The organism is Enterobacter cloacae complex sp. P2B (assembly GCF_014895985.1).
GTDB lineage: Bacteria > Pseudomonadota > Gammaproteobacteria > Enterobacterales > Enterobacteriaceae > Enterobacter > Enterobacter bugandensis.
Genome location: NZ_JADBQQ010000006.1, coordinates 173,014 through 230,684, shown reverse-complemented (window position 1 = coordinate 230,684; position 57,671 = coordinate 173,014). Strand labels below are relative to the sequence as shown.

The 57,671-nt window shown below is 56.2% G+C and carries 52 protein-coding genes, 1 pseudogene and 1 other annotated feature (1 of these 54 running past the window's edge); of the genes and pseudogenes, 38 read left to right on the top strand and 15 right to left on the bottom strand.

What is annotated here, in order from left to right; translation table 11 throughout:
* The first annotated feature begins 23 nt into the window (after nt 1-23).
* Genes serB through nadR form a run of 3 tightly spaced genes read left to right on the top strand, consistent with a single transcriptional unit; the run spans nt 24 to nt 3,657 of the window.
* Nucleotides 24-992, top strand: coding sequence for a phosphoserine phosphatase (serB, locus tag IM313_RS06250; protein WP_028015444.1), 969 nt, complete (start codon nt 24-26; stop codon nt 990-992).
* A gap of 11 nt (nt 993-1,003) precedes the next feature.
* Nucleotides 1,004-2,389, top strand: coding sequence for a DNA repair protein RadA (gene radA / locus IM313_RS06245; RefSeq protein WP_192971586.1), 1,386 nt, complete (start codon nt 1,004-1,006; stop codon nt 2,387-2,389).
* Between the two features lie 35 nt (nt 2,390-2,424).
* Nucleotides 2,425-3,657, top strand: coding sequence for a multifunctional transcriptional regulator/nicotinamide-nucleotide adenylyltransferase/ribosylnicotinamide kinase NadR (gene nadR, locus IM313_RS06240; protein ID WP_015572616.1), 1,233 nt, complete (start codon nt 2,425-2,427; stop codon nt 3,655-3,657).
* A gap of 40 nt (nt 3,658-3,697) precedes the next feature.
* On the opposite strand, the gene IM313_RS06235 is transcribed toward nadR, so the two are convergent.
* Nucleotides 3,698-4,699, bottom strand: a complete 1,002-nt coding sequence (locus IM313_RS06235; RefSeq protein ID WP_192971587.1) for a zinc-binding alcohol dehydrogenase family protein — start codon at nt 4,697-4,699, stop codon at nt 3,698-3,700.
* Between the two features lie 108 nt (nt 4,700-4,807).
* Here IM313_RS06235 and IM313_RS06230 point away from each other — a divergent pair, with 108 nt between their 5' ends.
* Nucleotides 4,808-5,707, top strand: a complete 900-nt coding sequence (locus IM313_RS06230) for a LysR family transcriptional regulator (protein ID WP_192971588.1) — start codon at nt 4,808-4,810, stop codon at nt 5,705-5,707.
* A 63-nt stretch (nt 5,708-5,770) separates the two neighbouring features.
* On the opposite strand, the gene ettA is transcribed toward IM313_RS06230, so the two are convergent.
* Entirely contained in the window at nt 5,771-7,438 is a 1,668-nt protein-coding gene (gene ettA, locus IM313_RS06225; protein ID WP_003856515.1) for an energy-dependent translational throttle protein EttA, read from the bottom strand.
* 227 nt (nt 7,439-7,665) lie between these two features.
* On the opposite strand from ettA, the gene sltY reads away from it, so the two are divergent.
* Both sltY and trpR read left to right on the top strand, forming a co-directional pair.
* On the top strand, nt 7,666-9,603 hold the full coding sequence (gene sltY / locus IM313_RS06220; protein WP_192971589.1) for a murein transglycosylase: 1,938 nt from the start codon (nt 7,666-7,668) through the stop codon (nt 9,601-9,603).
* A gap of 55 nt (nt 9,604-9,658) precedes the next feature.
* Nucleotides 9,659-9,988, top strand: a complete 330-nt coding sequence (gene trpR, locus IM313_RS06215) for a trp operon repressor (RefSeq protein ID WP_024907404.1) — start codon at nt 9,659-9,661, stop codon at nt 9,986-9,988.
* Here the strand turns inward: trpR and yjjX are convergent.
* The gene (yjjX, locus tag IM313_RS06210; protein ID WP_041911281.1) at nt 9,979-10,494 is read right to left on the bottom strand and encodes an inosine/xanthosine triphosphatase; all 516 of its coding nucleotides are present in this window, start codon (nt 10,492-10,494) and stop codon (nt 9,979-9,981) included. The two genes, trpR and yjjX, sit on opposite strands and share 10 nt — an antisense overlap.
* A 49-nt stretch (nt 10,495-10,543) precedes the next feature.
* On the opposite strand from yjjX, the gene gpmB reads away from it, so the two are divergent.
* A complete protein-coding gene (gpmB, locus tag IM313_RS06205) occupies nt 10,544-11,191 on the top strand; it encodes a 2,3-diphosphoglycerate-dependent phosphoglycerate mutase GpmB (RefSeq protein ID WP_008502057.1) in 648 nt (215 codons plus the stop codon).
* On the opposite strand, the gene robA is transcribed toward gpmB, so the two are convergent.
* Nucleotides 11,188-12,057 carry an MDR efflux pump AcrAB transcriptional activator RobA gene (gene robA / locus IM313_RS06200; protein ID WP_028015450.1) on the bottom strand — a complete coding sequence of 290 codons (870 nt, stop codon included), beginning with the start codon at nt 12,055-12,057 and terminating at the stop codon, nt 11,188-11,190. The two genes, gpmB and robA, sit on opposite strands and share 4 nt — an antisense overlap.
* Nucleotides 12,058-12,268: 211 nt before the next feature.
* Here robA and creA point away from each other — a divergent pair, with 211 nt between their 5' ends.
* The 4 genes from creA to creD are packed head-to-tail and all read left to right on the top strand — an operon-like array spanning nt 12,269 to nt 16,276.
* Nucleotides 12,269-12,739, top strand: a complete 471-nt coding sequence (gene creA / locus IM313_RS06195; protein WP_014882476.1) for a protein CreA — start codon at nt 12,269-12,271, stop codon at nt 12,737-12,739.
* Nucleotides 12,740-12,753: 14 nt separating this feature from the next.
* The gene (creB, locus tag IM313_RS06190; RefSeq protein WP_192971590.1) at nt 12,754-13,443 is read left to right on the top strand and encodes a two-component system response regulator CreB; all 690 of its coding nucleotides are present in this window, start codon (nt 12,754-12,756) and stop codon (nt 13,441-13,443) included.
* Complete coding sequence (creC, locus tag IM313_RS06185; RefSeq protein ID WP_059357849.1) at nt 13,443-14,867, top strand: two-component system sensor histidine kinase CreC; 1,425 nt, start codon at nt 13,443-13,445, stop codon at nt 14,865-14,867. Before creB ends, creC begins: the two co-directional genes overlap by 1 nt.
* Before the next feature lie 56 nt (nt 14,868-14,923).
* The gene (gene creD, locus IM313_RS06180) at nt 14,924-16,276 is read left to right on the top strand and encodes a cell envelope integrity protein CreD (RefSeq protein ID WP_048999017.1); all 1,353 of its coding nucleotides are present in this window, start codon (nt 14,924-14,926) and stop codon (nt 16,274-16,276) included.
* Nucleotides 16,277-16,322: 46 nt separating this feature from the next.
* On the opposite strand, the gene arcA is transcribed toward creD, so the two are convergent.
* A complete protein-coding gene (gene arcA, locus IM313_RS06175; RefSeq protein WP_003856501.1) occupies nt 16,323-17,039 on the bottom strand; it encodes a two-component system response regulator ArcA in 717 nt (238 codons plus the stop codon).
* Nucleotides 17,040-17,134: 95 nt separating this feature from the next.
* Between arcA and yjjY the strand changes: the two genes are divergently transcribed.
* The 7 genes from yjjY (at nt 17,135) to IM313_RS06140 (ending at nt 23,946) form a co-directional block, all read left to right on the top strand.
* Nucleotides 17,135-17,275 carry a protein YjjY gene (gene yjjY, locus IM313_RS06170; RefSeq protein ID WP_085928893.1) on the top strand — a complete coding sequence of 47 codons (141 nt, stop codon included), beginning with the start codon at nt 17,135-17,137 and terminating at the stop codon, nt 17,273-17,275.
* 399 nt (nt 17,276-17,674) lie between these two features.
* Nucleotides 17,675-18,361 carry a tRNA/rRNA methyltransferase gene (locus IM313_RS06165; protein ID WP_045259421.1) on the top strand — a complete coding sequence of 229 codons (687 nt, stop codon included), beginning with the start codon at nt 17,675-17,677 and terminating at the stop codon, nt 18,359-18,361.
* A gap of 211 nt (nt 18,362-18,572) precedes the next feature.
* On the top strand, nt 18,573-18,641 hold the full coding sequence (thrL, locus tag IM313_RS06160) for a thr operon leader peptide (protein WP_015572623.1): 69 nt from the start codon (nt 18,573-18,575) through the stop codon (nt 18,639-18,641).
* Nucleotides 18,580-18,697: a sequence feature (Thr leader region), on the top strand. (Overlaps the previous gene by 62 nt.)
* Nucleotides 18,698-18,721: 24 nt before the next feature.
* Nucleotides 18,722-21,184 (top strand): bifunctional aspartate kinase/homoserine dehydrogenase I, encoded by a 2,463-nt coding sequence (thrA, locus tag IM313_RS06155; protein ID WP_192971591.1) that lies wholly within the window; start codon nt 18,722-18,724, stop codon nt 21,182-21,184.
* 1 nt (nt 21,185) lies between these two features.
* Nucleotides 21,186-22,115 (top strand): homoserine kinase, encoded by a 930-nt coding sequence (thrB, locus tag IM313_RS06150; protein ID WP_041911275.1) that lies wholly within the window; start codon nt 21,186-21,188, stop codon nt 22,113-22,115.
* 3 nt (nt 22,116-22,118) lie between these two features.
* Nucleotides 22,119-23,405 carry a threonine synthase gene (gene thrC / locus IM313_RS06145; RefSeq protein WP_192971592.1) on the top strand — a complete coding sequence of 429 codons (1,287 nt, stop codon included), beginning with the start codon at nt 22,119-22,121 and terminating at the stop codon, nt 23,403-23,405.
* Nucleotides 23,406-23,652: 247 nt separating this feature from the next.
* A complete protein-coding gene (locus IM313_RS06140; RefSeq protein WP_028015459.1) occupies nt 23,653-23,946 on the top strand; it encodes a DUF2502 domain-containing protein in 294 nt (97 codons plus the stop codon).
* Nucleotides 23,947-23,978: 32 nt separating this feature from the next.
* On the opposite strand, the gene yaaA is transcribed toward IM313_RS06140, so the two are convergent.
* Together yaaA and IM313_RS06130 are read right to left on the bottom strand one after the other, a co-directional pair.
* Nucleotides 23,979-24,752 (bottom strand): peroxide stress protein YaaA, encoded by a 774-nt coding sequence (gene yaaA, locus IM313_RS06135; protein ID WP_045259426.1) that lies wholly within the window; start codon nt 24,750-24,752, stop codon nt 23,979-23,981.
* Between the two features lie 66 nt (nt 24,753-24,818).
* Nucleotides 24,819-26,249 (bottom strand): sodium:alanine symporter family protein, encoded by a 1,431-nt coding sequence (locus tag IM313_RS06130; protein ID WP_192971593.1) that lies wholly within the window; start codon nt 26,247-26,249, stop codon nt 24,819-24,821.
* 262 nt (nt 26,250-26,511) lie between these two features.
* On the opposite strand from IM313_RS06130, the gene tal reads away from it, so the two are divergent.
* The 3 genes from tal (at nt 26,512) to IM313_RS06115 (ending at nt 29,608) form a co-directional block, all read left to right on the top strand.
* Entirely contained in the window at nt 26,512-27,465 is a 954-nt protein-coding gene (gene tal, locus IM313_RS06125; protein ID WP_003856481.1) for a transaldolase, read from the top strand.
* Between the two features lie 110 nt (nt 27,466-27,575).
* Complete coding sequence (gene mog / locus IM313_RS06120) at nt 27,576-28,163, top strand: molybdopterin adenylyltransferase (RefSeq protein ID WP_192971594.1); 588 nt, start codon at nt 27,576-27,578, stop codon at nt 28,161-28,163.
* Nucleotides 28,164-28,285: 122 nt separating this feature from the next.
* Complete coding sequence (locus IM313_RS06115) at nt 28,286-29,608, top strand: MFS transporter (protein ID WP_028015463.1); 1,323 nt, start codon at nt 28,286-28,288, stop codon at nt 29,606-29,608.
* On the opposite strand, the gene satP is transcribed toward IM313_RS06115, so the two are convergent.
* Complete coding sequence (gene satP / locus IM313_RS06110; protein ID WP_192971595.1) at nt 29,585-30,151, bottom strand: acetate uptake transporter; 567 nt, start codon at nt 30,149-30,151, stop codon at nt 29,585-29,587. The genes IM313_RS06115 and satP overlap by 24 nt on opposite strands.
* A 297-nt stretch (nt 30,152-30,448) precedes the next feature.
* Between satP and dnaK the strand changes: the two genes are divergently transcribed.
* The 4 genes from dnaK to nhaR all read left to right on the top strand — a co-directional run bounded on the left by dnaK (nt 30,449) and on the right by nhaR (nt 35,898).
* Nucleotides 30,449-32,362: a molecular chaperone DnaK gene (gene dnaK, locus IM313_RS06105; RefSeq protein ID WP_028015465.1), complete on the top strand. Its 1,914-nt coding sequence runs from the start codon at nt 30,449-30,451 to the stop codon at nt 32,360-32,362.
* A gap of 87 nt (nt 32,363-32,449) precedes the next feature.
* Nucleotides 32,450-33,595 carry a molecular chaperone DnaJ gene (gene dnaJ, locus IM313_RS06100; protein ID WP_008502040.1) on the top strand — a complete coding sequence of 382 codons (1,146 nt, stop codon included), beginning with the start codon at nt 32,450-32,452 and terminating at the stop codon, nt 33,593-33,595.
* A 169-nt stretch (nt 33,596-33,764) separates the two neighbouring features.
* A complete protein-coding gene (nhaA, locus tag IM313_RS06095) occupies nt 33,765-34,940 on the top strand; it encodes a Na+/H+ antiporter NhaA (RefSeq protein WP_063154832.1) in 1,176 nt (391 codons plus the stop codon).
* A 58-nt stretch (nt 34,941-34,998) separates the two neighbouring features.
* Entirely contained in the window at nt 34,999-35,898 is a 900-nt protein-coding gene (gene nhaR, locus IM313_RS06090) for a transcriptional activator NhaR (protein WP_028015467.1), read from the top strand.
* 57 nt (nt 35,899-35,955) lie between these two features.
* On the opposite strand, the gene rpsT is transcribed toward nhaR, so the two are convergent.
* Complete coding sequence (rpsT, locus tag IM313_RS06085) at nt 35,956-36,219, bottom strand: 30S ribosomal protein S20 (protein WP_003856458.1); 264 nt, start codon at nt 36,217-36,219, stop codon at nt 35,956-35,958.
* A 101-nt stretch (nt 36,220-36,320) separates the two neighbouring features.
* Here rpsT and IM313_RS22525 point away from each other — a divergent pair.
* From IM313_RS22525 to folA, 13 genes and pseudogenes are all read left to right on the top strand, one after another.
* Nucleotides 36,321-36,539: pseudogene (locus IM313_RS22525) on the top strand (DUF2575 domain-containing protein).
* A gap of 7 nt (nt 36,540-36,546) precedes the next feature.
* The gene (ribF, locus tag IM313_RS06080) at nt 36,547-37,473 is read left to right on the top strand and encodes a bifunctional riboflavin kinase/FAD synthetase (RefSeq protein WP_028015468.1); all 927 of its coding nucleotides are present in this window, start codon (nt 36,547-36,549) and stop codon (nt 37,471-37,473) included.
* A gap of 45 nt (nt 37,474-37,518) precedes the next feature.
* Nucleotides 37,519-40,335, top strand: coding sequence for an isoleucine--tRNA ligase (gene ileS / locus IM313_RS06075; RefSeq protein ID WP_049137709.1), 2,817 nt, complete (start codon nt 37,519-37,521; stop codon nt 40,333-40,335).
* The gene (gene lspA, locus IM313_RS06070) at nt 40,335-40,835 is read left to right on the top strand and encodes a signal peptidase II (RefSeq protein WP_028015470.1); all 501 of its coding nucleotides are present in this window, start codon (nt 40,335-40,337) and stop codon (nt 40,833-40,835) included. The genes ileS and lspA overlap by 1 nt, the downstream gene beginning before the upstream one ends.
* Before the next feature lie 57 nt (nt 40,836-40,892).
* Complete coding sequence (gene fkpB, locus IM313_RS06065) at nt 40,893-41,342, top strand: FKBP-type peptidyl-prolyl cis-trans isomerase (RefSeq protein WP_192971596.1); 450 nt, start codon at nt 40,893-40,895, stop codon at nt 41,340-41,342.
* Nucleotide 41,343: 1 nt separating this feature from the next.
* Nucleotides 41,344-42,294, top strand: a complete 951-nt coding sequence (ispH, locus tag IM313_RS06060) for a 4-hydroxy-3-methylbut-2-enyl diphosphate reductase (protein ID WP_028015471.1) — start codon at nt 41,344-41,346, stop codon at nt 42,292-42,294.
* A gap of 205 nt (nt 42,295-42,499) precedes the next feature.
* Nucleotides 42,500-43,321, top strand: a complete 822-nt coding sequence (gene dapB / locus IM313_RS06055) for a 4-hydroxy-tetrahydrodipicolinate reductase (protein ID WP_192971597.1) — start codon at nt 42,500-42,502, stop codon at nt 43,319-43,321.
* A gap of 454 nt (nt 43,322-43,775) precedes the next feature.
* Nucleotides 43,776-44,924: a glutamine-hydrolyzing carbamoyl-phosphate synthase small subunit gene (gene carA, locus IM313_RS06050; protein WP_041911264.1), complete on the top strand. Its 1,149-nt coding sequence runs from the start codon at nt 43,776-43,778 to the stop codon at nt 44,922-44,924.
* Between the two features lie 18 nt (nt 44,925-44,942).
* On the top strand, nt 44,943-48,167 hold the full coding sequence (gene carB / locus IM313_RS06045) for a carbamoyl-phosphate synthase large subunit (RefSeq protein ID WP_041911263.1): 3,225 nt from the start codon (nt 44,943-44,945) through the stop codon (nt 48,165-48,167).
* 140 nt (nt 48,168-48,307) lie between these two features.
* Nucleotides 48,308-48,541 (top strand): YgdI/YgdR family lipoprotein, encoded by a 234-nt coding sequence (locus tag IM313_RS06040; RefSeq protein ID WP_003856439.1) that lies wholly within the window; start codon nt 48,308-48,310, stop codon nt 48,539-48,541.
* A 103-nt stretch (nt 48,542-48,644) separates the two neighbouring features.
* The gene (gene kefF, locus IM313_RS06035; protein WP_048999030.1) at nt 48,645-49,175 is read left to right on the top strand and encodes a glutathione-regulated potassium-efflux system oxidoreductase KefF; all 531 of its coding nucleotides are present in this window, start codon (nt 48,645-48,647) and stop codon (nt 49,173-49,175) included.
* Nucleotides 49,168-51,033 (top strand): glutathione-regulated potassium-efflux system protein KefC, encoded by a 1,866-nt coding sequence (kefC, locus tag IM313_RS06030; RefSeq protein ID WP_048999031.1) that lies wholly within the window; start codon nt 49,168-49,170, stop codon nt 51,031-51,033. The genes kefF and kefC overlap by 8 nt, the downstream gene beginning before the upstream one ends.
* Before the next feature lie 114 nt (nt 51,034-51,147).
* Nucleotides 51,148-51,627 carry a type 3 dihydrofolate reductase gene (gene folA, locus IM313_RS06025; protein WP_006173915.1) on the top strand — a complete coding sequence of 160 codons (480 nt, stop codon included), beginning with the start codon at nt 51,148-51,150 and terminating at the stop codon, nt 51,625-51,627.
* A 35-nt stretch (nt 51,628-51,662) separates the two neighbouring features.
* On the opposite strand, the gene apaH is transcribed toward folA, so the two are convergent.
* The 6 genes in view from apaH to lptD are tightly spaced (at most 53 nt apart) and all read right to left on the bottom strand, a layout consistent with a single transcriptional unit that may run on beyond the window.
* On the bottom strand, nt 51,663-52,511 hold the full coding sequence (apaH, locus tag IM313_RS06020) for a bis(5'-nucleosyl)-tetraphosphatase (symmetrical) ApaH (protein WP_049137720.1): 849 nt from the start codon (nt 52,509-52,511) through the stop codon (nt 51,663-51,665).
* A 4-nt stretch (nt 52,512-52,515) separates the two neighbouring features.
* The gene (gene apaG, locus IM313_RS06015; protein WP_014882505.1) at nt 52,516-52,893 is read right to left on the bottom strand and encodes a Co2+/Mg2+ efflux protein ApaG; all 378 of its coding nucleotides are present in this window, start codon (nt 52,891-52,893) and stop codon (nt 52,516-52,518) included.
* Nucleotides 52,894-52,896: 3 nt separating this feature from the next.
* Complete coding sequence (gene rsmA, locus IM313_RS06010; protein ID WP_028015479.1) at nt 52,897-53,718, bottom strand: 16S rRNA (adenine(1518)-N(6)/adenine(1519)-N(6))-dimethyltransferase RsmA; 822 nt, start codon at nt 53,716-53,718, stop codon at nt 52,897-52,899.
* Nucleotides 53,715-54,701, bottom strand: a complete 987-nt coding sequence (gene pdxA, locus IM313_RS06005) for a 4-hydroxythreonine-4-phosphate dehydrogenase PdxA (RefSeq protein WP_192971598.1) — start codon at nt 54,699-54,701, stop codon at nt 53,715-53,717. Before pdxA ends, rsmA begins: the two co-directional genes overlap by 4 nt.
* Nucleotides 54,701-55,987, bottom strand: coding sequence for a peptidylprolyl isomerase SurA (gene surA, locus IM313_RS06000; protein ID WP_028015481.1), 1,287 nt, complete (start codon nt 55,985-55,987; stop codon nt 54,701-54,703). The genes pdxA and surA overlap by 1 nt, the downstream gene beginning before the upstream one ends.
* Nucleotides 55,988-56,040: 53 nt before the next feature.
* Nucleotides 56,041-57,671: the 3' portion of an LPS assembly protein LptD gene (lptD, locus tag IM313_RS05995; RefSeq protein WP_047367310.1), read on the bottom strand. The gene runs 721 nt beyond the window's last position; only the last 1,631 of its 2,352 coding nucleotides appear in the window; its start codon lies beyond the right edge, outside the window; it ends in the stop codon at nt 56,041-56,043.

The window sequence follows — 57,671 nt, the reverse complement described above, 5'->3', positions numbered from 1 at the left end:
CGAACAAAATTACAGGAGCTTTAATGCCGAACATTACCTGGTGTGACCTGCCAACGGATGTCTCTTTATGGCCAGGATTGCCGCTCTCGTTAAGTGGCGATGAGGTGATGCCTCTGGATTACCACGCTGGCCGTAGCGGCTGGCTCCTCTATGGACGCGGTCTGGATAAGCAACGCCTGACCCAGTATCAAACCAAACTGGGCGCGGCGATGGTCATTGTTGCCGCCTGGTGCGTGGAAGATTACCAGGTCATTCGCCTCGCGGGTTCCCTGACGCAGCGCGCCACGCGTCTGGCGCATGACGCCGGGCTGGACGTAGCGCCTCTCGGCAAAATTCCGCACCTGAAAACGCCGGGTCTGCTGGTGATGGACATGGACTCCACCGCTATTCAGATCGAATGTATTGACGAGATTGCTAAACTGGCAGGCAGTGGCGAGCTGGTGGCGGAAGTCACCGAGCGTGCGATGCGCGGCGAGCTGGACTTCACCGCCAGCCTGCGCCAGCGCGTGGCGACCCTGAAAGGGGCCGATGCTAACATCCTGCGCCAGGTGCGCGACGTGCTGCCGCTGATGCCGGGGCTGACGCAGCTGGTGCTGAAGCTCCAGTCCCTCGGCTGGAAAGTGGCGATCGCCTCCGGTGGCTTTACCTTCTTTGCGGATTATCTACGCGAGAAACTGCATCTGACCACGGTGGTCGCTAACGAGCTGGAAATCATGGACGGCAAGCTGACCGGCCAGGTGATCGGCGATATCGTGGATGCCCAGTACAAAGCCAATACCCTGACGCGCCTGGCGGAAAAGTATGAGATTCCGGTCGAGCAGACCGTCGGCATTGGCGACGGCGCGAACGATCTGCCAATGATCAAAGTGGCTGGCCTTGGCATTGCCTACCATGCCAAACCAAAAGTGAATGAAAAGACGGAAGTCACTATCCGTCACGCTGACCTGATGGGGGTGTTCTGCATTCTCTCCGGCAGCCTTAATCAGAAATAACGAGGTAAACCGTGGCGAAAGCTCCAAAACGCGCATTTGTCTGTAATGAATGTGGTGCGGATTATCCGCGCTGGCAGGGGCAATGCAGCGCCTGTCATGCCTGGAACACCATCACCGAAGTGCGTGGTGTGGCGGCTTCGCCGAGCGTGGCCCGCAATGAGCGCCTGAGCGGCTATGCGGGCAATGCAGGCGTGTCGAAGGTGCAAAAGCTTTCTGATATCAGCCTGGAAGCGCTACCGCGCTTTTCCACCGGCTTCAAAGAGTTTGACCGCGTGCTGGGCGGCGGCGTGGTGCCGGGCAGCGCGATTCTGATCGGCGGTAACCCGGGGGCGGGGAAATCGACCCTGCTGCTGCAAACGCTCTGCAAGCTCGCCGAACAGATGAAAACCCTGTACGTGACGGGTGAAGAATCCCTCCAGCAGGTGGCGATGCGCGCTCACCGTCTCGGCCTGCCGACCGGTAACCTGAACATGCTGTCGGAAACCAGCATCGAGCAGATCTGCATGATCGCCGAAGAAGAGCAGCCGAAGCTGATGGTGATCGACTCCATCCAGGTAATGCACATGGCGGACATTCAGTCCTCGCCGGGCAGCGTGGCGCAGGTGCGTGAGACCGCCGCTTACCTGACGCGCTTTGCCAAAACGCGCGGCGTGGCGATTGTGATGGTCGGCCACGTTACCAAAGATGGCTCTCTGGCGGGTCCGAAGGTGCTCGAACACTGTATCGACTGCTCGGTGATGCTCGACGGCGACGCGGATTCCCGCTTCCGCACCCTGCGCAGCCACAAGAACCGCTTCGGCGCGGTGAACGAACTGGGCGTGTTTGCCATGACCGAGCAGGGGCTGCGCGAGGTCAGCAACCCGTCGGCCATCTTCCTGAGCCGCGGCGATGAGATCACCTCCGGCAGTTCGGTAATGGTGCTGTGGGAAGGGACGCGCCCGCTGCTGGTTGAAATTCAGGCGCTGGTGGATCACTCGATGATGGGTAACCCGCGGCGCGTGGCGGTCGGTCTGGAGCAGAACCGCCTGGCGATCCTGCTGGCGGTGCTGCACCGTCACGGCGGGCTGCAGATGGCGGATCAGGATGTGTTCGTCAACGTGGTTGGCGGGGTGAAAGTCACTGAGACCAGCGCAGACCTGGCGTTGCTGCTGGCGATGGTCTCCAGCCTGCGCGACAGACCGCTGCCGCAGGATCTGGTCGTCTTCGGTGAAGTAGGGCTGGCCGGGGAAATCCGTCCGGTGCCCAGCGGCCAGGAGCGTATCTCCGAGGCGGCAAAGCACGGCTTCCGTCGGGCTATCGTTCCCGCCGCCAACGTGCCGAAAAAAATCCCGGAAGGGATGCAGGTCTTTGGCGTTAAGAAACTCGCAGATGCGTTAAGTGTCTTTGACGACTTATAATTACGTATTCGATTTTGCAGGAGGCACCGTAATTTATGTCATCATTTGACTACATCAAGACCGCGATCCGCCAGAAGGGCTGCACGCTGCAGCAGGTGGCGGACGCCAGCGGCATGACCAAAGGCTACCTGAGCCAGTTGCTGAACGCCAAAATCAAAAGCCCCAGCGCGCAGAAGCTTGAAGCGCTGCACCGCTTTCTGGGGCTGGAGTTCCCGCGAATGCAAAAGAACATCGGCGTGGTGTTCGGCAAGTTTTATCCGCTGCATACCGGGCATATCTATCTGATCCAGCGCGCCTGTAGCCAGGTGGACGAGCTGCACATCATCATGGGCTACGACGAAACGCGCGATCGCCAGCTCTTTGAAGACAGCGCCATGTCGCAGCAGCCCACCGTACCGGACCGCCTGCGCTGGCTGCTTCAGACCTTTAAGTACCAGAAAAACATTCGCATTCATGCCTTTAACGAAGAGGGCATGGAGCCGTACCCGCACGGCTGGGACGTGTGGAGCAACGGCATCAAAGCGTTTATGGAAGAGAAGGGCATTGCACCTAACTGGATCTACACCTCTGAAGAGTCCGACGCGCCGCAGTTCCGCGAGCATCTGGGCATCGAGACGGTGCTGATCGACCCGAAACGCACCTTTATGAACATCAGCGGGGCGCAGATCCGCGAGAACCCGTTCCGCTACTGGGATTATATTCCGACCGAAGTGAAGCCGTTCTTCGTGCGTACGGTGGCTATTCTGGGCGGCGAGTCGAGCGGTAAATCAACGCTGGTCAACAAGCTGGCGAACATCTTCAACACCACCAGCGCGTGGGAGTATGGACGCGATTACGTCTTCTCTCACCTCGGCGGCGACGAGATGGCACTGCAGTATTCCGACTACGATAAAATCGCGCTCGGGCACGCCCAGTACATTGATTTCGCGGTGAAATACGCTAACAAAGTGGCGTTTATTGATACCGATTTCGTCACCACGCAGGCGTTCTGTAAAAAGTACGAGGGGCGCGAGCACCCGTTCGTGCAGGCGCTGATTGACGAATACCGCTTTGACCTGGTGATCCTGCTGGAAAACAACACCCCGTGGGTGGCCGACGGCATGCGCAGCCTCGGCAGCTCGGTGGACAGGCGCGAATTCCAGACCATGCTGGTGGAGATGCTCAACGAGAACAACGTTGAGTTTGTGCACGTTGAAGAGTCAGACTACGACTCCCGTTTCCTGCGATGCGTCGAGCTGGTGAAGGAGATGATGGGGGAGCAGGGGTAATAACTTCCCCCTCGCCCTTTTGGGGTGAGGGGGGAATACCTCAGAACTCAACCACCACCTTCCCGCGCATATGCCCCTCCAGCACCTTACGGTGCGCTTCGGTAATGCTTTCCACGCTCAGCCCGTGCAGCGTTTCGCTGAGCGAGCTTTCCACCACGCCGTTATCCACCAGCTTCGCCACCTCATTTAAGATCTCACCCTGACGCGCCATATCAGCCGTCTTGTACATGCTGCGGGTGTACATAAACTCCCAGTGCAGGGCGGCGGATTTGGACTTCAGCTTGTCCTGGTTCAGCGGATGTTCATTCTCAACGATGGAACAAATATGCCCCTGCGGCGCAATCAGTTCGCTGACCGCATCCCAATGCCCGTCGGTGTCGTTGAGGATGAAAATATAATCCACGAAGGTAAGCCCCTGCTTCGCCAGCTCGCCTTTGAGATCGCGGTAGTTGACCACTACGTCAGCACCGCGATCGCGGCACCACCGGGCGGAATCTTCTCGTGAAGCGGTTGCGATAATCTTCACCTTGCTGTTGTGCTTCGCAAACGGGATCGCCAGCGATCCCACGCCGCCCGCGCCGCCGATGATCAGCAGGGTTTTGTCCGCTTCGGCGTCCTGAATATTCAGCCGTTCAAACAGACCTTCCCACGCGGTGAGCGCAGTTAAGGGTAGCGCAGCGGCTGCCGCCCAGCCGAGGCTGGCAGGCTTGTGGCCGACAATGCGCGCATCTATCAGCTGATGAGTGGTATTGCTGCCCGGGCGGGTGATGTCGCCCGCGTACCACACCTCATCACCTGGTTTGAAGCCGGTGACGCCAGCTCCAGCGGCTTTGACGACCCCGCTGGCATCCCACCCCAGAATTCGCGGCTCGTTCAGCACATTTTTGGCGATGCCTGCATGCACTTTGGTATCAACCGGGTTAATCGATACGGCTTTCACCTCTACCAGCAGATCGTGTTCGCCAGGCGTCGGCATCGGCGGGGTGATTTCAATGAAGGTGGACGGATTTTCTGGGTTAACGGCAATGGCTTTCACTGACATGGTGTGCTCCTCAATGGAATGCGTTTTGTTGAGGCTAGTCTATTAAGTGGCCAGCCGCATGATAAGATGGACAATCATGAACTCAGCGTTCGTACAGGGTGAACAATCATGTTTAAACAGCTGCAGGATATGGCGCTGTTTGCGCTGGTGGCGGAGATGGGCAGTTTCACCGCGGCGGCGCAGAAAGCCGAACTGCCGAAATCCAGCGTCAGCCAGCGGATCAGCCAGCTGGAGCAGCAGGTGGGGATCCGTCTGCTTAATCGCACCACGCGCAGGATCAGCCTGACGTTCGCGGGCGAGCACTATCTGGTGCACTGTCGCGAGATGCTGGCGGCCAGCGAGCGGGCGGAGTATGCCATTCAGCGCCTGCGTGAAAACCCCAGCGGCCGGCTGCGTATTACCTGCCCGGCGGGGATTGGCGCGACCCTGCTGGCGCATATGAATGCCGAGTTTCAGCTTCGCTATCCTGACGTGTCGCTCGATGTATCGATCTCTGACGACGTGGTGGACCTGGTCGAGTCCGGTTTTGACGTGGCGCTGCGCACCGGCAAGCCGCAGGACTCCTCTCTGATAGGCAGAATGATCGGGCACTGCCCGCGCTACATGCTGGCCTCGGCGGATTATCTGGCACGCCGGGAGCCGTTAATCCATCCCCGACAGCTGGTGGAGCACCGCTGTATTACGCACCGGGCATGGTCGGAGTGGCTGCTGCGAAGCGAGGGTGAGGATTACCGCTACCTGCCGGACAATGGCCACATGACCGATAATCTGGTGTACGCCCGTGAATGCGCGATTGCCGGGGCGGGGATCACGCTGCTACCCGCATTTCTGCTGGAAGATAAGATCGAAAAGGGGGCGTTGGTTCAGGTGCTGCCGGAATGGCGCGTTGAAGGTAACGATCTCTGGCTGGCCTATCCGAGCCGGAAGCTGAATTCGCCCGCGCTGATGAGCTATATCGAGTTTGCGATGCAGTTTGATGAGGTGAAGCGGTATTACGTGGGTGGGTGATGTTGTGCGGCCTGATGCCCTCACCCTGAATAAAAAACGGCAACCGAGGTTGCCGTTTTGCTTTTATTTCGCAATACGCTTGTACTTAATACGCTTCGGCTCCAGCGCGTCTGCGCCCAGCGTGCGTTTTTTATACTCTTCGTATTCGGTGAAGTTACCTTCGAAGAACTCCACTTTACCTTCGTCCTGGTAGTCCAGGATGTGGGTCGCGATACGGTCCAGGAACCAGCGGTCGTGCGAGATAACCATGGCGCAGCCCGGGAATTCCAGCAGGGCGTTTTCCAGTGCGCGCAGGGTTTCGATATCCAGGTCGTTGGTCGGTTCATCGAGCAACAGAACGTTACCGCCCACCTGCAGCAGCTTCGCCAGGTGCAGACGACCACGCTCACCGCCGGACAGCTCGCCCACGCGTTTGCCCTGGTCGGTGCCCTTAAAGTTAAAGCGGCCAACGTAGGCGCGGCTTGGCATCTCGGTGTTGCCGATACGCATGATATCCAGACCGCCGGAGACTTCTTCCCACACGGTTTTGCTGTTATCCATCGCGTCACGGAACTGGTCTACGGAGGCCAGCTTCACGGTTTCACCCAGGGTGATTGAGCCGCTGTCTGGCTGTTCCTGACCGGACATCATGCGGAACAGGGTCGATTTACCCGCGCCGTTCGGACCGATGATGCCAACGATAGCGCCTTTCGGTACGGAGAAGGTCAGATCGTCGATCAGCACGCGGTCACCGTAGGACTTACGCAGGTTGGTTACTTCAACCACTTTATCCCCCAGACGTGCTCCAGGTGGAATAAACAGTTCGTTGGTTTCGTTACGTTTCTGGTATTCGGTGTTGTTCAGCTCTTCAAAGCGTGCCAGACGGGCTTTGCCCTTAGACTGACGGCCTTTCGCGCCCTGACGAACCCACTCCAGCTCTTTCTCGATAGACTTGCGACGGGCCGCTTCCTGAGACGCTTCCTGCGCCAGACGCTGATCTTTCTGCTCCAGCCAGGAAGAGTAGTTGCCTTCCCACGGAATACCTTCACCGCGGTCCAGCTCCAGGATCCAGCCGGCGACGTTGTCGAGGAAGTAACGGTCGTGGGTAATTGCTACAACGGTGCCTTCGAAGTCGTGCAGGAAGCGCTCCAGCCACGCCACGGATTCCGCATCCAGGTGGTTAGTTGGTTCGTCGAGCAGCAGCATGTCTGGTTTTTCCAGCAGCAGGCGGCACAGCGCCACGCGGCGGCGTTCACCACCGGAGAGATTCGCGATTTTCGCATCCCAGTCCGGCAGACGCAGGGCATCCGCCGCGCGCTCCAGCTGCACGTTCAGGTTGTGACCGTCGTGCGCCTGGATGATCTCTTCATATTTGCCCTGCTGAGCGGCCAGTTTGTCGAAGTCCGCATCCGGCTCGGCGTATTTGGCATACACTTCATCCAGACCTTTCAGCGCGTTAACCACTTCGGATACCGCTTCTTCAACGGATTCACGTACGGTGTGTTCCGGGTTCAGCTGAGGTTCCTGCGGCAGGTAGCCGATCTTGATGCCTGGTTGCGGACGGGCTTCACCTTCGATGTCTGTATCGATGCCGGCCATGATGCGCAGCAGGGTGGACTTACCGGCACCGTTGAGACCCAGCACACCAATTTTTGCGCCCGGGAAGAAGCTCAGCGAGATATTTTTAAGAATATGACGTTTCGGCGGGACAACTTTGCCGACACGATGCATGGTATAAACGAATTGAGCCACGTGGACTTCGCCTCTTTTATCGTAAATGAGAAGGAATTTCAGCCTCGAAGTGTAGCCTTTTTCACGCCCTAATCCCAGCCAGGAACGTCGGGAGTGTTAAAACGCGCAAGAAAGGTAAAAAAGTGTCCATGACGTGGCGCGTTGCTGGATGCCTGGTTAGCATAAGTTGTTGTGACTTTGACGTGGCAAGACGCTGCAATTGACGAAAAAACAATGAGGAAGAGCTTGTGGAAAAAGCCAAACGGGTGGTCTGGCGTCTGCTGGCTGCCAGCGTATGCGTAATGGCGGTAAGCCAGGCGGTGCATGCCGATTCACTGGATGAACAACGTAACCGCTACGCCCAGATTAAACAGGCGTGGGACAACAAGCAGATGGATACCGTGCAGGCGCTGATGCCGACGCTCAAGGATTATCCGCTGTATCCGTATCTGGAGTATCGCCAGATTACCGACGATCTGATGAACCAGCCGACCGTCACCGTGAATAATTTCATTCAGGCGAACCCGACCCTGCCGCCTGCCCGAAATCTCCAGTCTCGTTTTGTGAATGAGCTGGCGCGGCGTGAAGACTGGCGAGGCCTGCTGGCGTTTAGCCCTGACAAGCCGAATACCACCGAAGCGCAGTGTAATTACTACTATGCGAAATGGGCGACCGGGCAGCAGGAAGAGGCCTGGGCCGGGGCGAAAGATCTGTGGCTGACCGGCAAAAGCCAGCCGAACGCCTGTGATTCCCTGTTCGGCGCATGGCGCGCTTCCGGCAAGCAGGATCCGCTGGCCTACCTTGAGCGCATCCGCCTGGCGATGAAAGCCGGCAACACGCGTCTGGTGACCGCGCTGGCAGGGCAGATGCCGTCCGATTACCAGACGATCTCCTCGGCGGTTATCGCGCTGGCAAACGATCCGAACAGCGTCCTGACCTTTGCCCGCAGCACGGGCTCGACCGATTTTACCCGCCAGATGGCGGCGGTGGCTTTTGCCAGCGTGGCGCGTGACGATGTCGAAAACGCGCGGCTGATGATCCCGCAGCTGGTGCAGGCGCAGCAGCTGAATGAAGATCAAACCCAGGAGCTGCGCGACATCGTGGCCTGGCGACTGATGGGCACGGACGTGACCGACGAACAGGCGCGCTGGCGTGACGATGCGATCATGCGCTCAAACTCGACCTCGCTTGTCGAGCGCCGCGTGCGCATGGCGCTGGGCACCGGCGACCGCCGTGGCCTCAACACCTGGCTCGCGCGTTTGCCGATGGAAGCCAAAGAGAAGGACGAATGGCGCTACTGGCAGGCGGATCTGCTGATGGAGCGCGGCCGTGAAGACGAAGCCAAAGAGATTCTTCACTCGCTGATGCAGCAGCGCGGGTTCTACCCGATGGCGGCGGCGCAACGGCTGGACGAGGAGTACACGCTTAAGATCGATAAAGCGCCCGCTAACGCGAACCCCGCTCTGACGCAGGGGCCAGAGATGGCGCGCGTGCGCGAGCTGATGTACTGGAACATGGATAACACCGCGCGCAGCGAGTGGGCCAACCTGGTGACCAGCCGCACCACGGATGAAAAAGCGCAGCTTGCCCGCTATGCGTTTGATAATCGCTGGTGGGATCTGAGCGTGCAGGCGACGATTTCAGGCAAGCTGTGGGACCATCTCGAAGAGCGTTTCCCGCTGGCGTATAAAGATCTGTTTGACCGCTACACCAGCGGCAAAGATATCCCGCAAAGCTACGCCATGGCGATTGCCCGTCAGGAGAGCGCTTGGAACCCGAAAGTTCGTTCACCGGTGGGTGCCAGCGGGCTGATGCAAATTATGCCGGGGACGGCGACGCATACGGTGAAGATGTTCAACATTCCAGGTTACAGCAGCCCGTCACAGCTTCTCGATCCGGATACCAACATCAACATCGGCACCAGCTATTTGCAGTATGTCTATCAGCAGTTTGGCAATAACCGCATCTTCGCGTCGGCGGCGTATAACGCCGGTCCGGGCCGCGTGCGCACCTGGCTTGGCAACAGTGCAGGACGCATTGACGCAGTGGCGTTCGTGGAGAGCATCCCGTTCTCGGAAACGCGCGGCTACGTTAAGAACGTCCTGGCCTATGACGCCTACTATCGCTACTTCATGGGGCAGAAAGATACCCTGATGAGCGATGCCGAGTGGCAGAGACGTTACTGATCGGCATGGGTTGTGTTATGCTGTACTCGCTAAAGAGTACAAGAGGCAGCATAACATGACCCAGCATTCCCCGTATTCCTCGGCAATGGCCGAACAGCGTCACCAGGAGTGGCTTCGTTTTGTGGAGCTGCTTCGCCAGTCTTACGAGCAGGATTTGCACCTACCCCTCATGCAGCTGATGCTTACGCCGGACGAGCGTGAGGCGCTGGGCACGCGCGTGCGGATTATTGAAGAGCTATTGCGCGGTGAGATGAGCCAGCGCGAGCTGAAAAACGAGCTGGGCGCGGGCATCGCGACGATCACCCGTGGATCGAACAGCCTGAAGTCTGCGCCGGTTGAGCTGCGCCAGTGGCTCGAGTCAGTCTTATTGAGCGATCAACGATAAATGGCGTTATGAAACGGGCTCAGCGCCAGGATCACCGCCTGATGGTAAACCCCTGAACGCGTGAGCTTACCCGCCGTAAAGACGCCAATCGCCCCTTCTTTACGCCCAATCTCATCAATGCCGGTGTACTGTGACATCACCGGCCCGAGCGCTTCACCTGCACGGACTTTTTCCAGAATGATCTCCGGCAGCGGCAGGGTGGCTGAGCGCGCTTCGCCGCGCTGCTCACGGCTTTCAATCACCACCCAGCTAAAGGTTGCGCCTTCGTCGATACCTGCTTCAATGGCGACCCAGAAGTCAGCCTTCGGGGCCGCGGCTTTTGCATTTGCCACGCGATTTCGTGCGCCAGCGCGCGTTTCCTCGCTGCCAAACGGCTGTTCAGGTACGCCACTCTCGACGCCTATGGCCTCAATATGGCAGGATCCTTCGCCGAAAATCTCTTCAAAAGCCTTTAGAATTGCCTGAATTTTGGCAGGATTGGTGGTAGCAGAGACAACATGGTGCATAATTAAGCTCGATTCAAAAAAACTCATCGCAGTATAACGGAAAAAAAGCATGTTACAGGTATACCTTGTTCGCCACGGTGAAACGCAGTGGAACGCCGAGCGACGTATTCAAGGCCAGTCAGACAGTCCTCTCACCGAGAAGGGTGTGCAGCAAGCGTGGCAGGTGGCGGAACGCGCCAGAACGCTGGGCATTACCCACGTTATTACCAGCGATTTAGGTCGCACACAGCAGACGGCGCGCATCATTGCCGACGCCTGCGGCTGCGATGTGATGCTTGAGCCGCGCCTGCGCGAGCTGGATATGGGCGTGCTGGAAAAGCGCCATATTGATACGCTGACGGAAACGGAAGAGGGCTGGCGCCGCACGCTGGTGAACGGTACCGAAGATGGTCGTATTCCTGAAGGGGAATCCATGCAGGAGCTGAGCGTGCGTATGCATGCCGCGCTGGCGGAATGCCTCAAGCTTCCGGCAGGCAGCCGTCCGCTGCTGGTGAGTCACGGTATCGCGCTCGGCTGCCTGGTGAGCACCATTCTGGGGTTACCGGCTTACGCTGAGCGTCGGTTACGCCTGCGTAACTGCTCCATTTCCCGGATTGATTATCAGGAAAGCGCATGGCTGGCGTCGGGCTGGGTCGTGGAGATGGCAGGGGACATTTCGCATCTCGATGCCCCTGCGCTTGATGAACTGCAGCGTTAACGACGGACAGGAATCAAGAATTCCATACGCAGATTGATTGGGCCTTCTTCCGGTTTGGCATCCTGCGCCGGGTAGTAGCGCTCGATATCCTGACCTTTACGGCGATTCAGATTCAGCATTGGCATGCAGGTCCCGTAAACGGTCAGGATAAACTCCTGGACGCCCGTACCCAGTCCTTCATACGAGAACATCACGTACTCGCCGCCTTCCAGCACGACCGGCTTCGAACCCTGAATGTAGCCATTCGCCAGCTCCGGCGTCAGCGCGGTGGTGTAAAACACCTCCTGCTCGTCGTCTTTTTCCTGGCTTGGGTGCGTTTCGTTGAGGCCATACAGGATCGGCGGAATGGCCGGCGCATGGCTCAGGAAATCGCGCCAGAACTGGACGCGCATCTGATGGCGGAACTCAGAAATCTGCTCCAGAGAGCACGAGTAGCTCTGGGTTGTACCGATCAGATGGGTTTCCGGCAGAGTGACCATTTCGTATTTCGGCATCGCGAACTCGCCCAGACGCAGCGGCGGACGCATGCCAAACGAGCTCCAGTCAGGCGAGCGGCGATAGAGCGCTGGCGTCAACGAGAACTGTTTTTTAAAGGCACGGGTGAAGGTCTGCTGCGAATCAAAACGGTACTGCAGGGCAATATCCAGAATTGGCCGCGCGGTCAGGCGCAAAGCCACCGCAGATTTCGATAAACGACGTGCGCGAATATAGGCACCGATAGCATGACCGGTGACATCCTTGAACATCCTTTGCAGATGCCACTTGGAATAGCCCGCTTTAGCCGCCACATTATCCAGTGACAAAGGCTGGTCGAGATGACCTTCCAGCCAGGTGAGCAGGTCGCGAATAATTCCAGCCTGATCCATATACTATCCTCATCCTTAAAACAGCAGGTGCCTGATAACAGGTTAGCGGATAATAGCATTTTTTGATGTTTTAGCATTCAGTGTTTTTTTTGCGCATTAATGCCTTTTCTCTCTCATTTTGGGTGAATATATTCTAATCCTGTGATCTTGCTACATTTTTGACTAACGTGTTGAATAATCGCTCAATGCAATTTTAAAGAATGGTAACAATATGAAATACAAGACTTTGCTTCTTACTGCCCTGTTGCTGGTAGCGGGCCGTGCGGCGCAGGCGGAACAGATTGGTTCTGTCGATACCGTGTTCAAAATGTTCGGTCCGGACCACAAAATTGTGGTGGAGGCGTTTGACGATCCGGACGTGAAAAACGTCACCTGCTACGTCAGCCGCGCGAAGACGGGCGGTATTAAAGGCGGCCTGGGGCTGGCGGAAGACACTTCCGATGCGGCGATCTCCTGTCAGCAGGTGGGACCGGTTGAGCTGAGCGATAAAATCAAAAACGGCAAAGCGCAGGGCGATGTGGTGTTCCAGAAACGGACCTCGCTGGTGTTTAAAAAGCTGCAGGTGGTGCGTTTCTATGATGCAAAACGCAACACCCTGGCCTACCTGGCGTATTCCGATAAAGTGGTGGAAGGGTCACCGAAAAACGCCATTAGTGCGGTGCCGATTATGCCGTGGCATTAATTCAGGGATGAACCATGCAACAACCTGTAGTCTGGCTGGTTGAAGACGAAACCAGTATCGCCGATACGCTTATCTACATGCTTCAGCAGGAAGGATTTGCAGTAAAAGCGTTTGAGCGCGGTTTACCGGTGCTGGAGGCGGCGCGCCAGCAGGCTCCGGCGCTCGCCATTCTTGACGTCGGGCTGCCGGACATCAGCGGCTTTGAGCTCTGCCGCCAGCTTCTGGCGCAGCATCCGTCACTGCCCGTGCTGTTTCTGACGGCACGCAGTGACGAAGTGGATAAACTCCTCGGCCTGGAAATGGGCGCAGACGACTACGTCGCCAAGCCTTTCTCCCCGCGTGAGGTGTGCGCCCGGGTAAGGACCATTTTACGGCGGATGCAAAAATCCGCCGCCCCAGCGGAGACGGTGCGTATCGGAAAGTTTGAGCTGAACGAAGCTGCCGCGCGAATTAGCTGGTGCGGTGAAGCATTACCGCTCACGCGCTATGAGTTTTTGCTGCTTAAAACGTTACTACAGGCTCCGGGACGGGTTTTCTCTCGTCAACAGTTAATGGACAAGGTGTGGGGTGAAGACGGCGACAGTTACGATCGTACCGTGGACACTCACATCAAGACCCTGCGCGCCAAGCTGCGGGCAGTGAATGAGGAACTGTCACCCATCAGCACCCATCGCGGTATGGGCTATAGCCTGGGGCTTTATTAATGCGTATCGGAATGCGTTTGCTGCTGGGGTACTTCCTGATCGTCGCCATCGCCGCATGGTTTGTGCTGTCGATCTTTGTTCAGGAAGTGAAGCCCGGCGTGCGCAGGGCAACCGAGGGCACATTGATCGATACCGCGACCTTGCTCGCCGAAGTTGGGCGTGAGGATCTTCTTTCGGGCAATGCGCAGCAGGGCAGACTGGCGCAGGCCTTTTTACAGCTCCATCAGCGGCCTTTCCGCGCCAATATCGGCGGCATTCATAAGGTGCGCAACGAGTATCACGTCTACATGACCGATGCGCAGGGCCGCGTCGTGTTTGATTCTGCCGGCCTGGCCGTGGGGCAAGATTACTCTCGCTGGAACGATGTCTGGCTGACGCTTCGCGGCCAATACGGCGCGCGCAGTACCCAGAGCCATCCCGACGATCCGGAGAGCACGGTGATGTATGTTGCCGCACCGGTTGTGGAGCAGGGCAAGATAATCGGCGTGCTGTCGGTGGGGAAACCGAACAGCGCGATGGCACCGGTGATTCACCGCAGCGAGCGACGGATATTGTGGGCAGGCGGGGCGCTGCTTGGCATTGCTTTACTGATCGGTTTTCTCGTCGCCTGGTGGATCAATCGTTCCATCAGTACGTTATCGCGCTATGCCGACTCGGTGACCACTGATACGCCTCTCCCGCTGCCTAATCCAGGCAGTAGCGAACTGCACAAGCTGGCTCAGGCGCTGGAAAATATGCGTATTCGCCTTGAAGGGAAAAACTACATTGAACATTATGTCCATGCGCTGACCCACGAGCTGAAAAGCCCAATAGCCGCCATACGCGGCGCGGCAGAAATTCTCACCGAGCAGCCGCCGCCGCAGGTGGCCGCGCGGTTTATCGATAATATTCTGGTGCAAAACGCGCGTATGCAGTCGCTGGTTGAAAAACTGCTGACTCAGGCGCGGCTTGAAAATCGGGTCGAGATTACGCCCCAGGCCGTCCGCGTCGACCTGCTGTTTACACGGCTTGCCGACGCGCGTTCGGCGCTATTGGCGGCAAAAGAGATTGCACTGACCCTCCAGCCCGCTTCGCTTCTTGTTGAAGGCGATCCCGACCTGCTCGAACAGGCGCTCGGTAATTTACTGGATAATGCTATCGATTTTACCCCACAGGGTGGTGCCATTGAACTGGCGGCCCGGGAAGAGCAGGGGCAGATACGGCTGAGCGTCACCGACAGCGGAAGCGGGATCCCGGATTATGCGCTGGAGCGTATTTTTGAGCGCTTTTATTCCCTGCCGCGCGAGAATGGGTTGAAAAGTAGCGGACTCGGGCTGGCGTTTGTTCAGGAGGTGGCGCGTCTGCACCACGGAGAGATTACATTGCGTAATCGTGATGAAGGTGGCGTGATAGCCACGCTGACACTTCACCGTCCCTTCACATAACTTCAAACTGGCCCCACACAGCCTGGTTACGCTCTCCACATCACAAAGGAGACGTAATGATGAAATCCCCCCTGTTCTGGAAAGTAAGCACCCTGCTGGGGTGCATCCTGCTGTTGTTAGTCCCACTGTTTATGGTGAGTAACCTCATTTCAGAGCGTGAAAGCTACCGCAACGATGTCGAAAATACGCTTCGCCAGAGCACCAGCGGGCCGCAAAAATTGGTCGGCCCGCTGATTGCGATCCCGGTAACCGAGGTTTTTTACAAGTTAGAGGATGAGAAAAAAGTCGAGTACAAGAAAAGCTATATGCATTTTATCCTGCCGGAGTCTCTGCGCGTTGAGGGTAACCAGCGCGTTGAGTCGCGAAATGTCGGCATCTATGACGGACAGATCTGGAATACCGACCTCAACATAAAAGCCCGATTCAACACGGAAAAAATGACGCAGCTGAAAGGGGAGTCGATGACCCTGGGGCAGCCGTTTATCGTTGTTGGCGTGGGCGATGCTCGAGGCATTGGCACGGTGAAAGTCTCCAGTATCAACGGCGAGACGCTAAGTGTGGAGCCGGGTACAGGCGTGTATGGCGCGCTTCCCGGTATCCATATCCCGCTGACTGACAAGGCGCTGGAATTAAAAACGTTTGCTATGGATATTTCGCTGAATCTGACGGGAACAGGAAGTTTTGCCGTGGTACCTGTAGGACGTAGCAGTGAAATGGCGCTGAACAGCAACTGGCCGCATCCTGGCTTTATGGGTAATTATCTACCGGTGAAGCATAAAATTGGTGACACCGGGTTTCAGGCGAACTGGCAGAGCAGCTGGTTTGCGAACAATCTTGAGAGCTGGTTCAACGGAAGCGAGTCGCCGTCATGGGAGTCGATCCCCGCCTTCAGCGTTACGGTAGCCACGCCCGCCGATCAGTATCAGCTGACTGACCGGGCGATCAAGTACGCCATTTTGCTGATTGCGCTGACGTTTATGGCCTTCTTTGTTTTCGAGACCTTAACCGGGCTGCGCCTGCACCCGATGCAGTATCTGCTGGTGGGGCTGTCGCTGGTGCTGTTCTATCTGGTGCTGTTGGCGCTATCAGAACATGTCGGGTTTACGCCAGCCTGGGTAGTTGCAAGTTTGGTTGGTGCGGCGATGAACGGAATGTACCTGCAGGCCGTGCTGAAAAGCTGGAAGCGCAGCGGACTGTTTGTGCTGGCCTTGCTGGGGTTGGATGTGGTGATGTGGTTCCTGCTGCGCTCGGAGGATAGTGCACTGCTGTTGGGGTCTGCGGTTCTCGCGCTGGCGCTGTTCGCCGTCATGTACCTGACTCGTCATTTCGACTGGTATTCGCTTTCACAGCCGAAGCGACCTGCGCCGCCCGCAGAACCTGATAACGACACAATGCGGATCTGGAAATAAAAAAAAACGGCGCAAATGCGCCGTTTTTCATGCGTTAACTGCGGGATTATTCCTGCAGATCACCGCAGAAACGGTACCCCTCGCCGTGGATGGTGGCGATGATTTCCGGCGTATCAGGCGTCGATTCGAAATGCTTACGAATACGACGGATGGTCACGTCTACGGTACGGTCATGAGGCTTCAGCTCACGACCGGTCATTTTCTTCAGCAGTTCTGCACGGGACTGAATTTTGCCCGGATTTTCGCAGAAGTGCAGCATCGCGCGGAATTCGCTGCGCGGCAGCTTATACTGCTCACCGTTCGGGCTAATCAGCGAACGGCTATTGATATCAAGTTCCCAGCCGTTGAATTTGTAGCTGTCGACGCTACGACGCTCTTCGCTGACCGTGCCCAGGTTCATGGTGCGGGACAGCAGGTTGCGTGCACGAATGGTTAACTCGCGAGGGTTGAACGGTTTGGTGATGTAGTCATCCGCACCGATCTCCAGGCCAAGAATTTTATCAACTTCGTTATCACGGCCCGTCAGGAACATTAACGCGACGTTCGCCTGTTCACGCAGTTCGCGCGCCAGCAGAAGACCGTTTTTGCCCGGCAGGTTGATATCCATGATCACCAGGTTGATATCATTTTCAGAAAGGATCTGATGCATCTCTGCGCCATCGGTCGCTTCAAAGACATCGTAGCCTTCTGCTTCGAAAATGCTCTTTAACGTGTTGCGTGTTACCAACTCGTCTTCAACGATAAGAATGTGCGGGGTCTGCATGTTTGCTACCTAAATTGCCAACTAAATCGAAACAGGAAGTACAAAAGTCCCTGACCTGCCTGATACATGTCGCAAATTAACATGATCGGCTTAACGTGACTAAAGTACGTAATTGCGTTCTTGATGCACTTTCCATCAACGTCAACAACATCATTAGCTTGGTCTTGGGTACTTTCCCTTTGGACCCGACAGTGTCAAAAACGGCTGTCATCCTAACCATTTTAACAGCGACATAACAGGCTAAGTGACACCAGACACCCAATAAAACTACGCTTCGTTGACATATATCAAGTTCAATTGTAGCACGTTAACAGTTTGATGAAATCATCGTAGCCGAATGCTAGCCTTTGTCACAATTTTTCAATAAACCAACTAGTTGCGGAGATTGATTTATAAACAAAGCGAATCCAATCAGAACAGGGTATTCACGTTGCCATTATCATTATAAAACATAGGGATAATAGGCTTCTGTTAACATTCTAACTGATTGTTCAGACACAAAATAGTTTAGCGTCTTTAATTTGTTATGAAACGCTATTTCGGTGATTTGTGTTGCAAATTTGTAAATTCGTGCTGCGTAATATGTTGAAGTGCATCACACTTTTCTCCGCTAACTGATTAAAAAGAGAGCATAAATGCATCTGTCGATTGTACTGGTCGCTCCAGCCAGAGCCGAAAATATAGGCGCTGCGGCGCGTGCCATGAAGACCATGGGTTTTACCGATTTACGTATTGTGGACAGCACTGCGCACCTGGAGCCTGCGGCCCGCTGGGTGGCGCACGGTTCAGGGGATATTCTCGATAATATAACGACTTACGCTACGCTTGCCGACGCGCTGCATGACATTTCATTTACCGTTGCCACCACAGCACGCAGCCGGGCGAAGTTCCACTACTACGCCACGCCTGCTGAACTGGTGCCCATGCTGGAAGAGAAAAGCCAGTGGCTTGAGAAAGCCGCGCTGGTATTTGGTCGTGAAGATTCCGGGCTCACCAACGAAGAGCTTGAGCTGGCGGACGTTCTCACCGGTGCGCCGATGGTAGCCGATTATCCTTCCCTGAATTTAGGCCAGGCGGTAATGGTCTATTGCTATCAATTAGCTTCCCTAATGCAAATCCCTCAACCCCAGACGGAAGCCGCCAATGAAAATCAGCTGGCCGCGCTTCGTGCTCGGGTAGAGCGTCTTTTATCGAGCCTTGGCGTTGCGGACGATCAAAAAATGGCCGACTGGCTACAGCAGCGCCTTGGACGTCTTGAGCAGCGGGACACCGCCATGTTGCACCGTTTGCTACACGATATTGAAAAAAAATTGGCCGAGTAAAATGCTGTCATAAGTTTTTACTATGGCGAAATGGTCTGTCGTGGAGGGGTGCGGCTGGGGGATTCGGATGAAAATAAAACGTCACGCAGCGTGACGTGAACGTCCGCGGAATTGTGATCAAATTAAAAATTCATTGACTTAAGGTGCCCGATCCTTTAACCCTAAAAGAATACAGCACAGACAGATAATAATGACAGAGTACACAACATCCATGAAACGCATCAGCATCACCACCATTACCACAACCATCATCATTACCACAGGTAACGATGCGGGCTGACGCGTACAGGAAAAACAGAAAAAAGCCCGCACCTGAACAGTGCGGGCTTTTTTTTCGGCTAAAGGAAACGAGGTAGAACCATGCGAGTGTTGAAGTTCGGCGGTACATCAGTGGCAAATGCAGAACGTTTTCTGCGTGTTGCCGATATCCTGGAGAGCAACGCCAGGCAGGGGCAGGTTGCGACCGTGCTCTCTGCCCCGGCAAAAATCACAAACCATCTGGTGGCGATGATTGAAAAGACCATCGGTGGCCAGGATGCACTCCCGAACATCAGCGATGCCGAGCGTATCTTCGCCGAGCTGCTGCAGGGGCTGGCAGAGGCACAGCCTGGTTTCCCGCTCGCGCAGCTGAAGTCCTTCGTTGAGCAGGAGTTTGCTCAGATCAAACATGTGCTGCACGGCATCAGCCTGCTGGGCCAGTGCCCGGACAGCGTCAACGCGGCGCTGATCTGCCGGGGCGAAAAACTCTCCATCGCCATCATGGCGGGCGTGCTGGAAGCGCGCGGCCACAACGTTACCGTGATCAATCCGGTTGAGAAATTGCTGGCAGCGGGCCACTACCTCGAATCTACCGTTGATATTGCCGAATCAACCCGCCGTATTGCCGCGAGCAAAATCCCCTCTGACCATATGATCCTGATGGCGGGCTTTACCGCAGGAAATGAGAAGGGTGAACTGGTAGTGCTGGGCCGTAACGGATCCGACTACTCTGCCGCCGTGCTGGCCGCCTGTTTACGCGCTGACTGCTGTGAGATCTGGACTGACGTCGACGGCGTCTATACCTGCGATCCGCGCCAGGTGCCGGACGCCAGGCTGCTGAAGTCGATGTCCTACCAGGAAGCGATGGAGCTTTCCTACTTCGGCGCCAAAGTGCTTCACCCGCGTACCATCTCACCCATTGCCCAGTTCCAGATCCCATGCCTGATTAAAAACACCGGTAACCCGCAGGCGCCAGGCACGTTGATTGGTGCCAGCAGCGATGAAGATGGTCTGCCGGTGAAAGGCATTTCCAACCTGAATAATATGGCAATGTTCAGCGTCTCCGGTCCGGGGATGAAGGGGATGGTCGGCATGGCGGCGCGCGTTTTTGCGGCCATGTCACGCAACGGTATCTCGGTGGTGCTGATCACCCAGTCCTCTTCCGAGTACAGCATCAGCTTCTGCGTGCCTCAGGTCGACTGTCTGCGCGCCCGCCGCGCGCTGGAAGAAGAGTTCTATCTGGAGTTGAAAGAGGAACTGCTGGAGCCGCTCTCCATTCAGGAGCGCCTGGCGGTGATTTCCGTGGTTGGCGACGGTATGCGCACGCTGCGCGGTATCTCCGCCAAATTCTTTGCCGCGCTGGCGCGGGCCAATATCAACATCGTGGCGATTGCCCAGGGCTCGTCCGAGCGTTCAATCTCGGTGGTGGTGGATAACGATGACGCCACTACCGGCGTGCGCGTGGTTCACCAGATGCTGTTCAACACCGATCAGGTTATCGAGCTATTCCTGATTGGCGTGGGCGGCGTCGGCGGTGCGCTGCTGGAGCAGGTGAAGCGCCAGCAGGAGTGGCTTAAGAAAAAGCACATCGATCTGCGCGTCTGCGGAATTGCGAACTCGAAAGCGCTGCTTACTAACGTTCACGGTCTGAACCTGGAGAACTGGCAGGCGGAGCTGGAAGAGGCGAAAGATCCGTTCAACCTGGGGCGCCTGATCCGTCTGGTGAAAGAGTATCACCTGCTTAACCCGGTTATCGTTGACTGTACCTCGAACCAGGCGGTGGCCGACCAGTACGCCGACTTCCTGCGCGAAGGCTTCCACGTGGTGACGCCGAACAAAAAGGCCAACACCTCGTCGATGGATTACTATCACCAGCTGCGCCTGGCGGCGAGCAAGTCGCGCCGCAAGTTCCTGTACGACACCAATGTCGGCGCCGGCCTGCCGGTCATCGAGAACCTGCAAAACCTGCTGAACGCGGGCGACGAATTGCAGCGCTTCTCCGGCATCCTTTCCGGCTCCCTGTCGTTTATCTTCGGCAAGCTGGATGAAGGGATGAGCCTGTCGGAAGCCACCCGTGCCGCGCGCGAGCTGGGCTACACCGAGCCGGATCCGCGCGACGATCTCTCCGGGATGGACGTGGCGCGCAAGCTGCTGATCCTTGTGCGCGAAACGGGCCGCGAGCTGGAGCTTTCGGATATCGTGATTGAGCCGGTGCTGCCAGCCGAGTTTGACACCAGCGGCGACGTCAGCACCTTTATGGCGAATTTACCTCAGCTTGACGATGCCTTTGCCGCACGCGTTGCGAAAGCCCGTGATGAAGGTAAGGTATTGCGCTATGTTGGCAACATTGAAGAGGACGGCGTATGCCGGGTGAAGATTGCCGAAGTGGATGGTAACGACCCGCTGTACAAAGTCAAAAACGGCGAAAACGCCCTCGCGTTTTACAGCCACTATTATCAGCCATTGCCGCTGGTGCTTCGCGGCTATGGCGCAGGGAATGATGTGACGGCGGCGGGCGTGTTTGCCGACCTGCTGCGTACCCTGTCATGGAAGTTAGGAGTTTAAGATGGTTAAAGTATATGCCCCGGCTTCCAGCGCTAATATGAGCGTCGGATTTGACGTGCTGGGTGCGGCGGTGACGCCGGTGGACGGTTCGCTGCTGGGCGATACGGTAACGGTTGAGGCGGCAGAAAGCTTCAGCCTGAATAACGTTGGCCGTTTCGCCAGTAAGCTGCCGCCTGAACCACGCGAGAATATCGTTTATCAGTGCTGGGAGCGCTTCTGTCAGGAGATCGGCAAAAACGTGCCGGTCGCCATGACGCTGGAAAAAAGCATGCCGATTGGTTCGGGCCTGGGCTCCAGCGCCTGCTCGGTTGTCGCCGCGCTGGTGGCGATGAACGAGCACTGCGGCAAGCCGCTGAACAATAGCCGTCTGCTGGCGCTGATGGGCGAGCTGGAAGGGCGCATCTCCGGCAGTATTCATTACGATAACGTGGCGCCATGCTTCCTCGGCGGCATGCAGCTGATGATTGAAGAAAATGGCATCATCAGCCAGCAGGTGCCAGGGTTTGATGAGTGGCTGTGGGTGCTGGCCTATCCGGGCATCAAGGTCTCTACCGCGGAAGCACGTGCGATCCTGCCTGCGCAGTATCGTCGCCAGGACTGTATCGCCCACGGGCGTCACCTGGCGGGCTTTATTCACGCCTGCTACACCCGCCAGCCGCAGCTGGCGGCGAAACTGATGAAAGACGTCATTGCCGAGCCGTACCGTACGAAGCTGCTACCCGGCTTTAACGAGGCGCGACAGGCTTCAATGGATATCGGCGCGCAGGCGTGCGGCATCTCCGGCTCCGGCCCGACGCTGTTCGCCCTGTGCGATAAGCCAGACACCGCGCAGCGCGTGGCGGACTGGCTCTCTAAACACTACCTGCAAAATCAGGAAGGCTTTGTTCATATTTGCCGTCTGGACACGGCTGGCGCACGAGTACTGGGATAACGAATGAAACTCTACAACCTTAAAGATCATAACGAGCAGGTCAGCTTCGCGCAGGCGGTGACTCAGGGGCTGGGCAAAAATCAGGGGCTGTTTTTCCCGCACGACCTGCCGGAATTTCAGCTGACCGAAATCGATGAGCTGCTGAAGCTGGACTTTGTCACCCGCAGCACCAAAATTCTGTCTGCGTTTATTGGCGATGAAATCCCGCAGGAGCTGCTGGAAGAGCGCGTGCGTGCGGCGTTTGCTTTCCCGGCTCCGGTTAAGCAGGTGGAGCCTGACGTCGGTTGTCTGGAGCTGTTCCACGGTCCGACCCTGGCGTTTAAAGACTTCGGCGGCCGCTTTATGGCGCAGATGCTGACCCACATCAGCGGCGACAAGCCGGTGACCATCCTGACCGCGACCTCCGGTGATACCGGTGCGGCGGTGGCACACGCGTTCTACGGCCTGAAAAACGTCCGCGTGGTGATCCTCTATCCGAAAGGCAAGATCAGCCCGTTGCAGGAAAAACTGTTCTGCACCCTCGGCGGCAACATTGAAACCGTGGCGATCGACGGCGATTTCGATGCCTGCCAGGCGCTGGTCAAGCAAGCGTTCGATGATGAAGAGCTGAAGGCCGCGCTGGGGCTGAACTCGGCGAACTCCATCAACATCAGCCGCCTGCTGGCGCAGATCTGCTACTACTTCGAAGCGGTGGCTCAGCTGCCGCAGGAAGCGCGCAATCAGCTGGTAGTTTCGGTACCAAGCGGCAACTTCGGCGACCTGACGGCGGGGCTGCTGGCGAAATCTCTCGGTCTGCCGGTGAAACGCTTTATCGCTGCCACCAACGCCAACGATACCGTGCCGCGCTTCCTGAAAGACGGCAAATGGGCGCCTAACGCCACGCAGGCGACGCTCTCCAATGCCATGGACGTGTCGCAGCCGAACAACTGGCCGCGCGTGGAAGAGCTGTTCCGCCGCAAGGTGTGGCGTCTGGGTGACCTGGGCTACGCTGCGGTGACGGACGAAACCACCAAAGCCACCATGCGCGAGCTGAAAGCGGTGGGCTACACCTCTGAGCCGCACGCGGCAATTGCTTACCGCGCGCTGCGCGACCAGCTTAACCCGGGTGAATATGGCCTGTTCCTGGGCACCGCGCATCCGGCGAAGTTCAATGAGAGCGTGGAAGATATTCTGGGCGAAACGCTGCCGCTGCCAAAAGAGCTGGCCGAGCGCGCCGACCTGCCGCTGCTGTCTCATGAGCTGCCGGCGGATTTTGCGGCACTGCGGAATCTGATGATGACGCGCGCGTGATTTTGTTGCCCGGTGGCGCTACGCCTTACCGGGCCTACAACGACGAGATGACCGTAGGCCGGGTAAGCGCAGCACCACCCGGCTTTTTTATGAAGAAATTAAGGAGAAAAATTGCAGGAAAAAAGCAGAAATTCTCAATAAATGCGGTCACTTAGCGTTTAGGATTGCAGAGAATAACATCCACCGTTCCCCTCGCGTACTCTCCTTACATCGGCCCACGTTGGGCAAGAAGAATAAGGAGTCACCTGTGTCTACACTAAAACCTGCACTCATTGCGCTTTCTCTGGTGCTGGTCGCCCCCATGGCGGTACAGGCATCTGAAATTACTCTCGTACCTGCGGTAAAACTGCAGATTGGCGATCGGGACAATAGCGGGCATTACTGGGATGGCGGCCGCTGGCGCGACCACGACTGGTGGAAGGCGCATTATGACTGGCGCGATAACCATTGGCGTCCGCATGACGAGCATCGCGATCGTGATGACCGACACGACCATCATCACGACGACCACCGTCCGGGCCCGGACTGGAAGCACCATTAACGCAAAAACCCGCCAGATGGCGGGGTTTAGTTTTACTGCTCGTGGCGCTTAAATACCAGCTCACCTTTCCCTGACGACGCCTCGTCAAAGAAATAGCCGTCGGTGTTGAATCCCATTAACTGCTCCGGCTTCGTCAGGCGGTTCTGAATGATGTAGCGGCTCATCAGGCCACGCGCTTTTTTCGCATAGAAGCTGATGACCTTGAACTTGCCGTTCTTCTCATCAAGGAAGACCGGCTTAACGATCTCCGCGTTCAGCTTTTTCGGCTTCACCGACTTGTAGTACTCATCGGATGCCAGGTTAACCACCACGTTATCACCCTGAGCATGCAGCGCCGCGTTCAGCTTGTCGGTGATGATGTCGCCCCAGAAATGGTAAAGGTCTTTGCCTTTGGCGTTTTCCAGGCGAATCCCCATCTCCAGACGATATGGCTGCATCAGATCCAGCGGGCGCAGTACGCCATACAGGCCCGACAGCATGCGCAGATGCTGCTGGGCAAAATCAAAGTCGGCTTCACTAAAATCTTCCGCCTGCAGGCCGGTGTAAACATCGCCCTTAAACGCCAGGATCGCCTGGCGCGCGTTGGCGGGGGTGAAATCCGGGTGCCACTCGTGGAACCGGGTCGCGTTCAGGTCTGCCAGCTTGTCGCTGATGCTCATCAGCGAGGCGATTTGCGGCGCAGAGAGCTTGCGCGCTTCGCGGATCAGCTGTTGCGAATAGTCCAGCAGTTCTGGCTGGGTATAACGCTCGGTGGCGAGCGGGCTCTGGTAGTCGAGCGTTTTTGCAGGTGAAATCAGAATCAGCATATCCAGTCCTTGCAGGAAATTTAGAGCGACTTTAACAAAAAATCGCCCTGAATTGATCGATAGCTGTTATTGCCGGGGCAAATCATCCCAGGTGCCGGGGGCAAGCTGTGACTGAATTTCGGGATAGCGTGCGGCATCAAATACCGGGGGAACGCCCAGCTTGCGCTGGCGAAGATAATCCCTGGCAATAAGGTTCACAACGGGCGAGAGCAGCAGGATCGCCGTCAGGTTAGTGATTGCCATTAGCGCCATAATGACATCCGCCAGCTGCCAGACCAGCGGCATATTCAGAAGGGAGCCCGCGATCACCATCAGTACTACGCCCAGGCGAAGCAGGAGAATGGCCGGACGAGAGTCGTATTTCAGGAAGATAAGGTTATTTTCGGCGTACAGGTAATTCACCACAATCGAACTGAAGGCGAACAGTATCAGAATGAGCGAGACAAATCCCGAACCCCAGCCGCCGGTCAGATTCACCAGCGCCTGCTGGAGAAGCTGTATTCCGTCGATATCCGAGTCATGCGCCACAGGACCGGCCAGCAGGAGGATCATGGCGCTGGCGGAACAGATAATAACGGTATCCATAAACACGCCTATCATCTGCACGATACCCTGCGCTGCGGGGTGCGGCGGCCAGGAAGAGGCGGCCGCGGCGGCGTTGGGAGTGGAGCCCATCCCGGCTTCATTGGAGAACATGCCTCGCTGAAAACCTGCCATCAGCGCCTGGCTCAGGGTGTAGCCCAGCGCGCCTGACGCCACCTCACGCCAGCCAAAGGCGCTTTTAAAGATGGTCGCAATCACGTCCGGAACCTGGTCGGCATGCAGCGCAGCGACGACCAGGCTCGCGGCAACCCAGAGCAGCGCCATGATGGGAACCAGCCACTGCATCAGGCGGGCAACGCCTTTCAGGCCGGCAGAAATGGTGAGCAAAACAAAGAGGGCTAAACCGATGCCGGTGATCCACTCCGGGCAGGAGAAGGTATAGCGCAGGGCATGGGCGACGGAGTTTGACTGCACGGTATTAAAAATAAGACCGTACGCGAGCAGTAAAAAAAGCGAGAACAGAACGCCCATCCAGCGCATTCCTAAGCCACGCGCCATATACCAGGCCGGACCGCCGCGAAACTGCCCGTTTCTGTCTTTCTCTTTGTAGAGTTGCGCCAGCGAACTTTCGGCAAAAGAGGTAGCCATTCCGAGAAGCGCCGTGACCCACATCCAGAACACCGCGCCTGGCCCACCGGCGCTGATGGCCAGCGCAACGCCCGCCAGGTTTCCGCTACCGAGGCGGGCAGCCAGGCTGGTACACAGCGCCTGAAACGATGTTAATCCGCCCGGCTGGGGCGTGACGCTGTTTTTCAGACTTCTGCCAAACTTGCGAATATAGCGAAACTGGATAAACCCACTGCGTAGCGTAAACCAGATACCTGCTCCCAGAAGCAGGTAGATCATTATCGAACCCCAGAGGACTTCGTTAATAAAGAAAAGGAAATCAGGCATTAACGTCCCTCTTGTTGATGCCAACGTGAATATGTAAGCGCTACCACTGATTGGGCATGCTGTTGCTTAGCAGCCTGTTAATATTTTGAGTTTATCATACTCTGCCTAAGCGCACTGTCTGCGGTTGCGCTACCCCTCCGTCGTGTTATCATCAGGGCAGACCGGTTACATCCCCCTAACAAGTAAACCTGTCATTTTTCCGCTGCAGGCATGCTGTCGGTAGCGTGAATTATCCAGGGCACGTTAAAAGAGAAACACTATCATGACGGATAAATTGACCTCCCTTCGTCAGTTCACCACTGTCGTAGCTGACACCGGAGATATCGCGGCAATGAAGCTGTACCAGCCGCAGGATGCCACAACTAACCCTTCTCTGATCCTTAACGCCGCACAGATCCCTGAGTATCGCAAACTGATTGACGAGGCTGTGACCTGGGCGAAAGCACAGAGCAATGACCGTGCGCAGCAGGTTGTGGATGCTACCGATAAACTGGCAGTGAACATCGGTCTGGAAATCCTGAAGCTGGTTCCGGGCCGTATCTCTACCGAAGTGGATGCACGTCTCTCCTACGACACCGAAGCGTCAATCGCGAAAGCAAAACGCCTGATCAAACTGTACAACGACGCGGGCATCAGCAACGACCGTATCCTGATCAAACTGGCGTCGACCTGGCAGGGCATTCGCGCTGCAGAGCAGCTGGAAAAAGAAGGCATCAACTGTAACCTGACCCTGCTGTTCTCCTTCGCGCAGGCGCGTGCATGTGCGGAAGCAGGCGTGTACCTGATTTCTCCGTTCGTGGGCCGTATTCTGGACTGGTACAAAGCCAACACCGACAAGAAAGAGTACGCAGCGTCTGAAGATCCAGGCGTGATTTCCGTGACTGAAATCTACGAATACTACAAACAGCATGGCTATGAGACCGTGGTTATGGGGGCAAGCTTCCGTAACGTGGGCGAAATCATTGAGCTGGCTGGCTGTGACCGTCTGACCATCGCCCCTGCGCTGCTGAAAGAGCTGGCAGAAAGCGAAGGTGCTATCGAGCGTAAGCTGTCTTACACCGGCGAAGTGAAGGCGCGCCCGGAGCGCATCACCGAATCCGAGTTCCTGTGGCAGCACAACCAGGATCCAATGGCTGTAGACAAACTGGCGGACGGTATCCGTAAGTTTGCTATCGACCAGGAAAAACTGGAAAAAATGATCGGCGACCTGCTGTAATCATTCTGCGTGACCGGGCTCCCGGTCACGCGTCTTCTTCTGTCCTCTGTCTGAATTTTCCCTCTGCGTGTATCATTCCCTTTAATCAGTACTTTTTGAATGGAATGAATATGAATACCTTACGCATCGGCTTAGTGTCGATTTCTGACCGCGCCTCCAGCGGCGTTTACCAGGATAAAGGCATCCCCGCTCTGGAAGAGTGGCTGGCAAGCGCGCTGACCACCCCGTTTGAGATCCAGACTCGCCTTATCCCCGACGAACAGCCGATCATTGAGCAGACCCTGTGCGAGCTGGTGGATGAGATGAGCTGTCACCTTGTGCTCACCACGGGTGGAACCGGCCCCGCGCGTCGTGATGTGACGCCGGACGCGACGCTGGCTATCGCCGATCGTGAAATGGCGGGCTTCGGCGAACAGATGCGCCAGATCAGTCTACACTTTGTCCCGACGGCAATCCTTTCCCGCCAGGTGGGGGTGATCCGCAAACAGGCGCTGATACTGAACCTGCCGGGGCAGCCAAAGTCGATCAAAGAGACGCTGGAAGGATTAAAAGCCGAGGACGGTCGCGTCATCGTGCACGGCATATTTGCAAGTGTACCGTATTGTATACAGTTGCTTGACGGGCCGTACGTGGAAACTGACGACAAAGTGGTAGCAGCATTTCGTCCTAAAAGCGCACGCCGCGAGACAATCTCCTGAAATTTACTAAAATGTGACATTAGCGCCAGCCGCAGTAGCGTGTAAATGGATTTACGATATAGTAATTTTTTCTTTACGATTGCTGTAAAAAATAATCCACAACACATGCACAATGGTTCGCTATGTCACATAACACCCGACCTCTGAATCGACAGGACTACAAAACGCTTACGCTCGCCGCCTTAGGTGGCGCGCTGGAGTTTTACGACTTCATCATCTTTGTCTTCTTCGCCGCCGTAGTGGGGGCGCTCTTCTTCCCGGCGGATATTCCAGAATGGCTGCGTCAGGTGCAAACCTTCGGCATCTTTGCTGCCGGGTATCTGGCACGTCCGCTGGGCGGCATCGTCATGGCCCACTTTGGCGATCTTGTCGGGCGTAAGAAGATGTTTACCCTGAGCATCCTGCTGATGGCGGTGCCGACGCTGGCGATCGGGCTGCTGCCCACCTATGCCTCCATGGGCATTCTCGCCCCGCTATTGCTGCTGCTGATGCGCATTCTTCAGGGCGCGGCCATCGGCGGGGAAGTGCCGGGGGCCTGGGTGTTTGTGGCGGAGCACGTTCCTGCCCGCCGCATCGGGATCGCCTGCGGAACGTTAACGGCGGGGCTGACCGTCGGGATCCTGTTGGGGTCGGTAGTGGCGACGATAGTCAACACCAGCATGACGCAGCAGGCCGTGCACGACTGGGGCTGGCGTATTCCGTTCCTGCTGGGCGGGGCGTTTGGCCTGGTGGCAATGTACCTGCGCCGCTGGCTGCAGGAGACGCCGATTTTCCTCGAAATGCAGCAGCGTAAAGCGCTGGCGCAGGAGTTGCCGGTCAAAGCCGTTGTAGTGCGTCATAAAAAAGCGGTGGTGGTGTCGATGCTGCTCACCTGGCTGCTGTCGGCGGGCATCGTGGTGGTGATTTTGATGTCGCCGGTGTGGCTGCAGAAACAGTACGGTTTCGCCCCTGCCGTGACCTTACAGGCAAACAGTATTGCGACAATCATGCTCTGCTTTGGCTGTCTGGCCGCCGGGCTGGCGGCGGATCGTTTCGGTGCCAGCCTGACCTTTATTGTCGGCAGCCTGCTGCTGGCCGCGTCGAGCTGGGCGTTCTACCATCTTGCGGGCAGTCATCCTGAACAGCTGTTCCTGCTGTACGGCGTGGTCGGACTGTGCGTGGGCGTCGTGGGGGCTGTGCCTTACGTCATGGTGCGCGCCTTCCCGCCGGAGGTTCGCTTCACCGGGATATCGTTCTCTTATAACGTCGCGTATGCCATTTTCGGCGGGCTGACGCCGATAGTGGTCACGGTCATGATGGGGGTGTCGCCGATGGCGCCTGCCTGGTATGTACTCGCGCTCTCGCTGATGGGGCTGGGATTAGGCGTTTGGCTTCGTCAGGCGGGGGAATATCGTGCCCGCGAGGCGGGCACGACAGAGGGATCAGTGTTTTTCACCAATAGGTAAAATGGTGCGGTCAAACTGTTCGTTCAGCACTTCACCCATTGCCAGGTAGATAGCGCTTGCGCCGCACACCAGGCCAATCCAGCCTGCTACGTGAACGATGCCTTCGTTATCCGCCAGGTGGCCAATTGCCAGCAGGGCGAACAGCACGGTCAGGCTCATGAAGACGAACTGCAGCGCGCGGTTGCCTTTCAGGGTGCCGAAGAACATGAACAGGGTAAAGACGCCCCACAGGCCCAGATAGACGCCCAGGAAGTGGGCGTTTGCCGCGTCTGCCAGGCCCATTTTAGGCATCAGCAGGATGGCGACCAGGGTCAGCCAGAACGAGCCGTAAGAGGTGAAGGCGGTTAAGCCGAAGGTGTTGCCTTTCTTATATTCCAGCAGGCCCGCGAAGATTTGCGCGATACCGCCGTAAAAAATGCCCATCGCCAGGATTACGCCGTCCATCGGGAACATCCCGATGTTGTGCAGGTTCAGCAGAATGGTGGTCATGCCAAAACCCATCAGGCCCAGCGGAGCCGGATTAGCCAACTTAGTGTTGCCCATAAGTCCTCAAAAAAAATCATCATTAAAATGGTGAAATGGTTAAACCCGCGTCAATACTCCCTGACGGGGCGCGGCATCATAATGGGCGGCATCGACGCCGTCTATGATCTCATCAGGGTGAAATTAAAATTTTTTTTATGCTTGCCCCTTGATGGATGCCGTCGCGACCCCATCTTGTAGTCAACCGCAGTGTGTGGACCTGAAAAAAATCAAATCTGGGCAGTTGAAAAAGCACGTTCTGCCCTTATTACAGGTACACAACCACATGTTGACTGAATTTTTAGTGGAGACGTTTAGATGGGTAAAATTATTGGTATCGACCTGGGTACTACCAACTCTTGTGTAGCGATTATGGACGGCACTACTGCACGTGTGCTGGAGAACGCCGAGGGCGATCGCACCACGCCTTCTATCATTGCTTATACCCAGGATGGTGAAACTCTGGTTGGTCAGCCGGCTAAACGTCAGGCAGTGACAAACCCGCAAAACACCCTGTTTGCGATCAAACGCCTGATTGGCCGCCGCTTCCAGGACGAAGAAGTTCAGCGTGACGTTTCTATCATGCCTTACAAAATCATCGCAGCAGATAACGGCGATGCGTGGCTTGATGTGAAAGGCACCAAAACGGCACCACCGCAGATCTCTGCTGAAGTGCTGAAAAAAATGAAGAAAACCGCTGAAGATTACCTGGGTGAGCCGGTAACTGAAGCTGTTATCACCGTTCCTGCTTACTTCAACGATGCTCAGCGTCAGGCAACCAAAGATGCTGGCCGTATCGCAGGTCTGGAAGTAAAACGTATCATCAACGAACCAACCGCGGCTGCACTGGCTTACGGTCTGGATAAAGAAGTCGGCAACCGTACTATCGCGGTTTACGACCTGGGTGGTGGTACCTTCGATATCTCTATTATCGAAATCGACGAAGTTGACGGCGAAAAAACCTTCGAAGTTCTGGCAACCAACGGTGATACCCACCTGGGTGGTGAAGACTTCGATACCCGTCTGATCAACTACCTCGTTGACGAGTTCAAGAAAGATCAGGGCATTGACCTGCGTAACGACCCGCTGGCGATGCAGCGCCTGAAAGAAGCCGCTGAGAAAGCGAAGATCGAACTGTCTTCTGCTCAGCAGACCGACGTGAACCTGCCGTACATCACCGCAGACGCGACCGGTCCTAAACACATGAACATCAAAGTGACCCGTGCGAAACTGGAAAGCCTGGTAGAAGACCTGGTGAACCGTTCTATCGAGCCGCTGAAAGTTGCACTGCAGGATGCTGGCCTGTCCGTATCAGACATCCAGGACGTTATCCTGGTGGGTGGTCAGACCCGTATGCCAATGGTTCAGAAGAAAGTGGCTGAATTCTTTGGTAAAGAGCCACGTAAAGACGTGAACCCGGACGAAGCGGTAGCTATCGGTGCGGCGGTTCAGGGTGGTGTATTGACCGGTGAAGTGAAAGACGTACTGCTGCTGGACGTTACCCCGCTGTCTCTGGGTATCGAAACCATGGGTGGCGTGATGACTGCGCTCATCAACAAAAACACCACCATCCCAACCAAGCACAGCCAGGTGTTCTCTACCGCTGAAGACAACCAGTCTGCGGTAACCATCCATGTGCTGCAGGGTGAGCGTAAGCGTGCGTCTGATAACAAGTCTCTGGGTCAGTTTAACCTGGATGGCATCAACCCGGCACCGCGCGGCATGCCGCAAATCGAAGTTACCTTCGACATCGATGCTGACGGTATCCTGCACGTGTCTGCGAAAGACAAAAACAGCGGTAAAGAGCAGAAGATCACCATCAAGGCATCTTCTGGCCTGAATGAAGCGGAAATCGAAAAAATGGTTCGCGATGCCGAAGCTAACGCGGAATCCGACCGTAAGTTCGAAGAGCTGGTTCAGACCCGTAACCAGGGTGACCATCTGCTGCACAGCACCCGTAAGCAGGTTGAAGAAGCGGGCGATAAACTGCCAGCGGAAGACAAAACTGCTATCGAAGCTGCACTGACCGCGCTTGAAACGTCTCTGAAAGGCGAAGACAAAGCGGATATCGAAGCGAAGATGCAGGAGCTGGCACAGGCTTCCCAGAAGCTGATGGAAATCGCTCAGCAGCAGCATGCACAGCAGCAGGCAGGCGCTGACGCTTCTGCGAACAACGCTAAAGACGACGACGTTGTCGACGCTGAGTTCGAAGAAGTTAAAGACAAAAAATAATCGCCCTGATGCAGGGTAATTAATCGGCACGGGCGTAGGAGAACTCTCCACGCCCGTGCTCGCATGTTAAGGGGCTTAAAAAAACCAATGGCAAAGCAAGACTATTACGAGATTTTAGGCGTTCCGAAAACTGCGGAAGAGCGTGAAATCAAAAAGGCGTATAAGCGCCTGGCCATGAAATTCCACCCGGACCGTAACCAGGGTGACAAAGAGGCTGAAGCAAAATTTAAAGAGATCAAAGAAGCCTACGAAGTCCTGACCGATGCACAAAAACGTGCGGCCTATGACCAGTACGGCCACGCGGCCTTTGAACAGGGCGGCATGGGCGGCGGTGGATTCGGTGGCGGCGGCTTTGGCGGCGGTGCGGATTTCAGCGACATCTTTGGCGACGTGTTCGGCGATATCTTCGGCGGCGGTCGTGGTCGTCAGCGCGCAGCGCGCGGCGCAGACCTGCGCTACAACATGGATCTCACTCTTGAAGAGGCCGTTCGTGGCGTCACGAAAGAGATCCGTATCCCGACGCTGGAAGAGTGTGACGTTTGCCACGGCAGCGGCGCGAAAGCGGGTACCCAGCCACAGACCTGTCCAACCTGTCATGGCTCCGGTCAGGTACAGATGCGCCAGGGCTTCTTCGCGGTACAGCAGGCCTGTCCGCACTGTCACGGTCGCGGTACGCTGATTAAAGATCCGTGCACCAAGTGTCACGGCCACGGTCGCGTTGAGAAAACCAAAACCCTGTCCGTTAAGATCCCGGCTGGCGTTGATACGGGCGACCGCATCCGTCTGGCGGGTGAGGGCGAAGCAGGCGAGCACGGCGCGCCGGCAGGCGATCTGTACGTTCAGGTTCAGGTGAAGCAGCACGCCATCTTCGAGCGTGAAGGCAATAACCTGTACTGTGAAGTGCCGATCAACTTCGCGATGGCGGCTCTCGGCGGTGAAATCGAAGTGCCGACGCTGGACGGTCGCGTCAATCTGAAAATCCCTGGTGAAACCCAGACCGGCAAGCTGTTCCGCATGCGCGGCAAAGGCGTAAAATCCGTTCGCGGTGGTGCGCAGGGCGACCTGCTGTGCCGCGTCGTCGTGGAAACGCCGGTTGGCCTGAACGACAAGCAGAAACAGCTGTTGAAAGAGCTTCAGGAGAGCTTTGGCGGCCCAACGGGTGAGAAAAACAGCCCGCGCTCCAAAAGCTTCTTTGATGGCGTCAAAAAATTCTTCGATGATTTGACCCGCTAATTCGTTAGCTGTGTCTAACTTCAAAAAGCCCGGAAGCGATTCCGGGCTTTTTTTTACAGTTATAGATCGGTAAAACTGAGTCTATACCCAATATTAATCTGTTTTTGCCGAGGTATTTGGCTTGGTATTATGGTTTTATCGAGGTATCGTTGTAAAAGAGAGAACATAAATGAAATTACTACACCGTTTCTTTAGCAGTGAGGCGTCCGGTGGTGTGATCCTGATTATTGCCGCGGCCGCCGCGATGGTGCTGGCTAACCTGGGCATGACCCGCGATCTCTATCACGCATTTCTGGAAACGCCCGTCGAGCTGAAGGTCGGGGCGCTGGAAATTAACAAGAACATGCTGCTGTGGATCAACGATGCGCTAATGGCGGTGTTCTTCCTGCTCGTTGGTCTTGAGGTTAAGCGCGAGCTGGTGCTAGGTTCGCTAGCCAGCCGCCAGCGCGCGGCGTTCCCGGTTATTGCCGCGCTCGGTGGGATGGTCGTTCCAGCGCTGCTCTTTCTCGCATTTACCTGGCAGGATCCTGTCGCGCGTGACGGCTGGGCTATCCCGGCCGCAACGGATATCGCCTTTGCGCTCGGTGTCTTAGCTCTGCTCGGCAGCCGCGTGCCGGTTGCGCTGAAAATCTTCCTGATGGCGCTGGCGATCATTGATGACCTGGGTGCCATTGTGATTATCGCGCTGTTCTACACTAGCGATCTGTCGATCCTGTCCCTGAGCGTAGCCGCAGGGGCGATTGCGGTGTTGGCGGTGCTGAACATCTTCAACGTTCGCCGCATCGGTATCTATATCCTGGTGGGGATGGTGCTGTGGACGGCAGTGCTGAAATCCGGCGTGCACGCCACGCTGGCCGGCGTGATTGTGGGCTTCTTCGTGCCGCTTAAGCCGCAGGACGGTAAGTCACCCGCTAAACAGCTGGAACACGTGCTGCACCCGTGGGTCGCCTTTATGATCCTGCCGCTGTTTGCGTTTGCCAACGCGGGCGTTTCCCTGCAGGGCGTTACGCTGGGCGGGCTGACGTCTGTCCTGCCGCTGGGCATTATTGCCGGGCTGTTTATCGGTAAGCCGCTGGGGATCAGTCTCTTCTGCTGGCTGGCGCTGAAGATGAAGCTGGCATCGTTGCCGAACGGTACAACCTTTAGTCAGATCATGGCCGTAGGCATACTGTGCGGTATTGGATTCACCATGTCGATCTTTATCTCGACGCTGGCGTTTGGTGCAAACGCGCCAGAGCTCATCGTCTGGGCGAAGCTCGGCATTCTCATCGGGTCATTACTGGCGGCAGTGATTGGGTATACTTTGTTGAAGGTGAAGTTGTCCGGACAGGCCGTCCAGGCATAACGGAACACCGGGAGAAGGTCACTCTTCTCCCGATACACACTCAGGGAGCGAAGACGCGATGCCTCATTTGAATTACAACCATCTTTACTACTTCTGGCACGTTTACAAACAGGGCTCGGTCGTGGGGGCTGCAGAGGCGCTTTACCTGACGCCGCAAACCATCACCGGGCAAATCAAAGCCCTTGAAGAACGGCTGCAGGGTAAGCTCTTCAAGCGCAAGGGCCGTGGGATTGAACCGAGCGAGCTGGGGGAACTGGTTTTCCGCTATGCGGACAAAATGTTTACACTGAGCCAGGAGATGCTGGATATCGTCAACTACCGCAAAGAGTCGAACCTGCTCTTTGATGTGGGGGTGGCGGATGCACTATCCAAACGGCTGGTAAGCGGCGTGCTGGATGCCGCCGTGGTAGAGGATGAACAAATCCATCTGCGCTGCTTTGAATCCACCCACGAGATGCTGCTGGAGCAGCTGAGCCAGCACAAGCTGGACATGATTATCTCGGATTGCCCCATCGACTCCACGCAGCAGGAGGGGCTGTTCTCGGTGAAAATTGGCGAATGCGGCGTGAGTTTCTGGTGCATCAATCCACCGCCGGAGAAACCTTTCCCGGCCTGTCTGGAAGAGCGTCGCCTGCTGGTGCCGGGAAGGCGTTCCATGCTGGGACGCAAGCTGCTGAACTGGTTTAATTCGCAGGGGCTGAACGTGGAGATCCTCGGCGAGTTTGACGATGCGGCGCTGATGAAAGCCTTTGGCGAAGCGCATAATGCGATCTTCGTGGCGCCAACGCTCTACGCGCACGATCTCTATTCAGACGATAAGATTACGGAGATTGGCAGAGTAGATAACGTGATGGAGGAGTACCATGCCATATTCGCCGAAAGGATGATTCAACACCCGGCGGTGCAGCGAATCTGCAACCGTGATTACTCGGCGCTGTTTACGCCACCGGCATTCTGAAGACATAAAAAAACCCGCGTTAAGCGGGTTCTTTAAACAAGCAACAACAAGTAGCGATTAAGCCAGTTTGTTGATCTGCGCGGTCAGGTTTGCTTTATGACGCGCTGCTTTGTTTTTGTGGATCAGACCTTTAGCAGCCTGACGATCCACGATTGGTTGCATTTCGTTAAATGCGTTCTGCGCTGCAGCTTTGTCGCCAGCTTCGATTGCTGCGTATACTTTCTTGATGAAAGTACGCATCATAGAGCGACGGCTTGCGTTGTGCTTACGAGCCTTTTCAGACTGAACGGCACGTTTCTTAGCTGATTTGATATTAGCCAAGTCCAACTCCCAAATATGTTCTATGTGGACAATTCAAAGGCCGAGGAATATGCCCTCTTTGCCTTCTTTTGTCAATGGATTTGTGCAAATAAGCGCCGTTAATTAGCGACGCTACGTTACGTAGTGATGGCGCAGGATTCTACCAGCTTGTCTTTCGTGAATACAGCCTTTCGGCGTAAAAATCGCAGTTCACGGGCAGATTTTTTCGCTGTGAAAGGTCAGCCTGATGAAATCATTACGGCTTTCTGTTTTGCGCGAACAATCGCCGGTTAACCTTAACCGCTGTACAAGGTATACTTTGGCGATTTTCACTGTTTTGAGCCAGACATGAAGCTGATACGCGGCATACATAATCTCAGCAGAGCGCCACACGGGTGCGTGCTGACCATTGGTAATTTCGACGGCGTGCATCGTGGTCATCAGGCGCTGTTGCAGGGATTGCGTAAAGAAGGGGAGGCCCGTGGCCTGCCCGTTGTGGTGATGATTTTCGAGCCACAGCCGCTGGAGCTGTTCGCGGGCGATAAATCTCCCGCTCGGCTCACTCGCCTGCGCGAAAAGTTGCGCTACCTGGCGGAGTCCGGCGTGGACTACGTATTGTGTGTGCGTTTCGATCGCCGCTTTGCCGCACTGACAGCACAAAATTTTGTCAGCGACCTGCTGGTTAAGCGTCTTGGCGTTCAGTTTCTCGCCGTGGGGGATGATTTCCGCTTTGGCGCTGGTCGTCAGGGCGATTTCTTGCTATTACAGAAGGCTGGTCTGGAGTACGGTTTTGACGTCACCAGCGCGATGACCTTCTGTGAAGGCGGCGTGCGCGTCAGCAGCACGGCGGTGCGGCAGGCGCTGGCTAATGATGAACTGGAGACGGCAGAAAATTTGCTGGGCCATCCGTTCACCATCTCTGGCCGCGTGGTTCATGGCGATGCGCTGGGCCGCACGATTGGTTTCCCGACGGCGAATATACCGCTGCGTCGTCAGGTTTCCCCGGTTAAAGGGGTCTATGCGGTGGAAGTGGCAGGACTGGGCGATAAGTCGTTTTACGGCGTTGCCAACATTGGCACGCGTCCTACCGTTGCCGGTGTGCGTCAACAGCTAGAAGTGCACCTGCTGGACGTTGTAATGGACCTTTATGGTCGCCATATAGATGTAATACTGCGTAAAAAAATACGCAACGAGCAGCGATTTGCTTCGCTGGATGAACTTAAGGCGCAAATCGCGCGAGATGAATTAACGGCCCGCGAGTTTTTTGGGCTTTAGAACCGGCTTAACTGCCTACGTGATAAATACGGAACCGAGAATCTGATGAGTGACTATAAATCAACCCTGAATTTGCCGGAAACAGGGTTCCCGATGCGCGGCGATCTCGCCAAGCGTGAACCGGGAATGCTGGCGCGTTGGACCGATGATGACCTGTACGGCATCATTCGTGCAGCCAAAAAAGGCAAAAAAACCTTCATTCTGCATGATGGCCCTCCATATGCGAATGGCAGCATTCATATTGGTCACTCAGTAAACAAGATTCTGAAAGATATTATCGTGAAGTCCAAAGGACTCGCGGGATTTGACTCGCCTTACGTGCCGGGCTGGGACTGCCACGGTCTGCCGATCGAGCTGAAAGTGGAGCAAGAGTTTGGCAAGCCAGGTGAGAAGTTCACCGCTGCAGAGTTCCGCGCGAAGTGCCGCGAATACGCGGCCACCCAGGTTGAAGGCCAGCGCGCTGACTTTATCCGTCTGGGCGTGCTGGGCGACTGGTCGCACCCGTACCTGACCATGGACTTCAAAACCGAAGCCAACATCATCCGTGCGCTGGGCAAAATCATCGGTAACGGTCACCTGCATAAAGGCGCCAAGCCTGTGCACTGGTGCGTGGACTGCCGTTCTGCGCTGGCAGAAGCGGAAGTGGAATATTACGACAAAACTTCACCTTCTATCGACGTGGCCTTCGAAGCGGTCGATCAGGATGCCATTAAAGGTAAATTCGGTCTGCCTGGCGTTAGCGGCCCGATCTCTCTGGTGATCTGGACCACTACCCCGTGGACGCTGCCAGCCAACCGTGCAATCTCTCTCTCCGGCGAGTTCGAATATGCGCTGGTGCAGATTGATGGCCGCGCGGTTATCCTGGCGAAAGATCTGGTTGAAAGCGTGCTGAAACGCGCGAATATCACCGACTACACAGTTCTGGGCACCGTAAAAGGCGACGCGCTGGAGCTGATGCGCTTCAAACACCCGTTCCTGGACTTCGACGTTCCGGCGATCCTGGGCGACCACGTCACGCTGGACGCGGGTACCGGTGCGGTACATACCGCCGGTGGCCACGGTCCTGACGACTACAACATCAGCCTGAAATACGGCCTGGAAATTGCCAACCCGGTAGGCCCGGACGGTTCTTACCTGCCTGGCACCTACCCGGCGCTGGATGGTATCAACGTCTTCAAAGCCAACGACATCATCGTTGACATGCTGCGCACCAGCGGCGCGCTGCTGCACGTTGAGAAAATGCAGCACAGCTATCCGTGCTGCTGGCGCCACAAGACGCCGATCATCTTCCGTGCGACCCCGCAGTGGTTCGTCAGCATGGATCAGAAAGGCCTGCGCGAGCAGTCTCTGAAAGAGATCAAAGGCGTGCAGTGGATCCCGGACTGGGGCCAGGCGCGTATCGAATCCATGGTGGCTAACCGTCCTGACTGGTGTATCTCCCGTCAGCGTACCTGGGGCGTGCCGATGTCGCTGTTCGTGCATAAAGAGACGCATGAGCTGCACCCGAACACCCTGGAACTGATGGAAGAAGTGGCGAAGCGCGTCGAAGTTGACGGCATTCAGGCGTGGTGGGATCTCGACGCCCGCGACATCCTGGGCGCTGACGCAGATAGCTACGAGAAAGTGCCAGACACCCTGGACGTGTGGTTCGACTCCGGGTCGACTCACGCCTCCGTAGTTGACGTGCGTCCGGAGTTTGCCGGTCACGCTGCCGACATGTATCTGGAAGGTTCCGACCAACACCGCGGCTGGTTCATGTCATCCCTGATGATCTCCACCGCGATGAAAGGTAAAGCGCCTTACCGTCAGGTACTGACCCACGGCTTCACCGTGGATGGTCAGGGCCGTAAGATGTCTAAATCTATCGGCAACACCGTTTCGCCGCAGGACGTGATGAACAAGCTGGGCGCGGACATCCTGCGTCTGTGGGTAGCCTCAACCGACTACACCGGCGAAATGGCGGTGTCTGACGAGATCCTGAAGCGTGCTGCCGACAGCTATCGTCGTATCCGTAACACCGCGCGCTTCCTGCTGGCGAACCTGAACGGGTTCGATCCAGTGAAAGACATGGTGAAACCGGAAGAGATGGTCGTGCTGGACCGCTGGGCGGTAGGCTGCGCGAAAGCGGCGCAGGAAGATATCCTGAAAGCCTATGAGTCTTACGACTTCCACGAAGTGGTGCAGCGCCTGATGCGCTTCTGCTCCATCGAGATGGGCTCGTTCTACCTCGACATCATCAAAGATCGCCAGTACACCGCGAAGGCGGACAGCGTGGCGCGCCGTAGCTGCCAGTCCGCGCTGTTCCACATCGCAGAAGCGCTGGTGCGCTGGATGGCGCCGATCATGTCCTTCACCGCGGATGAAATCTGGGGTTATCTGCCGGGCGACCGTGAGAAGTATGTCTTCACCGGCGAGTGGTATGAAGGTCTGTTCGATCTCTCCAGCACCGAAGCAATGAACGATGCCTTCTGGGACGAGCTGCTGAAAGTGCGTGGCGAAGTGAACAAGGTTATCGAGCAGGCGCGTGCGGATAAGAAAGTCGGTGGCTCTCTGGAAGCGGCAGTGACCCTGTACGCCGAACCGGAGCTGGCGGCGAAGCTGACCGCGCTGGGCGATGAATTACGATTTGTCCTGTTGACCTCCGGTGCAAAAGTTGCGGATTATGCCGAGGCTTCTGCTGATGCTCAGCAGAGCGAGTTGCTCAAAGGCCTGAAAGTCGCACTGAGCAAAGCCGAAGGTGAGAAGTGCCCGCGCTGCTGGCATTACACTACCGATATCGGCCAGGTGGCGGAACACGCAGACATCTGCGGACGCTGTGTAAGCAACGTCGCCGGTGACGGCGAAAAACGTAAGTTTGCCTGATGAGTAAAACTCTCTGTTCAACAGGACTGCGCTGGCTGTGGCTGGTGGTGGTGGTGCTGATTATCGATCTGGGCAGCAAGTTCCTGATCCTCCAGAATTTCGCTCTGGGGGAGACGGTTTCGCTGTTCCCGTCGCTTAACCTGCACTATGCGCGCAACTACGGCGCGGCGTTTAGCTTCCTTGCCGACAGCGGTGGCTGGCAGCGCTGGTTCTTCGCGGGTATCGCTCTCGGTATCTGCGTGGTACTGGCTGTGCTGATGTACCGCTCGAAAGCCACGCAAAAGCTGAATAACATCGCCTACGCGCTGATCATTGGCGGCGCGCTGGGCAACCTGTTTGACCGCCTGTGGCACGGCTTTGTGGTCGATATGATCGACTTCTACGTCGGCGACTGGCACTTCGCGACCTTTAACCTGGCCGACACCGCCATCTGCATCGGTGCGGCGTTAATCGTGCTGGAAGGCTTCTTGCCTAAACCCGCAGCGAAAGAGCAGGCGTAATTGTCAATGCCGGGTGATGCGCTGCGCCACCCGGCACAACATTAAAGAGCAATGTGTATGTCTAAATCCGTACAGAGCAACAGCGCGGTTCTCGTTCACTTCACGCTGAAGCTGGATGACGGCTCCACGGCTGAATCCACCCGCAATAACAGCAAACCTGCCCTGTTTCGTCTCGGCGATACCTCCCTGTCTGAAGGTCTTGAGCAGCAGCTCCTGGGCCTGAAAGAGGGTGAGAAAAAAGCGTTCTCGCTGGAGCCGGATGCCGCGTTTGGCGTGCCAAGCCCGGACCTGATTCAGTATTTCTCGCGCCGCGAGTTTATGGACGCGGGCGAACCGGAAATCGGGGCGATTATGCTCTTTACCGCTATGGACGGCAGCGAAATGCCTGGCGTGATCCGCGAGATTAACGGCGACTCTATCACCGTTGACTTCAACCATCCGCTTGCCGGGCGTACCGTTCATTTTGATGTTGAAGTGCTGGAGATCGATCCGGCACTGGAGGCCTGAAATGCAGATCCTGTTGGCTAACCCGCGCGGCTTCTGCGCCGGTGTAGACCGCGCTATCAGCATTGTTGAAAACGCGCTGGAGATTTACGGCGCGCCGATTTACGTGCGTCACGAAGTGGTGCATAACCGCTACGTGGTCGACAGCCTGCGCGAGCGCGGTGCTATTTTCATCGAGCAGATCAGCGAAGTGCCGGACGGTGCGATCCTGATCTTCTCTGCGCACGGCGTCTCTCAGGCGGTGCGTAACGAAGCGAAAAGCCGCGATCTGACCGTATTCGATGCCACCTGTCCATTAGTGACAAAAGTGCATATGGAAGTGGCGCGCGCCAGCCGTCGCGGTGAAGAGTCGATTCTGATTGGCCACGCCGGTCACCCGGAAGTTGAAGGCACCATGGGCCAGTACAGCAACCCGGAAGGGGGAATGTACCTGGTGGAGTCGCCGGAAGATGTCCTGACGCTGAACGTGAAAAACGAAGCGCGTCTGTCGTTTATGACCCAGACCACGCTCTCCGTAGACGACACCTCAGACGTGATTGACGCCCTGCGCCAGCGCTTCCCGAAAATCGTCGGGCCGCGTAAGGATGATATCTGCTACGCCACCACTAACCGTCAGGAAGCGGTGCGCGCGCTGGCTGAACAGGCGGACGTGGTGCTGGTTGTCGGCTCTAAAAACTCCTCTAACTCCAACCGTCTGGCCGAACTGGCGCAGCGTATGGGGAAAGCGGCGTTTTTAATCGACGACGCGACGGACATCCAGGAAGCGTGGGTGAAAAATGCGGCCTGCGTTGGCGTTACCGCAGGCGCTTCCGCGCCGGATATCCTGGTGCAGAACGTGATTGCTCGTCTGCAGGAGCTGGGCGGGGGCGAAGCGGTTCCGCTGGAAGGACGCGAAGAGAATATCGTCTTCGAAGTGCCGAAAGAGCTGCGTATCGACGCCCGCGAAGTGGAATAATTTCTTTTCTGATGAAAGGCCAGCACCTCCTGTGCTGGCCTTTTTTTTGCTCCGGACTTTATCGTGACGACAAAATCATGTCTTTTACTGATATCTGAGTCGGTTTCACGTTAAATTCTAATTATTGGTGTTTTCAGTTGGCAGCCTTTACGAAGGCTGGTTAATCTGAAAACGGTTTACATCATTTTAACGTAAGAGAATAACTATGCATGATGCACAGATCCGTGTCGCCATTGCGGGCGCGGGTGGACGTATGGGTCGCCAGCTGATTCAGGCGGCAATACAAATGGATGGCGTGGCACTCGGCGCGGCGCTGGAGCGTGAAGGTTCATCCCTGCTGGGATCCGATGCGGGTGAACTGGCCGGCGCGGGCAAGACAGGTGTTACCGTTCAGAGCAGCCTTGATGCGGTGAAAGATGACTTTGACGTGTTCATCGACTTTACCCGTCCCGAAGGCACCCTGACTCACCTGGCGTTTTGCCGCCAGCACGGTAAAGGGATGGTGATTGGCACTACCGGCTTCGATGATGCGGGTAAACAGGCCATTCAGGATGCAGCCACCGACATTGCGATTGTCTTTGCAGCGAACTTTAGCGTAGGCGTTAATGTCATGCTGAAGCTGCTGGAAAAAGCGGCGAAGGTGATGGGCGACTACACCGACATTGAGATTATCGAAGCGCACCACCGCCATAAAGTTGATGCTCCATCAGGCACGGCGCTGGCGATGGGCGAAGCGATTGCTTATGCAATGGATAAAGATTTAAAAGACATCGCGGTCTATTCCCGTGAAGGGCATACCGGAGAACGCGTGCCGGGCACCATTGGTTTCGCAACCGTCCGGGCGGGCGATATCGTCGGCGAACACACGGCGATGTTCGCCGATATTGGCGAACGTGTTGAGATTACGCACAAAGCGTCAAGCCGCATGACGTTCGCCAATGGCGCAGTACGCTCCGCATTGTGGCTGAAAACGAAAGAAAAGGGTCTTTTTGATATGCGAGATGTGCTGTATCTCAACAATTTGTAAGCTTTATTACCCATCGTGATGTGGTTATTGCAGTCGTAATGTATTGATTGCATAGGGCAATAATTTATTGCCCTCTTATTTTATTTGTTTTAGATGGATTTTGATTGTTAATGGTCATAAATCTGAGTTTTATGCCATTATTATGTGAATTGAATGTAAATTTTGACCATTTGGTCCACTTTTTGTCGCTCTCGTCTCTTAATTTCCATAAAACCTACCGCGCAAGCGTTTTCCAGGATGGTTTACCTGATCTTTTTGCCCGTTAAATCCTATTCAAGCTTCCAGTCCTGCAAAAGAATAAACAAAATATCCGTTTTAAGTTGACTTTTACCCACCAAATCTCCAGAATGCCGCCGTTTGCCAAAAATCCGCTGGCAACACATTTGCATTGATCTATGACATAGTCATGAATTAATATGCAAATAAAGTGAGTGAATATTCTCTGGAGGGTGTTTTGATTAAGTCAGCGCTATTGGTTCTGGAAGACGGAACCCAGTTTATCGGTCGGGCCATAGGGGCAACGGGTTCGGCGGTTGGGGAAGTCGTTTTCAATACTTCAATGACCGGTTATCAAGAAATCCTCACTGATCCTTCCTATTCTCGCCAAATCGTTACTCTTACTTATCCTCATATCGGCAATGTCGGCACCAATGCGGCTGACGAAGAATCCTCTCAGGTACATGCGCAAGGCCTGGTCATTCGCGACCTGCCGCTGATTGCCAGCAACTTCCGCAACACTGAAGACCTCTCTTCTTACCTGAAGCGCCATAACATCGTGGCGATTGCCGATATCGATACCCGTAAGTTAACGCGTCTGCTGCGCGAGAAGGGGGCACAAAACGGCTGCATCATCGCAGGGGATAACCTCGATGCGACGCTGGCGCTGGAAAAAGCGAAAGCCTTCCCGGGCCTGAACGGTATGGACCTCGCGAAAGAAGTGACTACCGCCGAAGCCTACAGCTGGACGCAGGGGAGCTGGACGCTGGAAGGCGACCTGCCGGAAGCGAAAAAAGAGAACGAACTGCCGTTCCACGTGGTGGCCTATGATTTTGGTGCCAAGCGCAACATCCTGCGCATGCTGGTTGACCGCGGCTGCCGCCTGACGGTGGTACCGGCGAAAACCTCCGCTGAAGAGGTGCTTAAGATGAACCCAGACGGCATCTTCCTCTCTAACGGCCCAGGCGACCCGGCACCGTGCGATTACGCTATCGACGCCATCAAGTCCTTCCTGGAAACCGACATCCCGGTATTCGGCATCTGCCTCGGCCATCAGCTGCTGGCGCTGGCGAGCGGTGCGAACACCGTCAAGATGAAGTTCGGCCACCACGGTGGTAACCACCCGGTGAAAGACATTGATAACAATACGGTGATGATTACCGCGCAGAACCACGGTTTCGCCGTCGATGAAGCCTCTATGCCAGCTAACCTGCGCGTGACGCACAAATCACTGTTCGATGGCACCCTGCAGGGTATCCACCGTACCGATAAGCCAGCGTTCAGCTTCCAGGGCCACCCGGAAGCCAGCCCGGGCCCGCACGACGCCGCGCCGCTGTTCGATCACTTCATCGAACTTATCGAGCAATACCGTAAGACCGCTAAATAATCAGGAGCCGAGAAGACCATGCCAAAACGTACAGACATAAAAAGCATCCTGATCCTTGGCGCTGGCCCGATCGTCATCGGCCAGGCCTGCGAATTCGACTACTCCGGCGCGCAGGCGTGTAAAGCGCTGCGCGAAGAGGGTTACCGCGTCATCCTGGTTAACTCTAACCCGGCCACCATCATGACCGACCCGGAAATGGCGGATGCCACCTACATCGAGCCGATTCACTGGGAAGTGGTGCGTAAAATCATCGAAAAAGAGCGCCCGGACGCGGTGCTGCCAACCATGGGCGGCCAGACGGCGCTGAACTGCGCGCTGGAGCTGGAGCGTCAGGGCGTGCTGGCTGAATTTGGCGTCACCATGATTGGTGCGACCGCCGACGCGATTGATAAAGCAGAAGACCGTCGCCGCTTTGACGTGGCGATGAAGAAAATCGGCCTCGACACCGCGCGCTCCGGTATTGCGCATAACATGGAAGAGGCGCTGGCCGTTGCGGCTGAAGTGGGCTATCCGTGCATCATCCGTCCATCGTTCACCATGGGCGGCACCGGTGGCGGTATCGCCTACAACCGCGAAGAGTTCGAAGAGATTTGCGAGCGCGGTCTGGATCTCTCCCCAACCAAAGAGCTGCTGATTGATGAATCGCTGATTGGCTGGAAAGAGTACGAGATGGAAGTGGTGCGTGATAAAAACGACAACTGCATCATCGTCTGCTCCATCGAAAACTTCGATGCGATGGGTATCCACACCGGCGACTCCATCACCGTTGCGCCAGCCCAGACGCTGACCGACAAAGAGTATCAAATCATGCGTAACGCCTCGATGGCGGTACTGCGTGAAATCGGCGTGGAAACCGGCGGTTCTAACGTGCAGTTCTCGGTGAACCCGAAAACCGGCCGTCTGATTGTTATCGAAATGAACCCGCGCGTGTCCCGCTCCTCCGCGCTGGCCTCCAAAGCCACCGGCTTCCCGATTGCGAAAGTGGCGGCGAAGCTGGCAGTGGGTTACACCCTCGACGAGCTGATGAACGACATCACCGGTGGCCGCACGCCTGCGTCCTTCGAGCCGTCCATCGACTACGTTGTGACTAAAATTCCTCGCTTTAACTTCGAGAAATTCGCGGGCGCGAACGACCGTCTGACGACCCAGATGAAATCTGTGGGTGAAGTGATGGCGATTGGCCGCACGCAGCAGGAATCCCTGCAAAAAGCGCTGCGCGGTCTGGAAGTGGGCGCCACCGGCTTTGACCCGAAAGTGAGCCTGGACGATCCGGAAGCGCTGACCAAAATCCGCCGCGAGCTGAAAGACGCGGGCGCAGAGCGTATCTGGTACATCGCCGATGCCTTCCGCGCGGGCCTGTCCGTCGACGGCGTATTTAACCTGACCAACATCGACCGCTGGTTCCTGGTGCAGATTGAAGAGCTGGTGCGTCTGGAAGAGAAAGTGGCGGAGCTGGGCATCAACGGCCTGGACGCAGACTTCCTGCGCATGCTGAAGCGTAAAGGCTTCGCCGATGCGCGTCTGGCTAAGCTGGCGGGCGTGCGCGAAGCGGAAATCCGCAAGCTGCGCGACCAGTATGACCTGCACCCGGTTTACAAGCGCGTGGACACCTGCGCGGCCGAGTTCTCGACCGATACCGCGTACATGTACTCCACCTATGAAGACGAGTGCGAAGCGAACCCGTCCGTCGACCGCGACAAGATCATGGTGTTGGGCGGCGGTCCAAACCGTATCGGCCAGGGCATCGAGTTTGATTACTGCTGCGTACACGCCTCGCTGGCGCTGCGCGAAGACGGTTACGAGACCATCATGGTCAACTGTAACCCGGAAACCGTTTCTACCGACTACGACACCTCTGACCGTCTCTACTTCGAGCCGGTTACCCTGGAAGACGTGCTGGAAATCGTGCGCATCGAGAAGCCAAAAGGCGTTATCGTGCAGTACGGCGGTCAGACCCCGCTGAAGCTGGCGCGCGCGCTGGAAGCGGCTGGCGTACCGGTTATCGGTACCAGCCCGGACGCGATTGACCGCGCGGAAGACCGTGAGCGTTTCCAGCAGGCGGTTGACCGTCTGAAGCTGAAGCAGCCGGCGAACGCCACCGTGACGGCCATTGAAATGGCCGTTGAGAAGGCGAAGGAGATTGGTTACCCGCTGGTGGTGCGTCCTTCCTACGTGCTGGGCGGCCGCGCGATGGAAATCGTCTACGACGAAGCCGACCTGCGTCGCTACTTCCAGACGGCGGTGAGCGTTTCCAACGATGCGCCAGTACTGCTTGACCGCTTCCTCGACGACGCGGTTGAGGTGGACGTTGACGCCATCTGCGACGGCGAAATGGTGCTGATTGGCGGCATCATGGAGCATATCGAGCAGGCGGGCGTGCACTCCGGTGACTCCGCCTGTTCTCTGCCGGCCTACACGCTGAGCCAGGAAATTCAGGACGTGATGCGCCAGCAGGTGCAGAAGCTGGCCTTTGAGCTGCAGGTTCGTGGCCTGATGAACGTTCAGTTCGCGGTGAAAGACAACGAAGTTTATCTGATTGAAGTCAACCCGCGTGCGGCGCGTACCGTACCGTTCGTCTCTAAAGCGACCGGTATTCCGCTGGCGAAAGTGGCGGCGCGCGTGATGGCTGGCCAGACGCTGGCTCAGCAGGGCGTAACCAAAGAGATCATCCCGCCGTATTACTCGGTGAAAGAGGTGGTGCTGCCGTTCAACAAATTCCCGGGCGTTGACCCGCTGTTAGGGCCAGAGATGCGCTCGACCGGGGAAGTAATGGGCGTGGGCCGCACCTTCGCAGAAGCGTTTGCCAAGGCGCAGCTGGGCAGCAGCTCTACCATGAGAAAATCGGGCCGTGCGCTGCTCTCCGTTCGCGAAGGCGATAAAGAGCGCGTGGTTGACCTGGCCGCCAAGCTGCTGAAACAGGGCTTCGAGCTGGACGCAACCCACGGTACGGCGATTGTGCTGGGTGAAGCCGGTATTAACCCGCGTCTGGTGAACAAAGTGCATGAAGGTCGTCCGCACATTCAGGATCGTATCAAGAATGGCGAATATACCTACATCATCAACACCACCGCAGGACGCCAGGCGATTGAAGACTCCAAGCTGATTCGCCGCAGCGCGCTGCAATACAAAGTGCACTACGACACCACCCTGAACGGCGGTTTCGCAACAGCGATGGCGCTGAATGCGGATGCCACCGAAAAGGTGATTTCGGTGCAGGAAATGCACGCGCAGATTAGCAAGTAACCCCCATTGCCCGGTACCGTTCGGTTACCGGGCAATTTTCCCATCTTAAGAACCTTCTGGTTTTTCATCCGCTTTCAGTCAGTTAGCCTAAAATAGTTAGGTCGATAACGAAAATTCAACTGAGAGCAGGGGAAAACACCATGCAAAATAAATTACTGATCGCTTCCGTTCTGGCTGCCACCGCAATGTTTACCGTCGCGGGCTGTTCGTCCAATCAGGCCGTAAAAACCACCGATGGCAAAACGATTGTCACCGACGGGAAACCGCAGGTGGATGACGATACCGGCCTGGTGTCGTACAAAAACGCCGAAACCGGTCAAACTGAACAGATTAATCGCGACCAGGTGAAATCCATGGGCGAGCTGGATAACTAATTCAGAATTCTGACGTAAGCCCGTCAATAATATTCACTATTAGCCTGTTGAATTACTGACTACACTCTTTTGTTAAAAGAAGGCAGTAACAACAGGCTAATCAATGATTCTTATAATTTATGCCCATCCCTATCCGCAGCACTCGCATGCGAATAAGCGGATGCTTGAGCAGGTAAGGACGCTGGATAACGTAGAGATACGTTCCCTCTATCAACTCTATCCCGATTTTAATATTGATATCGCCGCTGAACAGGAGGCGCTAACCCGTGCCGATCTGATTATCTGGCAACATCCTATGCAGTGGTACAGTACGCCCCCACTCCTGAAACTGTGGATCGATAAGGTCTTCTCTCACGGCTGGGCGTATGGCCACAACGGCCATGCGCTAAAAGGCAAAAGTCTGATGTGGGCGGTCACTACGGGCGGAGGAGAAAGTCACTTTGATATCGGTTCCTTCCCGGGTTTTGAGGTTCTGGCGCAGCCGCTGCAGGCTACGGCGCTTTACTGCGGGCTGAACTGGCTCCCGCCTTTTGCGATGCATTGCACCTTTGTTTGCGACGATGAAACGCTGCAGGCGCAGGCTCGCCATTATAAACAACGCTTGCTTGAGTGGCAGGAGACGCATCATGGATAGCCATACGCTGATACAGGCGCTGATTTATCTCGGCGCGGCGGCGCTGATTGTGCCGGTGGCGGTACGTCTGGGGCTGGGGTCGGTTCTTGGCTACCTGATTGCGGGCTGCGTCATTGGGCCCTGGGGCTTTCGACTGGTAACGGATGCGGAGGCGATCCTCCATTTCGCTGAAATTGGCGTCGTGCTGATGCTGTTTGTGATTGGTCTGGAGCTGGATCCGCAGAGGTTATGGAAACTTCGCGCCTCGGTATTTGGCGGAGGCGCGCTGCAGATGGTGGCCTGCGGCCTGCTGCTCGGTGGGTTCTGCATCCTGTTGGGCATGGACTGGAAAGTGGCGGAGCTTATCGGCATGACGCTTGCGCTCTCCTCGACGGCCATCGCCATGCAGGCGATGAACGAGCGAAATCTGACGGTCTCGCAGATGGGACGCAGCGCGTTCTCGGTGCTGCTGTTCCAGGATATCGCCGCTATTCCGCTGGTGGCGATGATCCCGTTGCTGGCGGCAAGCGGCTCGTCCACGACGCTGGGGGCGTTTGCGCTGTCGGCATTAAAAGTCGTGGGGGCGCTGGCGCTGGTGGTCCTGCTTGGCCGCTACGTGACCCGCCCGTTACTGCGGTTTGTTGCCCGTTCAGGCCTGCGCGAAGTGTTCAGCGCCGTGGCGCTGTTCCTGGTGTTTGGCTTTGGTTTGCTGCTGGAGGAAGCCGGACTGTCGATGGCGATGGGGGCGTTCCTCGCAGGCGTTCTGCTGGCGAGCTCTGAATATCGTCACGCCCTGGAAAGCGATATCGAGCCGTTCAAAGGGCTGCTGCTGGGGCTGTTTTTCATCGGCGTGGGGATGTCCGTCGACTTCGGCACGCTGGTCACGCACCCGCTGCGGATCGTCATCCTGCTCGTCGGTTTCCTGGTGATTAAAATGGTGATGCTGTGGCTGATTGCGCGTCCATTGAAGGTGCCGAACAAGCAGCGCCGCTGGTTTGCCGTACTGCTGGGTCAGGGGAGCGAATTTGCATTCGTGGTCTTTGGTGCCGCGCAGATGGCAAACGTGCTCGATCCCGAGTGGGCGAAAGCGCTGACGCTGGCGGTCGCGCTTTCGATGGCGGCAACGCCTGTTCTACTGGTGGTGCTGACGCGTCTGGAAAAATCAGGCAGCGAGCAGGAGCGCGAAGCCGACGAGATCGATGAGGAGCAGCCGCGCGTCATCATCGCCGGATTTGGTCGCTACGGGCAGATCGTCGGGCGTTTACTGCTGTCAAGCGGGGTGAAAATGGTGATTCTCGATCACGATCCTGACCATGTCGATACCCTGCGTAAATTTGATATGAAGGTGTTTTACGGCGATGCGACTCGCGTCGATCTGCTGGAATCCGCCGGGGCGGCAAAAGCTGAGGTATTGATTAACGCCATTGACGATCCTGAGACCAGCATGCAGATGGTGGAGCTGGTAAAAGAGCATTTTCCGGGGCTGACCATTATCTCCCGCGCGCGCGATGTGGATCATTACATCCGGCTGCGTCAGGCGGGCGTAGAGGCGCCGGAGCGTGAAACGTTCGAAGGCGCGCTGAAGTCTGGCCGCCTGGCGCTGGAGAATCTGGGGCTCGGCGCGTATGAAGCGCGCGAACGTGCGGACCTGTTCCGCCGCTTTAACACCGGGATGGTGGAAGAGATGGCGGCGATGGCCGGCAGTACGGCCACGGAGCGTGCGGCGGTGTTTAAACGCACCAGCGCCATGCTGACAGAAATCATTAACGAGGACCGCAATCACCTGTCGCTGATCCAACGTCATGGCTGGCAGGGCACGGAAGAGGGCAAGCATACCGGCGATCCGGCTGACGAGCCCGAGAGTAAACCTTCCGCGTGAAGTGGAGTTGCCAGCAATAATAAAAAATTTCTGTATCTTTACTCTGCCGCCAGTCGACGAAAGATTAAGCTTTCCGTATAGTGGCGGCAATTTTTTGCATCCGGGAAATTTTCAATGATCAGTCTGATTGCAGCGCTGGCGGTGGACCGCGTTATCGGTATGGAAAATGCCATGCCGTGGAACCTGCCTGCCGATCTCGCATGGTTTAAACGTACTACGTTAAACAAGCCGGTAGTGATGGGCCGCCTGACCTGGGAGTCGATTGGTCGTCCATTGCCGGGCCGTAAGAATATCGTTATCAGTAGCCAGCCGGGCACTGACGATCGCGTCGAATGGGTTAAGTCCGTTGATGAAGCGATTGCCGCCTGCGGTGACGCCGAAGAGATCATGGTGATCGGCGGCGGCCGCGTGTACGAGCAGTTCCTGCCTAAGGCTCAGAAGCTGTATCTGACCCACATTGATGCGGAAGTGGAAGGGGACACCCATTTCCCGGATTACGATCCGGACGAGTGGGAATCGGTATTCAGCGAGTTCCACGACGCGGATGCACAGAACTCCCACAGCTACTGCTTCGAGATTCTGGAACGTCGTTAAGTGATGTCCCTCTCCCGCCCGGGAGAGGGAATGATTCAGGAGGCAACGGCCTCACTTCCCCCTAAGTCCAGCTGTCGGTTGGACGGCTGAACAAAGTAAGCTTTATCTTCCCAGCGTAAGCAGGTCAACTCTCCGCCCCAGCAGCATCCGGTATCCAGACCGTAGATCCCGTCCGGCGTGCCTTTTCCTTCCAGCGCAGCCCAGTGGCCAAAGACGACGTTGTACTCGCTTGTCACGGGTCCAGGAATGGCAAACCACGGTTTGAGCGGGGCAGGCGCGCTTTCCGGCGTCTCTTTGGAATACATATCCAGCTGCCCGTTCGGGAAGCAGAAACGCATGCGCGTAAAAGCGTTGGTAATAAAGCGCAGGCGGGCCAGACCGCTGAGATCCTCGCTCCAGTGATTCGGCATATCGCCGTACATGGCATCAAGGAAGAAGGGGTACGAGTCGCTCGCCAGCACCGCCTCAACGTCACGCGCGCAGGTTTTAGCCGTCTCAAGATCCCATTGCGGGGTGATCCCGGCATGAGCCATGACCAGCTTTTTCTCCTCATCGACCTGCAGTAAAGGCTGGCGGCGCAGCCAGTTAATCAGTTCGTCCGCGTCTGGCGCATCCAGCAGGGGAGAGAGGCGATCTTTAGGTTTGTTGCGGCTGATCCCGGCAAATACGGCCAACAGGTGAAGATCGTGATTGCCCAGCACCATGCGCACGCTGTCGCCCAGAGATTTGACGAAACGTAAAACCTCAAGCGAGCCCGGGCCACGCGCGACTAAATCGCCCGTCAGCCAGAGCGTGTCCTGTCCTGGCGTAAAGTCGACCTGTTTTAACAATGCGATCAGTTCATCGTAGCAACCGTGAACGTCGCCAATCAGATATGTAGACATTAGATTAATGAATGAGTGTGGTTACGGCGAGACGGAACACAGGAATAGCAACGCGGAACACATTGCCATCGACGTCGACCATTTCATAATGGCCTTGCATGGTACCCAGCGGCGTTTCAATTACCGCGCCGCTGGTGTACTGATACTCTTCGCCAGGGGCGATGTGGGGCTGTTCACCGACCACTCCTTCACCCTGAACTTCAATTTCGCGGCCATTGCCGTTGGTGATAAGCCAGTAGCGCCCGCGCAGCTGCACGGGCATCCGCCCCAGATTGCGAATGGTCACGGTGTAAGCAAAGACAAAACGCTCTTCATCCGGCGAGGATTGCGATTCAACATAGACGCTTTGTACATGGACACATACGCGGGGCGAATCAATCATGGCTTAACTCTCCTTCGGCGGCGCATTTTCGCTGATGTAATTAGCCAGCTTGCAGTACTGCTCTACGGAAATGTTTTCCGCACGCATTGCCGGGTCGATCCCCAGCTCTGCTAACACCTCAACGGTAAACGAATTGCTCAGACTGTTACGGATCGTTTTACGGCGCTGGTTAAAGGCTTCCGTGGTGATGCGGCTCAGTACGCGCAGATCTTTAACCGGATACGGTTTCGTTTTGTGCGGCACAAGGCGCACAACCGCAGAATCTACTTTCGGTGGCGGCGTGAACGCTGATGGCGGTACTTCGAGTACCGGGATCACGTTGCAGTAATATTGTGCCATCACGCTTAAACGACCATACGCTTTACTGTTCGGCCCTGCAACCAGACGGTTAACAACCTCTTTTTGCAACATGAAGTGCATGTCGGCAATGGCATCAGTATAGCTAAAGAGGTGGAACATGAGCGGCGTGGAGATGTTATACGGCAGGTTGCCGAACACGCGCAGCGGCTGGCCCATTTTTTCCGACAGTTCGCCAAAGTTCATGGTCATGGCATCCTGCTGATAGATGGTCAGCTTTGGTCCGAGGAACGGGTGCGTTTGCAGGCGTGCGGCTAGGTCGCGGTCCAGTTCGATAACGGTCAGCTCGTCGAGGCGTTCGCCTACCGGCTCGGTCAGTGCGGCAAGGCCCGGGCCGATTTCGACCATAGCCTGACCCTTCTGCGGATTAATAGCAGACACGATGCTGTCGATCACGAATTGATCGTTGAGAAAGTTTTGCCCGAAGCGTTTACGGGCTAAGTGGCCCTGATGGACTCGATTAGTCATTGAGTATTAACAATCATTTTGATGGCGAGATTAAGCGCCGTAATAAAACTGCCGACATCCGCTTTCCCCTGGCCTGCCAGATCCAGCGCAGTGCCGTGGTCAACGGACGTTCGAATAAAGGGTAAACCGAGGGTGATATTCACCCCGCGGCCAAAGCCCTGGTATTTTAGCACGGGCAGACCCTGATCGTGGTACATCGCGAGGACGGCGTCGGCATTATCCAGGTATTTTGGCTGGAAAAGGGTGTCCGCAGGCAGCGGCCCGCTGAGATTCATCCCTTTGGCGCGCATTTCTTCAAGCACCGGAATAATGGTGTCGATCTCTTCGGTACCCATGTGACCCCCTTCACCCGCGTGCGGATTGAGGCCGCAGACCAGAACGTGCGGCCGCTTGATGCCGAACTTCGTTTGCAGGTCGTGATGCAGGATCCCGATGATCTCCCGCAGCAGTTCCGGGGTGATGGCATCAGGAATGGCCTTGATCGGTAGATGGGTGGTCACGAGAGCAACGCGCATCGCTTCCGTCGCCAGCATCATCACCACTTTCGGGCTGTGCGAGCGCTCTTCGAAGAACTCGGTATGCCCGGTAAAAGGGATGCCCGCTTCGTTGATGACGCCCTTATGCACGGGGCCGGTGATCAGAGCGGCAAACTCCCCCTTCAGGCAACCGTCGCAGGCGCGGGCAAGGGTTTCCACGACGTAGTGGCCATTTTCCGTGCTGAGCTTGCCTGGAATAACGGGTGTACGAAGGGGAACAGAAAGAAGAGTGAGCGTACCGGCCTGCTGTGGTGCGGGCTGTTGGCCTTCAACGTAAGGGATGAGCGTTAAGGGCAGACCGAGCAGATTCGCCCGGTCTTGTAACAGTGTTGCATCCGCGCAGACAACCAGTTCTACTGGCCAGCTGCGCTGGGCGAGCTGGACAACGAGGTCAGGCCCAATCCCGGCGGGTTCGCCGGGAGTGATAACAACACGATGCTGTTTCATTAGTTGCTCAGGACTTTCACGTAAGCACTGGCGCGCTGTTCCTGCATCCAGGTTGCCGCTTCTTCGGAGAACTTACGGTTAAACAGCATACGGTAGGCTCTGTCTTTCTGCGCCGCATCCGTTTTGTCCACGTTGCGGGTGTCCATCAGCTCGATCAGATGCCAGCCAAATGAAGAGTGAACCGGGGCACTGATCTGGCCTTTATTCAGCTTCATCAGCGCATCGCGGAAGGCAGGATCGTAAATGTCCGCAGCCGCCCAGCCCAGATCGCCGCCTTGGTTCGCAGAGCCAGGATCCTGAGAGAACTCTTTCGCTGCATTGGCAAACGACGTTTTACCGCTCTTAATATCTGCGGCAATTTGCTCCAGCTTCGCACGCGCCTGATCGTCAGTCATGATCGGTGACGGCTTCAGCAGAATGTGGCGAGCGTGAACTTCAGTCACGGAGATATTCTGGCTCTGACCGCGCAGATCGTTCACTTTCAGAATGTGGAAGCCCACCCCTGAACGGATTGGACCGACGATATCGCCTTTCTTCGCCGTGCTCAGCGCCTGAGCAAAGATAGATGGCAGCTCCTGGATACGTCCCCAGCCCATCTGGCCGCCTTTCAGGGCCTGTTGGTCAGCAGAGTAGGTGATAGCCAGCTTGCCAAAGTCGCCGCCGTTACGCGCCTGGTCGACAATTGAACGTGCCTGACTTTCTGCTTCAGCAGCCTGATCTGACGTTGGGTTCTCTGGCAGTGGGATCAGAATGTGGCTCAGGTTCAGCTCTGTGCTCGCATCGTTCTGGTTGCCCACCTGTTTTGCCAGCGCATCCACTTCCTGAGGCAGGATCGTGACGCGACGACGCACTTCATTGTTACGCACTTCTGAAATCAGCATCTCTTTACGGATCTGGTTACGGTAGGTAGCGTAGCTGATGCCGTCATAGGCCAGACGGCTGCGCATCTGGTCCGGCGACATGTTGTTCTGCTTTGCAATGTTAGCGATAGCCTGATCGAGCTGCTCGTCGGTCACCTTCACGCCCATTTTCTGACCCATCTGCAGGATAATCTGATCCATGATCAGACGCTCCAGGATTTGGTGGCGCAGCGTGGCGTCATCCGGAAGTTGCTGACCCGCTTCGCCCGAATTGAGCTTCACGGATTTCATCAGACCATCAACGTCACTTTCGAGCACGACGCCGTTGTTAACGACAGCGGCGACCTTATCAACAACCTGGGGGGCCGCGAAGCTGGTATTCGCAACCATAGCGACACCAAGCAGCAGCGTTTTCCAGTTCTTCATACTTTTTCCATTTCAATTAACCGCAAAGCGGATTACGTTGTAAATCAAGCACATTACAAAGAACTACTGTACGGCAGAATGTTCGAACGCAGCATCTGATGCGTGCCCAGGCCGTAGTTGGAGCTCAGGCCGCGCAGTTCGACATTAAAGCCAATCACGTTATCGTATTTGCTCTGATTGTTTACAGTGTCCCAGCCGTTAAGCTTACGCTCGTAACCGACGCGCAGCGCGTAACAGCAGGAGTTATATTGCAGACCAACCATCTGGTCCGCTGGCTTATTCGCGTTGGTGTCAAAGTAGTAAGCGCCTACGATTGACCAGCGGTCGGCGATAGGCCAGCTTGCTGCACCACCAACCTGCGAGATGCCGTCTTTATACTGTTCTGCGCCTGCATAAGAAGGCAATGTTGCCTGAATATATTCCGGGCTGGCATAACGATACGTCAACTGTACCATGCGGTCTTCATCGCGACGGTACTCAATAGCGGCACTGCTTGTGGCGATATTATCGAGGCGAGTGTCATATTGCACACCACCACGCAGGCCCCAACGGTCAGTCATGCGCCAGTACGTGTCTCCCGCCCAAACCAGCGAGCCCGTTTTGTTGTCCTTCTCCCAGTTAATGTTGTCATCACCGGTACGTGACTCGGTGAAATAGTAGATTTGACCAACAGAAACGTTAAAACGTTCAACGGCGGCATCATCATAAACGCGTGTTGTGACGCCGGTCGTTAACTGGTTAGCGGATGCGATACGGTCCAGACCGCCGTAAGTACGATCGCGGAACAGGCCGCTGTAGTCAGACTGCAGTAAAGACGAGTCGTAGTTCTGAATCTTGCTCTGATCGCGGTACGGTACGTACAAATACTGCATACGTGGCTCAAGCGTCTGGGTATAACCATCCGCCAGCAGGCCCATATCACGCTCGAAGATCAGCTTCCCGTCCATTTTGAACTGCGGGAGCGTTCGGTTAACCGACTCTTCCAGATGCGCATTCTTCGTGGTGTTGTAATTATCAATATTTTTTTGCTGATAGTGCGTCGCCATCAGCTTGGCTTCGGTATTCAGGCTTGCCCAGTCGTTAGACCACGGCAGATTGATCGTCGGCTCCAGGTGAACACGCGTAGCTTCTGGCATGTCCGAATCCGTGTTCACGAAATGTACCGCCTGAGCGTAAACCCGGGTGTCGAATGGACCTACATTATTCTGATACCAGTTAACGTCCAGCTGCGGCTCTGCACCATAGGTAGGCGTGGACTGGTCAGAGAATACCTGGAACTGCTTGGTTGAGACGGTTGCATCAAAGTTCTGCACCGCATAGCCTACGCTGAACTTCTGCGTGGCATAGCCATCCGTGCTCGAACCGTATTTAGACGAGAAGTCGTTAAAATAAGATGAGTCGCTAACTTTGGTATAGTCAACGTTAAAGCGCCACACCTGATCCATCACTCCGGCATGCTGCCAGTAGAATAGCCAGCGGTGTTTATCGCCTTCTGTAGGGTGCTCATCCTGGAAGACCTTATCCGACGGCAGATAATCCAGCTCCATCAGGCCAGCACCGGCCTGAGTCAGATAGCGGAACTCGTTTTCCCACATGATGTTGCCGCGCTTGTGGATATAATGCGGCGTGATCGTGGCGTCCATGTTGGGCGCGATGTTCCAGTAATACGGCAGGTAGAACTCAA

Bases quoted from the DNA above. Each gene is read 5' to 3' on its own strand.
- serB (WP_028015444.1), top strand. From the start codon at position 24: ATGCCGAACATTACCTGGTGTGACCTGCCAACGGATGTCTCTTTATGG.
- nadR (WP_015572616.1), top strand. From the start codon at position 2,425: ATGTCATCATTTGACTACATCAAGACCGCGATCCGCCAGAAGGGCTGC.
- IM313_RS06235 (WP_192971587.1), bottom strand. From the start codon at position 4,699: ATGTCAGTGAAAGCCATTGCCGTTAACCCAGAAAATCCGTCCACCTTC.
- IM313_RS06230 (WP_192971588.1), top strand. From the start codon at position 4,808: ATGTTTAAACAGCTGCAGGATATGGCGCTGTTTGCGCTGGTGGCGGAG.
- trpR (WP_024907404.1), top strand. From the start codon at position 9,659: ATGACCCAGCATTCCCCGTATTCCTCGGCAATGGCCGAACAGCGTCAC.
- yjjX (WP_041911281.1), bottom strand. From the start codon at position 10,494: ATGCACCATGTTGTCTCTGCTACCACCAATCCTGCCAAAATTCAGGCA.
- gpmB (WP_008502057.1), top strand. From the start codon at position 10,544: ATGTTACAGGTATACCTTGTTCGCCACGGTGAAACGCAGTGGAACGCC.
- robA (WP_028015450.1), bottom strand. From the start codon at position 12,057: ATGGATCAGGCTGGAATTATTCGCGACCTGCTCACCTGGCTGGAAGGT.
- creA (WP_014882476.1), top strand. From the start codon at position 12,269: ATGAAATACAAGACTTTGCTTCTTACTGCCCTGTTGCTGGTAGCGGGC.
- creB (WP_192971590.1), top strand. From the start codon at position 12,754: ATGCAACAACCTGTAGTCTGGCTGGTTGAAGACGAAACCAGTATCGCC.
- creC (WP_059357849.1), top strand. From the start codon at position 13,443: ATGCGTATCGGAATGCGTTTGCTGCTGGGGTACTTCCTGATCGTCGCC.
- creD (WP_048999017.1), top strand. From the start codon at position 14,924: ATGATGAAATCCCCCCTGTTCTGGAAAGTAAGCACCCTGCTGGGGTGC.
- arcA (WP_003856501.1), bottom strand. From the start codon at position 17,039: ATGCAGACCCCGCACATTCTTATCGTTGAAGACGAGTTGGTAACACGC.
- IM313_RS06165 (WP_045259421.1), top strand. From the start codon at position 17,675: ATGCATCTGTCGATTGTACTGGTCGCTCCAGCCAGAGCCGAAAATATA.
- thrA (WP_192971591.1), top strand. From the start codon at position 18,722: ATGCGAGTGTTGAAGTTCGGCGGTACATCAGTGGCAAATGCAGAACGT.
- thrB (WP_041911275.1), top strand. From the start codon at position 21,186: ATGGTTAAAGTATATGCCCCGGCTTCCAGCGCTAATATGAGCGTCGGA.
- thrC (WP_192971592.1), top strand. From the start codon at position 22,119: ATGAAACTCTACAACCTTAAAGATCATAACGAGCAGGTCAGCTTCGCG.
- yaaA (WP_045259426.1), bottom strand. From the start codon at position 24,752: ATGCTGATTCTGATTTCACCTGCAAAAACGCTCGACTACCAGAGCCCG.
- IM313_RS06130 (WP_192971593.1), bottom strand. From the start codon at position 26,249: ATGCCTGATTTCCTTTTCTTTATTAACGAAGTCCTCTGGGGTTCGATA.
- tal (WP_003856481.1), top strand. From the start codon at position 26,512: ATGACGGATAAATTGACCTCCCTTCGTCAGTTCACCACTGTCGTAGCT.
- mog (WP_192971594.1), top strand. From the start codon at position 27,576: ATGAATACCTTACGCATCGGCTTAGTGTCGATTTCTGACCGCGCCTCC.
- IM313_RS06115 (WP_028015463.1), top strand. From the start codon at position 28,286: ATGTCACATAACACCCGACCTCTGAATCGACAGGACTACAAAACGCTT.
- satP (WP_192971595.1), bottom strand. From the start codon at position 30,151: ATGGGCAACACTAAGTTGGCTAATCCGGCTCCGCTGGGCCTGATGGGT.
- dnaK (WP_028015465.1), top strand. From the start codon at position 30,449: ATGGGTAAAATTATTGGTATCGACCTGGGTACTACCAACTCTTGTGTA.
- dnaJ (WP_008502040.1), top strand. From the start codon at position 32,450: ATGGCAAAGCAAGACTATTACGAGATTTTAGGCGTTCCGAAAACTGCG.
- nhaA (WP_063154832.1), top strand. From the start codon at position 33,765: ATGAAATTACTACACCGTTTCTTTAGCAGTGAGGCGTCCGGTGGTGTG.
- nhaR (WP_028015467.1), top strand. From the start codon at position 34,999: ATGCCTCATTTGAATTACAACCATCTTTACTACTTCTGGCACGTTTAC.
- ribF (WP_028015468.1), top strand. From the start codon at position 36,547: ATGAAGCTGATACGCGGCATACATAATCTCAGCAGAGCGCCACACGGG.
- ileS (WP_049137709.1), top strand. From the start codon at position 37,519: ATGAGTGACTATAAATCAACCCTGAATTTGCCGGAAACAGGGTTCCCG.
- lspA (WP_028015470.1), top strand. From the start codon at position 40,335: ATGAGTAAAACTCTCTGTTCAACAGGACTGCGCTGGCTGTGGCTGGTG.
- fkpB (WP_192971596.1), top strand. From the start codon at position 40,893: ATGTCTAAATCCGTACAGAGCAACAGCGCGGTTCTCGTTCACTTCACG.
- ispH (WP_028015471.1), top strand. From the start codon at position 41,344: ATGCAGATCCTGTTGGCTAACCCGCGCGGCTTCTGCGCCGGTGTAGAC.
- dapB (WP_192971597.1), top strand. From the start codon at position 42,500: ATGCATGATGCACAGATCCGTGTCGCCATTGCGGGCGCGGGTGGACGT.
- carB (WP_041911263.1), top strand. From the start codon at position 44,943: ATGCCAAAACGTACAGACATAAAAAGCATCCTGATCCTTGGCGCTGGC.
- IM313_RS06040 (WP_003856439.1), top strand. From the start codon at position 48,308: ATGCAAAATAAATTACTGATCGCTTCCGTTCTGGCTGCCACCGCAATG.
- kefF (WP_048999030.1), top strand. From the start codon at position 48,645: ATGATTCTTATAATTTATGCCCATCCCTATCCGCAGCACTCGCATGCG.
- kefC (WP_048999031.1), top strand. From the start codon at position 49,168: ATGGATAGCCATACGCTGATACAGGCGCTGATTTATCTCGGCGCGGCG.
- folA (WP_006173915.1), top strand. From the start codon at position 51,148: ATGATCAGTCTGATTGCAGCGCTGGCGGTGGACCGCGTTATCGGTATG.
- apaH (WP_049137720.1), bottom strand. From the start codon at position 52,511: ATGTCTACATATCTGATTGGCGACGTTCACGGTTGCTACGATGAACTG.
- apaG (WP_014882505.1), bottom strand. From the start codon at position 52,893: ATGATTGATTCGCCCCGCGTATGTGTCCATGTACAAAGCGTCTATGTT.
- rsmA (WP_028015479.1), bottom strand. From the start codon at position 53,718: ATGACTAATCGAGTCCATCAGGGCCACTTAGCCCGTAAACGCTTCGGG.
- pdxA (WP_192971598.1), bottom strand. From the start codon at position 54,701: ATGAAACAGCATCGTGTTGTTATCACTCCCGGCGAACCCGCCGGGATT.
- surA (WP_028015481.1), bottom strand. From the start codon at position 55,987: ATGAAGAACTGGAAAACGCTGCTGCTTGGTGTCGCTATGGTTGCGAAT.